Source organism: Pseudomonas mandelii (genome assembly GCF_006438925.1).
In the GTDB taxonomy this organism is placed as follows: Bacteria; Pseudomonadota; Gammaproteobacteria; order Pseudomonadales; family Pseudomonadaceae; genus Aquipseudomonas; species Aquipseudomonas mandelii_C.
On record NZ_RCZA01000012.1, the window covers coordinates 57,672 to 113,863 of the forward strand.

Below are 56,192 nucleotides of genomic sequence, written 5' to 3' on the forward strand. Positions count from 1 at the left end.
TTCAACGGATCGAGCAACTGACCGAGGCGTTGTTGGCTGGTTTCGGCAAAGCGCTGCTCGCGCTCGTCGAAGATCTTGCCAGCCAGCTCGGCGAACTGCGCTCGCAGTTCGTCTCGCGAGCCCTGCAGGTCGTTGAGGCGCTGCTGATGGCTTTCCTGCTGCTCACGCAGCTCGGCGTTGAGCGAAGCGGCCTGGGCGTCCAGACGGCGCAACTCAGCCTCTTTGCCGGCGCGTTCCAGATTCCAGGCGTGGGCGGCATCGCGGGCATCGTCGCGTTCGATCTGCAGCAGTTCGACTTCACGGCGCACGGCGGCCAGGTCTGCTTGTTTCGCGGCGTTGGCCTGGCCCAGATCACCGATTTCATCGCGACAGGCTTCCAGTTGCGCGTTCAATCCATCCTGAGCCAGATAGGCCGTGGCCAGACGCTCTTCCAGCAGTGCAACCTCTGACTGCGTGGCGCTCGCTCGCCGCTGAAGTTGCCAGGCCAGTACCAGTAACGGCAGCGCAGCGCCCGCCAGACCGAGCAATGCGCTGGTCAAGTCCATAGCCATAGCCACTCCTGCCAATGAAATAAAGCTTGAAGGTTAACCAAGGCGTCAGGTCTTGGACAGCTCAGTCTTCGATCAGCCCCAGTTCTTGCTGGGCGCGCCGATCCCCCGCCCGCGCGGCCGAACGCAGAAGGTCCTGACCGATACGGCGATCCCGGGCATTCCCGCACTCACGGCACATCAGCTGACCGAGACGGCTTTGCGCGGCCACGACCCCTTCACGGGCTGGCTGCTTGAGCAAACGCCCGGCGAAGTGTTTGATGTTGGGGTTTTCGCCCAGACGCGGGCTGTCCAGCAGCCACTCGGCCACACGCATCGAAAAGCGCTTGGGCGGGGGAATGCTGGAGGTGTGGAGGTTGCGGAGACTGATACTGAGCGAAACTTCATAAAGCACTGTGGGGCAGATCGGAAGGCGCGCCACTCTACTCTTTTTTTCTTACAGGTAAAGCCTAAAAAAACCCGGCACGCCCGTCCTAAAGCAAGCGCTCGGGACAATCCACAGAAGCTGTGGATAACTCAGTGGACAACCGCCCTTGAACTCTCGCAAAGCCCTATGGAATGGGGCTCGCAGTCAAACTGACGATTTTTTCACCAGTAAAAAAAAGCGATGTTTTTCATTGACTTAAATTTTGGTTGCAGGCACCCACTGCGTTTGAAGGGATGATGACAGCGGCGTGACACCCGCCGCCACTTATGTGCACAAGTCCCTTCGAGGCAGTTATATCGATGCGCCGTTTCGGCGCATTTTTTGCCTGCACCTGGGGATAAACCTTGGCAAACCCATGATCCAGGCTGGTCCTGGCCCGATGAGCCGTGACTACCAATGGTCGGAATTTGTGCTATTACAGGGCAAGTCTGCGGGTCATGGCTTTTTCCGAGCGCCAATCCGGACGTTGAATGAGGGCGTTCACAGAACTTTTTTGCTAACACACTTCCCTTCAGCAATTCAATCCGTTAGTATCCGCAGCGTTAGTACCAAGCTGAAAGTCAATTCTGGTCGAACAAATCCCCCCGGTCAGCCTTCCTCAAGGAAGCCTCCACCGACAAAGCGGGATCGACCACCTCGATGGTTTCCAGGTAAACCTTGCGTCAACACAGCCTTTGAATCGAAAGCAAAGGGTGTTGCGAAGCTCACTTACTCTGACCGAACCAACCTGCAAATTGATCAGGATCTTCACCCTGGGCCCAGAACCTTTGCCCTTGATGTGTTGCCTGCCCTCCTAAGTACCTACCTGCCAGCCCAAGCGCGCCAATTTATCAGCGCTTCAAACTGGCTGCTTTGTTCCAGTCGGGTTCTTCGTTCGACCAATGGTGGTCGTCGTCACTGGAACGTTTTAACTTTGCACGGTTCTTATCCGTGTCGCTTGTAGGAACACCCAATGACTATGTCTACTCAAATCCACACCCAGGATGCCATTCGCACCCTAACCAATGCTTTTGCACCAATGAACTGCCTGATCATGGCTGCTCGCAAAGGCTGCTTCAGCTTCACTCTGGTCAACGAACACGGCATCGCTCGTCACAGCGAACGCCTGTACCCCGATCAATACTCCAGCGCCGAGCCGCTGCAGGCCGTGATCGAGCGTACCCGTCAGGCACTGGTTGCCTGATACGCCAGAAAGACTGAAAACCTCAAAAGCCTCGCTCAAAAAGCGGGGCTTTTTATTGTCCGAAATTTCTGATTTCGCTGCTGCCGCCTAAGCACAAACCGATATAACGGTTATAACTCGCAGCCGGAAATATTTTAAAAACAGTCCTTTACGGCGCGAATATGACACTACACTTCAACTCAAGCGGCTTAAGCCGCTTCCGGCGAGCCTGACTCGATTCACCCGCTGCCAAGGCCCCTTCAGGTATCGCCGACCATTTCACGATTCGAGGGCTTTATGGGTATCGCTGCCAGCGAACTGTGCCGTTATGTGATCCGTCCGACATTGATTTATCTCGGGCGCCATAGCGCAACTGCCGAATCCCTGCTGCTGGGCGTCGCCGCCAGCCAGTCAGCCCTTGGGACTGCCCTGCATGACCGCCGTGGACACGGCCTGTACCGAATCGCCGAACCCCGCCATCAAGCACTTTGGGACCACTACCTGGCACTTGACCCGGAACGCGCAAGCCTGGTTCGCGGCCTGGCCAGCCAACATGCGTTCCTGAGTGGTCCGCACCTCGAATTGACCGTCAACCTGCGCTACGCCACAGCCATTGCCTGGCTGCTGATAGAAGAACAGAACACCCCCCTCCCCGAAGCAGACGACCTGCTGGGAATGGCCCGCATCTGGCGCCAGACCTTCCAGCCTCAAGGACGCCTGAGAGACTTCACCTGCGCCTGGCAAACCTGTGTTTCACCGCTGAATCAGGTCGCCTGCTGATCTGCTGTTTCCACAAGATCGCGTAACTGCTGCGATTTTGGTCGGATTGTCCTACAAAACCGCTCTAAATCAAGCAATACAGCCTATAGCGCTGGGACGAAAATGTTGGTAATTTTCGCCCCGGTGATCATCAGGAGTTCTAATAATGAAAAAAGTAATGCTCAAAACCACCCTTAGCCTCGCCGTTACCTTGGCATCCACCCAAATCTTCGCAAGTGGCTTTGCCCTGAACGAACAAAGCATCAGCGGGATGGGGACAGGTTTTGCGGGGCGCTCTTCATCTGCCGATGATGCAAGTACAGTTTTTGGCAACCCTGCCGGTATGGCCCGCCTCAAAGGCCAGCAAATCACTGGCGGTATCGCATCGATCGACGCCTCGACCGATATCAGCGATACCAGCGGCCGTTCAAGCGGAACCAACAAAGGCGATATGGTTCCGTTCACTACAGTACCGATGGGTTTCTATACAAATAAACTCAACGATGAATGGTCTATTGGTTTTGGTGTCTACGCTCCGTTCGGGCTGATCACCGACTACGAAAACGGCTTTCAGGGCCGCGCTTTCGGCAGCAAGAGCGAAGTCAAAGTCGTCACTCTGCAGCCAACCGTCAGCTACGCTTTCAACGATAAAGTTTCGATCGGTTTTGGCCCTACCATCAACCGGATTTCCGGCACCCTGGAATCGGACATTGCTCTCCCTATCCCCCGGACTGGTGACAACAATGTGGAGATCAAGGGCGACGATACGGCCTTGGGCTTTAACGCCGGCATCCTGGTGCAAGCCACCGACACCACTCGCGTGGGCCTGACCTATCACTCGAAAGTGAACTACAAGCTCGACGGCCACACCGATGTGACTGCCGGCACTGGCGTGCCACCTCAGCTGCTCAAATCCAACCGTTACGATGCCTCGCTGAAGATCGAAACACCTGAGTCCTATGACCTTTCCGTGACTCAAGATATGAATGATGCCTGGAAGCTCTATGCCGGTGCTACCTGGACTCGCTGGAGCCGCCTGAAAGACATCACGGTCAACAACGAAGGCGTAACCGCACCTAGCGGTGGTGCCCTCGCCCCACAAATCCTTGGTACCATCAAGGAAGACCAAAACTGGCATGACACCTGGGCCTACGCCGTGGGTACTTCCTACCAGCTGAACAAGCAGTGGGTACTGCGTACCGGTCTCTCCTTTGACCAGTCGCCCACCAACAACACTGATCGTTCGCCACGCATTCCTACCGGCGACCGGACCATCTTCAGTGTCGGTGCGGGCTTCAACCCAACCGACGACTGGACCATTGATGTGGCTTACTCTTACCTCAAGGAAGAATCTGTCACTGTCAACCGCGCTAACGCTTTGGGTCAGTCCTACAACGCCAAGTACGAAAACAGTGCGAACGGTTTCGGTGTTGGCGCGACCTACCGCTTCTGATGATTCACGGCGAGTTTGAACCACTCGCCGTTTGAATCAAAAAAAGCCCCGCTCTCTTGTACAGAGGCGGGGCTTTTTAATGGGCGCCAATCAGGGTTGCGAGGCCAGGGCTTTCTCTACCGCTGCGATGAACTCAGGATCGTCAGGCTTGGTCAGGCTGGAGAAATTGGCGATCACCGTGCCCTTGCGATCGACCACGTACTTGTAGAAGTTCCACTTCGGCGCGGTGCTCTGCTTGGCGATGATCTTGAACAAGTGAGTCGCGTCATTACCGCGGACTTTCTGCGGTTCAGTCATGGTGAACGTCACGCCGTAGTTCACGTAGCAGACCTTGGCAGTCTCTTCGCCATCCTTGGACTCTTGCTTGAAGTCGTTGGACGGAACACCAATTACTTCCAGCCCCTGATCCTTGTAACGCTGATTCAGCGCCTCAAGGCTTTTGAACTGCGGGGCGAAACCACAGAAGCTCGCGGTATTGACCACCACCAGCGGTTTGCCAGCGAAGCGCTGGCACAGGTCGATGGATTCCTTGGCGCGCAACTTGGGCAACGAGCCTTGCAAAAGCTCCGGGCATTCGGCGGCTTGAGCCAATCCACTAAACGCTACCAGTAACGCAGGAACTGCGAGCCAACGCATCAGCATGTCGGTGCATCCTTGAGAAATCGTCAAAACCGAAGTTACTCGCCCTCCTATCCTGCTAGCAAGCACCCATGCCCAGCTGCATCAACGCCAGCCCGCCCTGATGCCAGCCCCACCACGACAGGGCCAGCAGCAAGGCGCAGACAGCGACAACAGCGATCCGCGGCCAGAGACTGTTCATATCGCACTCATCTGGGTTTGCAGGCGCGCCACCGGCTGCTCACGCACCGGCCAGTTCAGGGCTGCAGCCAACAAACTTAAGAGAATCGCCACTTGCCAGATCAAGTCATAGCTCCCGGTTCGGTCGTACACCACCCCGCCCAACCAGCCGCCGAGGAACGATCCGAGCTGGTGAAACAGGAAAACAATCCCACCGAGCATGGACAGATTTCGCACGCCGAACAAGGTCGCGACGGTGCCGTTGGTCAAGGGCACGGTCGACAGCCACAGGAAGCCCATCGTCATGCCAAACAGGTAAGCGGTGGTCGTCGTGACGGGCGCCCACAGGAACAACCCGATCACCACTGCCCGCAGTAGATACAGGCCAGTAAGCAAACGTGGCTTGGACATCCGTCCGCCAAGCCAGCCCGCCGTGTAGGTACCGAAAATATTGAACAGCCCGATCAGCGCCAGCACCGTCGTACCGACGCTCGCCGGGAGGTGCTGATCCACCAGATAAGCCGGCAAGTGCACGCCGATGAATACCACCTGGAAACCGCAAACAAAAAAGCCAAACGCCAGCAACCAGAATCCCGAATGGGAACAGGCCTCGCGCAGGGCTTCGGACAGCGTTTGCTCATGACCGAACACCGGTAGCGGCTTGTCCTTGAGCATGCTCACCAGCGGCACGATCAGTGCCACCAACAAGCCCAAGACCAGCAATGCCGCTGACCAGCCCAGCCAGCCGATCAACCCCAGCGTACCGGGCAACATGGCGAACTGGCCGAAAGAGCCGGCAGCGCTGGCAATACCCATGCCCATGCTGCGTTTCTCCGGCGGCACTGCGCGGCCGACCACGCCAAGGATCACCGAGAACGAGGTGCCGGACAGACCGATGCCGATCAACAGGCCGGCACTCAGGGACAAGGTCACGGCGGAATCCGACAGGCCCATGAACACCAGGCCCAATGCATAAAAGACACCGCCGACCAACACCACTTTCGCGGCGCCAAAGCGGTCAGCCAGCGCGCCGGTGAATGGCTGCGCCAGGCCCCAGATCAGGTTCTGCAAGGCAATGGCGAAGGCAAACGTCTCACGCCCCCAGCCGAACTCGGCACTCATCGGTGCCAGAAACAGCCCGAAGCCGTGTCTTACGCCCAAGGACAACGCGAGAATCAGCGCACTCCCCAACAAAACCCAACCACACGTACGCCACATCGATGTCATTCTTATTCCCCGGTAGCGGGTATATACCCGCTTAAGATCGGAAAAACCGGCATCACGCCAGTTCGTCCAGCAGTCGCAGCAAGGTTTCGCGTTTCTCGGCACCCAGACGGTCAATCAACCGCTGTTGCGCCGCTTCCCAGGCTGGCAAGGCGGCTTTCAGGCGCTCAGTACCCGCCTCGGTGAGCATGACGATGCGGTTACGCATGTCTTCGCCCTCAACCAGCATCAGCAGGCCTTCGCCTTCCAGCACCCGCAGATTGCGCCCCAAGGTGCTGCGATCCAGCCCCATGGCCTCGGCCAACGTGGAAATACTCGGTTTATCCAGACGCTGCAGATTACACAGCAGAGAATACTGGGCAACGTTGATCCCGAAGCCGTCGAGAGCGCCGTCGTAATGCCTGCTGACGCCACGGGCGGCGCGACGCAGGTTGATGCATAAACATTGGGAGTCGAGCATGGTGCGTGTATATACCCGCGGTTGTGTTAAATCAAGTTTCAGAGGGATTTTAACCAGAGACTGGAAGTGTCTGGTAGGTCGCCTTCGCGAGCAGGCTCGCTCCCACAAGGGATCGGCGTTGTACACAAATTCTATATTCACTGGAGATCAAAATGTGGGAGCGAGCCTGCTCGCGAAGAGGCCAGCACATTCGCTACATAAGTATCAGGCCAACGCCAACCCCACCAGCACCGCAACCTCCAGCAATTCCAGCAACGCCCCCGCCGTATCGCCCGTCGTGCCCCCCAATCGGCGCAGCATCACGTGCCGCAGCCAGACAAACACCAACGCCGCCAGCACCACTGCCAATACGCCGCTGAGGCCGGCAATCAAAACGCAAGCCAACGCACTCACCGCCAACACCTGCTTGCCCGCCAGACGTGGCAGATGATCGGCCAGCGCTTGCCCCAAGCCGCCGGCGCGCACATAAGGCGTGGCCAGGAACAACCCCAGCATCGCGCTGCGCCCGATCAACGGGACAATGATCAGGACAACGGCGTGTTGCTGCTCGATCAATGCCAGCAACGCGGCGAATTTGAGCAGCAACACCAGCACCAGCGTCACGACCGCGATCGGCCCGCTGCGCGGGTCCTTCATGATCGTCAACGTGCGCTCGCGGTCGCCAAATCCACCGAGCCACGCATCGGCGCTATCAGCCAGGCCATCCAGGTGCAAAGCACCGCTAAGCAATACCCAAACCGTCAGCAACAGCGCTGCGTGAAGCAACAACGGGGTGCCGAGCAACAACCCGTTGAACGCCCACAAAATCCCGCCGAACAGCAGGCCAACCAGCGGATAAAACAGCAGCGACCGCCCCAACTCCTGTGGTTCCGGCATGCCCGGCAGACGAATCGGCAGGCTGCTCAAAAATTGCAGGGCGATCCAGAACGGCAACATGGTCAGATCGCTTCCTTTAACAACAGGCCGGATTCGACCGTCAGCGAAAACAACGCGCCATGCCCGACTTCGACGTTGAGCAACTGCTCACGAGGCAATCCCCGCGCCTGAGCCAGCAACAAGCGCATCACCCCGCCGTGACTGATCAGCAACACCTGCTCGCCCGCGTAGGCGGCTTGCAAGCGCTCAACGGCCGCCAACACTCGCGTCGAAAAGCCCACCACCGGCTCACCCTGAGGCGGCGTAAACGAATAAGGATCAGCCCAGAACAATCCCAACGCCTCGGCATCGGTTTCCATCAACGCGGCGGCGCTCTGCCCTTCCCAGGCGCCGAAGTGCAGCTCCTGGAGGTCTTTATCCAACAGCACCGGCAAACCCAACTGTGCGCCGAGTTCTTCGGCGAACCGCGCGCACCGCTGCAACGGCGAGCTGACCAATCGATCCCAAGGCCCCTGCTCGACCACCGCCGCGCGCATCTGCGCCCAGCCTTTTTCAGTCAGCGCATCGTCAAGGCTGCCGCGCAAACCGCCGCCGAGTTCCGTTTCACCGTGGCGCAACAGGTCCAGGCGCAAGGTCATGCCGGACGATCCGCCACGGCAGCCTCGGCGAAGGTCGCCATCTGCCCGTGAAGGTCGCAGGCCAGACGCAGCAACGGCACAGCCAACGCGGCGCCACTGCCCTCGCCCAGACGCAGGCCGAGGTCCAGCAGCGGTTCGGCGTTCAGGGTTTCCAGTACATGACGATGACCCGGCTCGGCGCCGCGATGACCGAACAACAGCCACTGACGGCATTCAGGATTCAAGCGCACCGCCACCAACGCCGCGACGCTGCAAATAAAACCGTCCACCAGCACCGCGACGCCTGCCTGAGCACACGCCAGATACGCGCCGACCAGTGCCGCGATTTCAAAACCGCCGAGGTTGAACAGCGTTTGCAGCGCATCGCCACGCTGAGCGCTGTGCAATGCCAAAGCGCGCTCGATAACCTGGGCTTTATGACTCACACCCGCCGCGTTCAGACCCGTACCCGGCCCGGCCAGATGCACCACCGGGCAATCGAGCAAGGCACAGGCCAACGCGCTGGCCGCGGTAGTGTTGCCGATGCCCATCTCGCCACCGATAAACAACTGCGCACCCGCCGCGATGGCGCGCTGCACGCTGTCGCGGCCGGCCTGCAAAGCGAGTTCGCCCTGAGCCGGGGTCATCGCCGCCCCCTCGACGAAATTCGCCGTGCCCGGGCCGATGTTCAAGTGACGCACGCCCGGCAAATTCAACGACGGCGTCACCGTGCCGAGGTCGACGACTTCCAGGGAGGCCCCGAGTTGCCGCGCCAACACGCTGATCGCCGCCCCGCCGCTGACGAAGTTGTGCAGCATCTGCCCGGTGACTTCCTGGGGAAATGCCGACACCCCTTCAGCGACCACGCCATGGTCACCGGCAAAAATCGCGATCCACAGCTGATCCAGTCTCGGCTTGACCTGCCCCTGCAGCCCGGCCAATTGCACGGCCACCGACTCAAGCCGACCGAGGGAGCCGGCCGGTTTGGTCAGTTGTTGTTGACGGGCCTGCGCCTGCTCGACCGCTTGAGCATCGATCGGCTTGCAGGGGTTCAGCCACCAGGATTGAGTCATAACGCAGTTCCTTTCAAAGTCAGGGGCAGACCGGCGACGGTCAGGACGACGCGCTGGCAGCGCTCGGCCAACGCTTGATGCAGCCAACCGGCTTCATCGACATAGCGGCGAGTCAATTCGCCCAGCGGTACGACACCCATTCCGGTCTCGTTGCTGACAAAAATAATTTCACCCGGCAACGACGCCAGGCAGTCCAACAGCGCATCACGCTCGGCCGACAGACGCTCGGTGTCGTCGAGCATCAGCAGATTGGTCATCCACAACGTCAGGCAATCCACCAGCAGGCAACGATCGGCACTGGCGGTTTCGCGCAGGGTGCGAGCGAGTTGCAGAGGTTCTTCGATCAACGCCCATTCGGCCGGACGACGGGCGCGGTGATGGGCCACCCGCTCGTTCATTTCACCGTCGAGGGGTTGGCTGGTGGCGATGTACGTCACTGCCAGACCGCTGTCGGAGGCGAGTTTTTCAGCCAGACGGCTTTTACCGGAACGGGCGCCGCCGAGGATCAGTTGCAGCATGTTCATAACCTTTTAATTGGCGGTGTGGCGACGGGCCTCATCGCGAGCAAGCTCGCTCCCACAAGGATCGAGGTTGTTTACAGATTTTTGATCCATACACGGAACCTGTGGGAGCGAGCCTGCTCGCGAAGAGGCCGGCACAGCCACCTCAAATCCCACAGAGCTCACGCAGCAGTGAAGTGTCCAAATGCTTCTCCACCAGATCCGCCAGCCGCTCGATATCGCGCTCACGCAACGCGTGATAATCCACTTCCTGCACAGCCTGCAAACCTGCCCAGCGCAACAGCGCACTGCACGCCGCCGGCGATTCAAACAGCCCATGCAGATAGGTGCCGAATATCTGCCCGTCCACACTTTGCGCACCATCGCAGCGACCGTCATCCAGCTGCACCGCGGCGTTTTCCAGCGCCGGTCCGGTGGTCACGCCGGCATGAATTTCATAGCCGCTGACCGGCGCGTCTTCGAGCGCCAGACGCCCGCGCACATTGCGCAATTGCTTCTCTTCTTCGAGCTGGGTTTCGAACGCCAGCAAGCCCAAACCGGCGCTGGAACCCGGTGCGCCTTCGAGGCCCAGCGGGTCGTGTACCTGCTCGCCGAGCATTTGCAGACCACCGCAAATGCCCAGCACTTTGCCGCCATAACGCAGATGACGACTGATCGCGGTGTCCCAGCCATTGGCGCGCAGATACGCCAGGTCGCTGCGCACGCTTTTCGAGCCAGGGAGAATAATCAGGTCGGCCGGTGGAATCGCCTGACCGGGGCCGACAAATTGCAGATCCACCTGCGGATGCAAGCGCAACGGATCGAAATCGGTGTGATTGCTGATGCGCGGCAGCACCGGCACCAGCACTTTCAGCACCTGGTCGGCCTTGTCGGTCTGACGCTGATCGATACCATCCTCGGCTTCCAGGTGCAGGTCCATCACGTAAGGCAGAACGCCGATCACCGGTTTGCCGGTGCGCGCTTCCAGCCAGTCCAGCCCCGGTTGCAGCAAAGCGATATCGCCGCGAAACCGGTTGATGATGAAGCCTTTGACCCGTGCCTGCTCGCTGGGCGACAGCAGTTCCAGCGTGCCCACCAGATGCGCAAAAACCCCGCCGCGATTGATGTCGGCGATCAGCACCACCGGACAATCCACCGCTTCGGCAAAACCCATGTTGGCGATGTCACCGGCACGCAGATTGATCTCGGCCGGCGAACCCGCGCCTTCAACCATGACCACTGGATAAGCCGCGCTCAGCCGTTCATGAGACGCCAGCACTGCTTGCATGGCGATGGCTTTGTAGTCGTGATACGCGACCGCGTTCATTGTGGTGACCGCGCGACCATGGATGATCACTTGGGCGCCGGTATCGCTGTTGGGCTTGAGCAGCACCGGGTTCATGTCGGTGTGCGGTTCGAGATGGGCGGCCTGAGCCTGCACCGCTTGCGCACGACCGATCTCGCCACCGTCGGCGGTCACGGCACTGTTGAGCGCCATGTTCTGTGGTTTGAACGGCACGACGCTCACACCCTGACGCGTGACCCAGCGGCACAACGCCGTCACCAGCGTGCTTTTACCGGCGTCGGACGTCGTGCCCTGCACCATCAACGTAGTCATTGGATGTCCTTGGAGAAAGCTTGCAGGGCTTGTTCGAGACGGGCGAAATCCGCGTCATCGGCGGGCAAGCCGAAACGCAGGCTGCTGGTGTGCGTGAACAACCGAAGCAGAATGCCGTGTCGGGCCATGAACTCATGCAGGGCTTCGGCGTGGTCGGTGATCAGCCATTGAAACAAGGCGCAGCCACCCTGGGGTTTGAAACCGTGGTGCTCAAGCAGTAGCGCCAGACGTTCACTGGCTTCATCAGCACGAACCCGTTGCCGGGCATGCCCTTCGGTATCCAGCAGGCAGGCCTGACCCAGCACCCGCGTCGGCCCGCTGACCGCCCACGGTCCCACTTGCTCGGCCAGCAACTTGAGCAACTTGCGCTCAGCCAGCACGAAGCCCAGGCGCACACCGGCCAGGCCGAAAAACTTGCCGAAGGAACGCAGCACGATCAACCCGACCTGATTGGCAAAAGGTGCCAGGCTCAGCTGCGGTGTGTTGTCCATGAACGCCTCGTCCACCACCAGCCAGCCACCACGCTGGGCCAGACGCGAATGCCAGTCGAGCAGCCGACTCGGTGTCAGGCTCAGGCCGGTAGGATTGTTCGGGTTGACCACCACCAGCACGTCGAGGCTGTCGAGAAAGAAGTCGACTTCCTGCTCCAGCACTTCACGCACGATGTAGCCATTACGGCGCCACGCTTCGGCGTGTTCGGCGTAACACGGCGAGAGCACGCCGACCTTGCCGGCCCGGCGCAAACGCGGCAGCAACTGGATCGCCATTTGCGAGCCGGCCACCGGCAGCACCTGAGCGGCGCCGTAATAATCACAGGCGGCCTGCTCCAGACCGTCATCGGTTTCCGGCAACCGCGCCCAGGCCCGCAACGGAATCTGCGGGACCGGAAACGGCCAGGGCGCGAGGCCGCTGGACAGGTCGAGCCAATCGGCGTCGGCGATACCGTAATCGAGCGCCGCCTTGCGTAACCGACCACCGTGCTCAAGCATAAAATTCAGCCCCCACGCAGAGGATCAGCAACCATAACCATACCCCGCGCTGGACCAATTGCCAGCCGCGGTCGATGGAGTCGGCGTCCGCCGGCACGCCTTCGCCTAGCTGCGGACGCTGATGCAGTTCACCGTGATAAATCGCCGCCCCGCCCAACTCGACACCGAGCGCACCGGCACCGGCCGCCATCACCGGACCGGCATTCGGGCTGTCCCAGGTCGGAGCTTGGGTACGCCAGCATTTCAGCGCCAGTCGGGTTTTTCCCAGCAGCGCGTAGGTCAATGCCACCAGGCGCGCAGGAATATAGTTGAGGACATCATCGATCTTTGCCGCGGCCCAGCCGAAACGCTCGAAGCGTTCATTGCGGTAACCCCACATCGCATCCAGCGTGTTGCTCAAACGGTAGAGCACCACACCAGGCGCACCGGCCACGGCAAACCAGAACAGCGCAGCGAATACCGCGTCGCTGCCATTCTCCAGGACAGATTCGGTCGCCGCGCGGGCGACTTCGGTTTTATCCAGTTCGCTGGTCTGGCGGCTGACCAGATAACTGACACGTTTGCGCGCCTCGTCCAAATCATCGCTGCGTAGCGCCTTGGCCACCGGCTCGACGTGTTCACCAAGGCTGCGCATGCCGAGGGCGCAATAGAGCACGAGAATCTCGACGATCCAGCCGACATAGGGCGCCCAGGAAAACGCCGTGGCCAACAGGGTCAGCGGCAACACCGCGATCACCCAGGCAGTGACGCCATGACTGCGCCAGCCGCGGCCACCGCCATTGAAACGTTGCTCGATGCGGTCGGCAAAACGGCCGAACGCCACCAGCGGATGCCAGCGTTTGGGTTCACCCAGCAGCGCATCCAGCGCAACCGCGGCGACACTCAACAACGCCACACTCATTGACTCACTCCCCAATAATTTTCATACAGCAACTCACTGAGCGGACGCGCCTGCGCCCAGCCTTCGAGTACCAGCATCGGCGCTGGATAGAATTCCTTGACCGGCCCCAGGCAAAGAACGGCCAAGGGCTTGGCTCCGGCCGGCAAACCCAACAGGTCCGCCAGGGCTTGCGGCTCGAACAGCGACACCCAGCCCATGCCCAATCCTTCAGCGCGGGAGGCCAGCCAGAGGTTCTGAATCGCGCAGGACAACGAGGCCATGTCCATTTCGGGCAAGGTGCGGCGGCCGAAGATATGACGCTCGCGATCGTCCATCAGCGCAGCGACCAGCACCTCGGCGCAGTCGTTGATGCCTTCGACTTTCAGCTTCATGAATTCGTCGGTGCGCTCGCCGAGGGCTTCGGCGGTACGGATGCGTTCTTCTTCCACCAGTAACTGGATCTTGCCGCGCAGGGCTCGATCGCTGATGCGGATGAACCGCCAGGGCTGCATCAGGCCGACACTCGGTGCCTGATGCGCGGCTTCGAGCAGGCGCCGCAGTAACGCGGGCTCGACGGTGCCACCGCTGAAGTGACGCATGTCGCGGCGTTCGCCGATGGCTCGGTAGACCGCCGCGCGTTCAGCCTCGGAAAATGCGTTGTCGGTCATGGCCTCTTCGCGAGCAAGCCCGCTCCCACAGTGGACCGCGTTTCTTCAGGCAAGCCACTTTCCAATGTGGGAGTGACGGTGCGACGATTCGACCTGCTCGCGATGGCGTCCTTATGGTCAGGCACAAACAGCGCGGCAATCGCCGATGGGTTAGACGGGAAATAAAAGTGCACATAAGAGGCGGTCATCCGCCCCTCACGATATACCGCTTCCGCCCCACGCCCACCGTTCGGGCTCAGACCACGAGCGATGGGCTCAAGCTCGGTGCTGGTCAGGGAATGGTGATAGGTGTGCCCGCGCAATGGACCTTCCGGCAACTCGACCGCCTGCAACGCCAACGCGGCCAGGCGCTTTTGCATCACCGCATCACCCGCCAGCAAGCCGACCAGTTGAGCGCGAGTGCCCTCAACATCGGTCAACGAATCGAGCAAATACAGCATGCCGCCGCACTCGGCCAACAACGGCTTGCCCGCCGCATGGTGAGCGCGGATGGCGGCCAGCATCGTGGTGTTCTGTGACAGCGCCACATGGTGCAATTCGGGATAACCACCGGGCAGATAAAGGCTGTCTGCCTCCGGCAATTGCGTGTCAAGGATCGGCGAGAAAAACGACAACTCGGCGCCCATGGCTCGCAGCAAATCCAGGCTGGCGCCGTAGGTGAAGGCAAACGCTTCGTCACGGGCCACGGCAATTCGAACGCCGGCCAACAGAGGCTCGACATCAATCACATCAGGCGCGGCGAATTCCACCGCCGGTGGCAGCGCGACCTCGCAACTGCTGGCCAGCGCATCGGCCGCTGCATCGAGGCGCAGGTCGAGATCGTTCAACTCACTGGCCTGAACCAACCCGAGATGCCGACTCGGCAATTCGATCCCGGTCTCCCGGGACAAGGCGCCGTACCAGCGCAAGCCTTCAGTCAGGCTGCCTTCGAGCAATTGCGCGTGACGCAGGGTGCCGACGCGGTTGGCCAGCACACCGGCAAACGGCAAGTCCGGCTGATAACGCGCCAGCCCCAGGGCCAGCGCACCAAAGGTCTGGGCCATGGCAGTGCCGTCGATCACACCGAGCACCGGCACGCCGAAGTGCCGCGCCAGATCAGCGCTGGACGGCGTACCGTCGAACAGTCCCATGACGCCTTCGATGAGGATCAGATCGGCTTCGCCGGCGGCCTCCCACAACAGTCGACGACTTTCCTGCTCGCCGACCATCCACATGTCCAGTTGATACACCGGCGCACCGCTGGCGCGCTCGAGAATCATCGGGTCGAGAAAGTCCGGGCCGCATTTGAACACGCGCACGTTGCGCCCCTGATTGCGATGCAAACGGGCCAGTGCGGCGGTGACGGTGGTCTTGCCCTGACCGGAGGCCGGCGCGGCAATCAACACCGCCGGGCAATGACGTGGCTGACTCACAATTCGACGCCTTTTTGCGCTTTGATCCCGGCCTGGAACGCGTGCTTGATCACGCCCATTTCGGTGACGGTGTCGGCCAGTTCGATCATCTCCGGCTTGGCGCCGCGACCGGTCACCACCACGTGCTGCATCGGCGGACGGGCCTGCAAGTCGCTGAGCACTTGATCGAGATCCAGATAACCGTGCTTGAGCGCGATGTTCAATTCATCCAGTACCACCAGCCCGATCGACGGATCACGCAGCAATTCGCGGGACACCGCCCACGCGGCTTCGGCGGCGGCGATGTCACGCTGGCGATCCTGGGTTTCCCAGGTGAAGCCCTCGCCCATCACATGAAAACGCACCTGCTCCGGGAAGCGCCGGAAGAACAGTTCTTCGCCGGTGCTGCTGCGCCCTTTAATGAACTGCACCACGCCACACTGCATGCCGTGGCCCATGGACCGGGCGAGCATGCCGAAGGCCGAGCTGCTTTTGCCTTTGCCGTTACCGGTCAGCACCAGCAGCAGGCCACATTCATTCGGGGAATTGGCGATGCGTTCGTCGATCACGGCTTTTTTGCGCAGCATGCGCGCCAGATGACGTTCGTCACGATCGGGGGTATCAGTCATGGGGGAGCTCTCCGTTGAGGCTGGATAACGGCGGGCAGGCACAAGAATAGACGGCAAGAAGCCTGGCATCGCCCACCGTGATGCCGCTGGATGGATCAGGCCGGTCTCCGGGCTCATGAGCGGCGATTTGCCTGACTGCGCGCCTTCCCATGTCGACAGTCGACACAGTGGCTCAAGGCGCAGCCTTCACTCATATACCGTTGCGGGGGCAGCGCCGGGATCATGGCTCTTCGTCACTTGAAGAGAATCACTCACCGGCTTCCCTGTTTCACTCTGTCGACCAAGGTCACAGAGCACCTGAAACAAGCCGCGAAGGTTAGAGGGTTGGGGATGGAGCGTCAATTGAAGACGGGCAGCCTGCGAGCGAATAACTGCCGTCGATCAATTATCTGACGCCAATCTTGTGCCACACTCCCAGCAGTGATATCAAAGAGCCACAACCTCACAACACAATAACAAGGGTGAGCCACATGCAAGGCATGATCATCAGCAATCCGAAGCTGGAATTCCTGCGCCCGGTGCTGGAACGCTGGTTTGACTGTATCGACCGCTACAACGCCGTGCGCGGCGATAACGACACGCCTTACTGGTTCGACGAAAAAGCCAACCTTAGCCTGCTGTCCGCCGCGGCCTGGATGGCGGAAATGGTCACACTGCAACAAACGCCGACCCGTAAACAGGTCGAAGAAGGCGAACGCAATGGCCGCGCCGATCTGTTTATCGCGACCAGCGAAGAACGCGCTTACCTTCAGGCGACCCAGCGCTGGCCACGCGTCAACAGCCTGAACCTGACTCAAGCATTGCAGGACATCACCAGCGATGCCAAACGCATCAGCTACGCCAGCGACCTGAAACTCGGCTGCCTGTTCGTTGCGCCGCAAAAAGCCCAGCAAAGCGCCACCCCGGAAGAACTCCAGGACATGGTCGACGACCTGCAAAAAGAACATAGCTGCGCGGTGGCCTGGTACTTCCCCTATCCCTATCGCAAGTTGCGCAACGAAGCCGGCAACTATCACCCCGGCATTGCCGTGCTGTTCAAGGAAGCCCGCGGCTGAGCGGTTGAACCATCGCGCACCTGCGCTTCTCTATTGATTAGGTCAATGCATTCATAGGGAAGATCAGCATGCGCAAGCCCCCGCTCGCTCTCGTCATCGTGCTCGCCGGAGGGCTTTCCGCCTGTGGTGAAACCTCCAGGCTGCAAGTCTCCGACGGCACCGGCCCGTCACCCAAGCTGCCAGAACCGAACAAAACCCTGATCCCGACGGTGAACATCGCCCCGGCAATTGGCTGGCCGGACGGCGCGAAGCCTATCGCCGCGACAGGGACTCAGGTGGCGGCTTTTGCCGAAGGCCTGGATCACCCGCGCTGGCTTTACGTGTTGCCCAACGGCGACGTGCTGGTCGCCGAAACCAATGCCCCCCCCAAACCCGATGACGGCAAAGGCATTCGTGGTTGGGTCATGGGCAAAGTCATGGGCCGTGCTGGCGCCAGCGTACCGAGCCCGAACCGCATCACGCTGCTGCGGGACAAGGACCACGACGGCATCGCCGAAACCCGCACGGTGTTCCTGGAAAACCTCAACTCGCCCTTCGGCATGACTCTGGTCGGCAATGACCTGTACGTCGCCGACACGGACCGGTTGCTGCGCTTCCACTATGAAAACGGCGAGACGACGATCAAATCGCAGCCGATGAAGGTGATCGACCTGCCGGGCGGTACGCTGAATCATCACTGGACCAAAAACGTCATCGCCAGCAAGGACGGTAGCAAGCTGTACGTCACGGTGGGCTCCAACAGCAACGTGGCCGAAAACGGCATGGACAAGGAAGAAGGTCGCGCGGCGATCTGGGAAGTGGATCGTGCCACCGGCAATCATCGAATCTTCGCCTCGGGGATTCGTAATCCAAACGGGCTGGCCTGGGAACCTCGGAGCGGCGCACTGTGGACAGCGGTCAACGAGCGTGACGAAATCGGCAGCGATCTTGTGCCGGATTACATCACTTCAGTGAAGGACGGCGGGTTCTACGGCTGGCCTTACAGTTATTACGGTCAGCACGTCGACATCCGCGTCGAGCCGCAAAACCCCGACCTGGTGGCCAAGGCCATCGCGCCGGACTACGCGGTCGGCCCGCATACCGCCTCGTTGGGCCTGACATTCGCTGAAGGCAACAGACTGTCGGCGCAATTCAAGGAAGGGGCATTCATCGGCCAGCATGGCTCATGGAACCGTAAACCGCACAGTGGCTACAAAGTGATTTTCGTACCGTTCAGCGCAGGGAAACCGATCGGGCAGCCGGTGGATGTGCTCACCGGTTTCCTCAATGACGAGGAAAAAGCCATGGGCCGGCCGGTGGGCGTGGTGATTGATCAGCAGGGTGATTTGTTGGTGGCCGATGACGTGGGCAACAAGGTGTGGCGTGTGTCGGCAGCCAAGTAAAAGTCAAAAGATCGCAGCCTGCGGCAGCTCCTACAGGGTGTACACCATCCACTGTAGGAGCTGCCGCAGGCTGCGATCTTTTTCAATAGGCGCCTACTTTTTGCGGCACAGAGTTAACCCATCGCCTAACGGCAACAACGACAGATCCACACGCGAGTCATCCTTCAAGGCACGATTGAGCGCCTGGATGGCTCGGGTGTCTTCGCTCTGGGGATTGTCCTCAAGCACCCGGCCACTCCACAGCGTGTTATCAAACACCGCCAGACCGCCGACGCGCAGCAGACGTAATGCGTGCTCCAGATAGCGTGGGTAGTTGGCTTTGTCGGCATCGATGAAGATCAGGTCGAATGACGCTTGCTGATCCAGCTGAGCGAGGGTTTCCAGCGCGGGCGCCAAACGCATATCGATCCGCTCGGCAAGCCCCGCTTCCTGCCAGTAACGGCGCGCAATGGCATTGTAGTCACCGGGAATGTCACAGCAGATCAGCGAACCGTCATCCGCCAACGCAGCCGCCATGCACAAGGCGCTGTAACCGGTGAAGGTGCCCACTTCCAGCAGACGCTTGGCGCCGGTGAGTTTCACCAATAGCGCGAGGAATTGCCCCTGCTCCGGCGCCACCTGCCAGCGAGCCATGGGCAGCGCCTGGGTTTCATCACGCAAACGCTTGAGCAACGGCGTTTCGCGCAGGGAAACGTCGAGCAGGTATTGATACAGGGAATCGTCGAGATTGAGTGTGCGAGCGGTCATGACAACCTCTGCCATTTAGGGATTGCGTGCCAAGTGCTCAGGTTGCAAGACGCGCTTGGCGCTCAGATAGGCTTTCTGCCAGTAAGCTTTGGACAAGCTGTCGAGCTTCACCGTGCCGCCGGTGGCCGGTGCATGGACGAAGCGACCTTCGCCGACGTAGATCCCGGCGTGACTGACCTGTGAACCGCCATTGGTGGCGAAGAAGATCAGGTCACCGGTTTGCAAACCTTCTTTGCCCACGCTGGCCGCCTGCATGCTGATCATCTCGCGCGTGGTGCGCGGCAGAGAAATGCCGGCGACATCACGGTAGACATAACCGATCAGTCCGCTGCAATCGAAACCCGAATCCGGCGTGTTGCCACCCCAACGATACGGCGTGCCCACCAGGCCGAGCGCGCGGAACAATACGTCTTCTGCCTCAGGGGAGAATGCTTGGGAGGAACCGAAAACAATGGGCGCGCGAACCACCGGTGCAGGTGGCGGTGTACGGCTGGCGCAGGCGCTGAGCAGCGCTGCGAAGAACATGATTGCGAGGCGGGCCGACGTCGACATATGCAGAGCATCCTGATCTGGCTGCGGCTTTTTCTGCAGGGGGCGCAGAAAAGAAAACCGCCTGCGCAGGACGCAGGCGGTTTGCCATCAATAATAGATCAGGATTCTAGCTGCTACGTGGCAAACTTCAAGTAAGACTTTAAGTTCACCTTACAAATAGTCCGCTTACTTGCGCGCGGTGACGATCGCCGGGGTCGCAGTCGGTGCCATCGCCAGTGCGCGCTTGGCTTCGATGAAGGTCTTGCTCCAGTAGCTGTCGCCCAGATTATCGATCCGGACACCACCGCTTTTGCGGCTACTGGAATGGATGAACTGGTTGTCACCCAGGTAGATCCCGGCGTGACTGACGCGGCCGCGACGGCCATTGGTGGCGAAAAACAGCAAGTCGCCCGGCTCCAGTTTGCTGCGAGAAACCAGCGGAGCGTCGACGTTGATCATTTCGCGGGTGGAGCGTGGCAGGTTCAGGCCGGCTTCTTCACGAAACAGGTAACCGATGAAGCCGCTGCAATCAAAGCCAGCTTCGGAGGTGCCGCCGAAACGGTAACGGGTACCGATCAGGGACATGCCGCGTTCGAGGATGCTGTCTGCCAGAACCGGAAGCTGGTACGACTTGCCGCCGGCGAAGTCTGCCAGTTCTTTTTCGGTGGCCGCTTCTTCCTGTTCAAAAGCTTGCTGATAAAGAACGGAAGATTGGGCGGTAGCGGAATTTTTAAACTGCTGTTGTTGCTCTTGCTGGGACACTGGAGAGTGAGCAGCGCAACCGAACAACAGGGTGACGAGTGCGAGGGGCACGAGGGGTGCAAAGCGATTTAGCATGGGCACGACCGTGGCTGATAGTTCTAAAGAAGCCGAGACTATGCCTACTATCAACCTCATTTGCAAATTCAATCGATCTTTATGTGACTTCTTGGTTTCGCGTTTACATCTAAGCGCTTAAGCCCGTTTTAGACGTTCGCGCAGCCTGCAACCCTGTAGGAAAGCGGATTTCTTGACGCCTGAAATATACCGAAACCCGCCACAGGCCTCGGCTTTACCAGCCTAGCGTTTCTTTCAGGAACGGAATTGTCAGCTTGCGTTGAGCTTGAAGGGAGGCCTGATCGAGACGCTCAAGCAGCTCGAAAAGCGCACTCATGCTGCGCGTACCGCGGGTCAAAATAAAATGCCCGACTTCATCGGTCAGGTGCAGACCGCGACGAGAGGCGCGCAATTGCAAGGCACGCAACTTGTCTTCGTCGGAGAGCGGACGCATCTGAAAGATCAGCGCCAACGTCAGGCGGGATTTGAGGTCCGCCAGCTTCACCGGCAGTTCACGCGGGGATGTCGACGCGGCGATCAGCAGGCGTCGACCGCTGTCACGCAGACGGTTGAACAGATGAAACAACGCCTCTTCCCAATCCGCCCGACCGGCCACCGCCTGCAAATCATCCAGGCAGACCAGTTCGTACTGTTCGAGGTTGTCGAGGATGGCGATGCCGCGATCAAGCAGTTCGGCCAACGGCAAATACACCGCCGGCTCCCCCAGTTGCTCGAAGCGCAGGCAGGCCGCCTGCAACAAGTGCGTACGCCCTACCCCGTCCTTGCCCCAGAGATAAATCAGGCTTTCGGTCCAGCCGGCGTCGGCTTCGCATAGCCGCTCGACATAGCCGAGTGCAGCGGCATTGGCGCCTGGATAGTAATTGATAAAGGTAGCGTCATCACGCAGACGCACACCTAGGGGCAGCTGAATCGGTTTCATGCTGACTGAACAGTTCCAAAGGAACCGTTAGTGGCCTCTGTGTAAAGTTTGCGAAGTTTATACCCGTGAGGCGGGTCGCACAATGCGACAGACCACAAGCAAAATCAAAGGTTTGCGTTAACACACTGGTTTTATGCCAGTTTCTTTGGCGGCGCATGTGACAGCCGCGCAAGGGATGCGGGCCAACCTGGCATGGAACCAGGCCGCCCGTTACCAACCCTCAACGAACCTTAGAGTTCAGGCTCGTCGGTACCGCCGTAGATATCAGAATCTTTATACAAATCATGCATATGGCGCACCAGCACCATGATTACCGCCGCCACCGGCAGCGCCAGCAGCACGCCGGTAAATCCGAACAGCTCGCCCCCAGCCAGAATCGCGAAGATCACCGCCACCGGGTGCAGACCGATCCGGTCCCCCACCAGCAATGGCGTCAGCACCATACCTTCGAGCGCCTGCCCCACCATGAACACCGCGACGATTCCGATCATGGGATACAGATCGCCACCGAACTGGAACAGCCCGGCAATCAAAGCCGCACCGATCCCGATAACGAACCCCATGTACGGCACGATCGCCGCCAGACCGGCAATCAACCCAATCAACAGCCCCAGCTCCAGCCCTACCAACATCAGGCCCGCCGCGTAGATCACGCCCAGCGCCACCATCACCAGCAACTGTCCGCGCACGAATGCACCGAGCACTTCATGGCATTCACCCGCCAGGATCACAACGCGCTCTTCGCGGTCACGGGGCAGCAGACCGCGGATCTTGGCCATCATCAGGTCCCAGTCGCGCAGCAGATAGAAACTCACCACCGGGATCAGCACCAGATTCGCCAACCAACCGATCAGCGCCAGCCCGGAAGCCGTCGCCTGACTCAGCACGACCCCGACAATGTCAGAGGTCTGGCCCATGTGCTCGCTGATTGCTGCCTTGAGCTTGTCGAATTTCCAGAAATTATCCGAGAGTCCGAATTTCGATTGCGCCCACGGCAGTGCGGTGTGCTGTAACCAGTCGAGCATCTGCGGCGCCAATTCGTACAAGCGAAACAGCTGCTTGGCGAGCATCGGCACCAACACCAGCAGCAAGGTCGTGAAGATCAAGGTGAACAGCGCAAACACCGCCACCACGCCCCAGGTCCGGGACAGACCGGCCTTCTCCAGCCGATCCACCAGCGGGTCGAACAGATAGGCCAGCAGCAACGCGACCAGGAACGGGGTCAGAATAGGATGCAACAACCAGACAAACACGCAGAGCAGAACCACCCCACCCAACCAGAACCAACGCCGCGTATCGGCCATGTACCACTCCATATGCATCTATATAAAGAAAGAAAAACTTACCAACGGAAACGCAACTGCGGCGTCGGTGCCGGCGCTGGCGCTACGGCGGGTGTCGAACCGTCGACTGCAGGCTGAACGGGGGTGGCGGGTGCTGGCGCCTCACCCGCAGGAATTTCCTGCAACCTGGCCAGCGACAATTGCGCCTTCAACTGTTCGGCGCTGCCATTGACCCGGTAGAGAATCCGGTCGCCGTCGACACTTTGCAGGCGCGCACCAAATGGTTCCAGCAAACGTCCAAGCGTCGCGTAGTGCTCCAGATTCATGCCCTGCACTTCGAGCAATTGTTCGCCCGAAGCGCCCGGTTTGACGACAAACCGCGGTGCCAGTCGCTCACTGACCGCCAGCATCACCGCATCGGCCACCGCAGCCTGATCCGCGCCCTGCACGCTGCCCGCCTCCTTATTGTCGCCGAGCCACAAATGCCACTTGGCCTGCCACTGCCCGCCCTCTTCACGAGCATGCACCGCGAGCAAGGCGTCAGCGTTGTAACGCTCCGATGCCCCGCGCAGTGGCGTCGCGTCCGTACCTTCCAGATTCGGTGCAGTGGCAACGATCTGCTCACTCAGATCGGCCAGCGGCAGGCGCAGCGGCAAACCACGGTGTTGCGCGGCTCGACGCAGCGGTGCAGCACTGGCCTGGCCATCACCGACGAGGCTCGAACCCTCGGTGGAATCGTTCAGCCACCAGCCGAGGATCGAAGGCCGGTTCGCCCCCCACAACGACAGCCCGGCACGGCGCAACGCTTGCTCGGTGGTGGCCGGGTCGAAATCGACCTTCAGCACTTCCGGCGGACCGGCGTCAAAGCCGTACTGACTGATGATTTGCTGCGGGTCCTTGCGCAGTGCCGCCAACCCCGGACTTTGCGCAGCCTTGGGATCGCCGGTCAGACGCAACACCAACGTATCCAGCGCTTGCTGGGTCGCTTGATCACGCACTTCCGGGGTTTGACCACTGACAGGCTGACGCACCTGATACAGATTTTTGACGGTTTCGGCATGACTCGCCAGGCTGACCAATGACATACAGCCCGCAAATAAAAATCTAGAAAAAAAACGCATGGAGGATTCCTGACGACAAGAGCGGCTGGAACAGGCCGCGTGAACCGGATTGAGCAAGGCTGTGACCACGCCCCCAAGCAAAACATTCACCTGACCCTGGTAAGTTTTTGCACTGTCATAACGATAGACGGTTAATAGCGATACTTTATACAGCCATGAAGGATGCGGCCAACACGGGCAATGAAGGTTTTTTTAAGCTGATATGCCCCTGCCGTCGGCGTGAGGATGGCCGCTGCCCCTCAAGCCTGATAAAATCGCGCGCCTTCGCAGACCGGCAACAGCCGGGCACCCTGAAATTCGCGGATGGCAATCGCCTTCGTCAGTTTCGGTGGTCCCACTGGACTCGGTCGTTACCCCTGAATCCCCCCTAAAGGCCTGGATCATGAGCAAGCAACCCTCCCTGAGCTACAAGGACGCCGGTGTAGACATCGACGCCGGTGAAGCATTGGTCGAACGCATCAAGAGCGTCGCCAAGCGCACTGCGCGCCCGGAAGTCATGGGCGGCCTGGGCGGTTTCGGCGCCCTCTGCGAAATCCCGGCCGGCTACAAGCAGCCCGTGCTGGTTTCCGGCACCGACGGCGTCGGCACCAAGCTGCGTCTGGCGCTGAACCTGAACAAACACGACAGCATCGGCATCGACCTGGTGGCCATGTGCGTGAACGACCTGGTGGTCTGCGGCGCCGAGCCGCTGTTCTTCCTCGACTACTATGCCACCGGCAAACTCAACGTCGAAACCGCGACCCAGGTCGTGACCGGCATTGGCGCTGGCTGCGAGTTGTCCGGCTGCTCCCTGGTTGGCGGCGAAACCGCTGAAATGCCAGGCATGTACGAAGGCGAAGACTACGACCTGGCCGGCTTCTGCGTCGGCGTCGTGGAAAAATCCGAAATCATCGACGGTTCCAAAGTCGCTGCCGGCGATGCCCTGCTCGCCCTGCCGTCTTCCGGCCCGCACTCCAACGGCTACTCGCTGATCCGCAAGATCATCGAAGTGTCCGGTGCCGACATCGAAAACATCCAGCTCGACGGCAAACCGCTGACCGACCTGCTGATGGCCCCGACCCGTATCTACGTGAAGCCGCTGCTCAAGCTGATCAAGGAAACCGGCGCGGTCAAAGCCATGGCCCACATCACCGGGGGTGGCCTGCTGGACAACATCCCGCGCGTTCTGCCAAAAGGCGCACAAGCCGTGGTTGACGTCGCGAGCTGGACCCGTCCTGCCGTGTTCGACTGGCTGCAAGAGAAAGGCAACGTTGACGAAAACGAAATGCACCGCGTGCTGAACTGCGGCGTGGGCATGGTCATCTGCGTTGCTCAAGAGCACGTCGAAACCGCCCTGAACGTCCTGCGCGAAGCCGGCGAGCAGCCTTGGGTCATCGGTCAGATCTCCACCGCTGCCGAAGGCGCGGCTCAGGTTGAACTGAAGAACCTCAAGGCTCATTGATGTCCCAGACCTGTGATGTGGTGGTGCTGTTGTCCGGCACCGGCAGTAACTTGCAGGCCTTGATCGACAGCACGCGGACCGGCGACAGCCCGGCCCGCATCGCTGCGGTGATTTCCAACCGCGCCGACGCCTACGGCCTGCAACGCGCCAGGGACGCGGGTATCGACACCCGCACCCTGGATCACAAGGCGTTCGAAGGCCGCGAGGCCTTCGATGCCGCGCTGATCGAACAGATCGACGCGTTCAACCCCAAACTCGTGGTACTGGCCGGGTTCATGCGCATTCTCAGCGCTGACTTCGTGCGCCACTACGCGGGTCGCCTGCTCAACATCCATCCCTCGCTGCTACCCAAATACAAAGGGTTACACACGCATCAGCGCGCGCTGGAGGCCGGCGACACCGAGCACGGCTGTTCCGTGCACTTCGTCACCGAGGAACTCGATGGCGGACCACTGGTCGTACAGGCAGTAATACCGGTAGAGTTGCACGATTCGCCGCAGAGTCTGGCGCAGCGAATTCATACCCAGGAACACCTGATTTACCCGCTGGCTGTACGCTGGTTTGCCGAAGGTCGTTTATCACTCGGCGAGCAAGGTGCTTTACTGGATGGAAAGTTACTCGCGGCCAGCGGCCACTTGATTCGAACCTAGGAGATTTTATGCGTCGCGCCCTGCTCTTCGCTTGCGCTCTGCTCGCACTGCCATTTGCGCAGGCTGCAGAACTTCAACCTTTCTCCGCCAGCTACACCGCTGACTGGAAGCAGTTGCCCATGAGCGGCACCGCTGAACGCAGCCTGACCAAGCAAGCCAACGGCGCCTGGAAGCTCAGCTTCAAGGCCTCGATGATGATCGCCAGCCTGACCGAAGAAAGCACCCTGACTTTGGACAAGGACACCTTGCTGCCGCAGTCCTACCACTTTGAACGTGGCGGCTTGGGTAAAGCCAAGAAGGCTGACCTGGATTTCGACTGGACCAACAAAATGGTCACCGGCACCGATCGCGGTGACCCGGTCAAGATCCCGCTCAACCGCGGCATGGTCGACAAATCCACTTATCAGCTGGCCCTGCAGCACGACGTGGCCGCCGGCAAGAAAAGCATGAGCTATCAGGTCGTCGACGATGGTGAAGTCGATACCTATGATTTCCGCGTGCTGGGTTCGGAAAAGGTCGACACCAAAGCTGGCCAGATCGAAGCAATCAAGGTCGAGCGCGTGCGCGACCCGACGCAAAGCAAGCGCATCACCGTCCTGTGGTTCGCCAAGGACTGGGATTACCTGCTGGTTCGTCTGCAACAGGTTGAAACTGACGGCAAGGAGTACAACATCATGCTCCTCAACGGTACGGTCAACGGCAAGGCTGTCAAAGGCAGCTGATCCGGCTCGACACAAAAATCCGGAATCCGATAAGGTTCCGGATTTTTTTTGCCTGCTGATATTCAGATCCGCGCCAGCGCCTGTGCCAGGTCGTCGCGCAGGTCTTCGACATCCTCGACCCCCACGGACAACCGCACCAACGCATCGCCGATGCCGAGTTGCGCACGGGTGTCTGCGGGGATGCTGGCGTGGGTCATGATCGCCGGGTGCTCGATCAGACTTTCCACCCCGCCCAGGCTCTCGGCCAAGGCGAAAATCCGCACACTCTCGAGGAAGCGCGTGGCACCGGCCAGGTCGCTGTTTAGGTCGAGGGATATCATCCCGCCGAAACCACGCATCTGCCGCTGCGCCAGTGCGTGCTGCGGGTGCGACGGCAGGCCCGGATAATAGACACGCGCCACCTGCGGCTGACGCTCCAGCCATTGCGCCAGGTCCAGCGCGTTGTTGCAGTGGCGCTCCATGCGCAGCGCCAGGGTCTTCACGCCGCGCAGGGTGAGGAAAGCGTCGAACGGCCCGGCGATCGCGCCTACCGAGTTCTGCAGGAAGCCCAGACGCTCCGCCAGCTCTGCGTTTTGTCCGACCACCGCGATGCCGCCGATCACGTCGGAGTGGCCGTTCAGGTACTTGGTCGTCGAGTGCAGCACGATGTCGAAGCCCTGCTCCAGCGGGCGTTGTATCCAGGGACTGGCAAAGGTGTTGTCGGCGACACAAATGATGCCTCGCGAGCGACAGATGCGTCCGACGGCGGCGAGGTCCGTCAGACTCAGCAAGGGATTGCTTGGCGTCTCGACCCAAACCATCTTCGTGTCGGGCTGCAGTGCCGCTTCGAATCCCTCCAGGTCAGTCAGATCGACGAAGCTGAAGCGATGCCCGGCGCTGCGTTTGCGCACCTTGTCGAACAGCCGAAAGGTGCCGCCGTACAAATCATTGCCAGAGACGATGTGCGAGCCCGCGTCGAGCAGTTCGAGCACGGTGGAGATCGCCGCGAGCCCGGACGCGAACGCGAAGGCCTGGGTGCCGCCTTCAAGGTCTGCAACGCAACGCTCCAGCGCAAAGCGCGTCGGGTTGTGCGAGCGCCCGTAGTCGAAACCCTTGTGCACACCGGGGCTCTGCTGCAAATAGGTGGAGTTGGCGTAAATCGGCGGCATCAGCGCCCCGGTGGTAGGGTCGGGCGTTTGCCCGGCATGGATCACACGGGTGGCGAAGGCACGTGGCACAGCGTTTTCATCGTGTTGACTCATGAAAGGGATCTCCGCAAGTGAATGAGCATGTCGACTCGAGTAATCAAGCCGTAGAAGCCCGAAGCGTCGGCGATGATCGCCACCAGCCCACGGTCGAGCTCCGCCCGTAGTTCCGCCAGACTGGCGCCTGGAGGCAGGGTTTGCAGCTTATCGGTCATCGCGCTGGCCACGCTCACGCGAAAGTGCGAAGCATCTTCTTGCATGCCAAGCAGAATGTCGGACTCGTCGATCACGCCGACCAGCCGCTGCCCGCCCTCCAGCACCGGCAGTTGCGACACATCAGCCAGGCGCATGCGCTGGAACGCGGTGAGCAGCGTATCGTCCGGGCCCACGCTGATCACCCGGCCATCCTCGAAGCGCCGTGAGATCAGGTCGCGCAGATCTCCGTAATGTTTGTACTGCAGCAAGCCCTGATCGTTCATCCACTGGTCGTTGTAGACCTTCGACAGATAGCGCGTGCCGGTGTCGCAGACGAAGCTGACGACCCGCTTCGGCTCGGTCTGCTCGCGGCAATAGCGCAACGCCGCCGCCAGCAGTGTGCCGGTCGAAGAGCCGCCGAGTATGCCTTCGGCGCGCAACAGTTGACGGGCATGATCGAAGCTTTCCTCGTCGCTGATCGAGTAGGCATGGCGCACGCTGGACAGGTCGGCAATCGACGGAATGAAGTCCTCGCCGATGCCCTCCACCGCCCAGGAGCCGGGCGTGTTCATGGTGCCGCTGCGGCTGTATTCAGCCATCACCGAGCCGACCGGATCGGCCAGCACCATGACCAGGTCCGGTTGCACGCGGCGAAAGAAACGGGTCAGACCGGTCAGTGTGCCGGCCGAGCCGACGCCGACGACGATCGCGTCCAGATCATGCTGAGTCTGCGCCCAGATCTCCGGCGCGGTGCTGCATTCGTGGGCCAGCGGGTTGGCCGGGTTGTTGAATTGATCGGCGAAGAAGGCGTCAGGGATTTCCTTCGCCAGCCGCGCCGCAACGTCCTGGTAGTAATCGGGGTGGCCCTTGCCGACGTCGGAGCGGGTGATATGCACCTCGGCGCCCATCGCCTTGAGGTGCAAGACTTTCTCGGTGGACATCTTGTCTGGCACCACCAACACCACTCGGTAACCCTTGGCACGGCCGACCAGGGCCAGACCAAGACCGGTGTTGCCGGCGGTGGCCTCGACGATGGTGCCGCCGGGGCGCAGGCTACCATCGCGCTCGGCGGCGTCGATCATCGCCAGGCCGATGCGATCCTTGATCGAGCCGCCGGGGTTCTGCGATTCGAGCTTGAGGAACAGCGTGCACGGGCCGGTATCGAAACGGCTGACGCGCACCAGCGGCGTATTACCGATCAGTTCGAGTACGGCGGGTCGGGAGTCGGTGGGCATGTCGTCACCTCGCTACGCAAATCAGCACTGGATGGACAGCAACCGACGGCGAGTCATCGCGCGCCAGTCGCAGGCAAAGTATCGCTTGGACCATAGGCCGGGATGGCGTCACCCGCAACCTTGCACAGCCAGCCGGTAGCGTCGCCGGAACGACAAAGCCGCTCGGCGTTCAGACCGAGAATCGCGCCACCATCGTATTCAGATCGACCGCCAACCGAGACAGCTCCTGACTCGCCGCACTGGTTTGATTCGCCCCGGCCGACGTCTGCAACGCAAGATCGCGAATGTTCATCAGGTTGCGATCCACCTCGCGCGCGACAGCCGCTTGTTCCTCTGAGGCGCTGGCGATCACCAGGTTGCGCTCATTGATCAGGGTAAACGCCGTGGCGATTTCCTCCAGCGCCGTGCCCGCTGCTTTCGCCACTTCCAGGGTCGAACGCGCCCGCGTGTTGCTCTGCTGCATCGAGCTGACCGCAGCATCGGTGCCTTGCTGGATGCCAGTAATCATCTGCTCGATTTCCTGGGTCGATTGCTGCGTCCGGTGCGCCAGCGCCCGCACTTCATCGGCCACCACCGCAAACCCGCGTCCGGCACTCCCGGCCCGCGCCGCTTCGATGGCCGCGTTCAGGGCCAGCAAGTTCGTCTGCTCGGCAATCGAGCGAATCACATCCAGGACTTTGCTGATGCCATAAACCTTCTGCGCCAGGTCCTCGACCTGGTTCGCATTGGCCGTGACATCGTCGGCCAGTGATTCGATGGACAACACGGTCTGATGCACCTGTTCGCGACCGTGCTGGGCGATCCGGTCGGATTCCCGAGACGCTTCGGACGTGGCCACCGCATTGCTCGCGACCTCCTCGACCGCCGCGGTCATCTGATTCACCGCCGTGGCGGCCTGGTCGATTTCCAGGCTCTGCTGATGCAGCCCCCGGGTGGCCTCTTCGGTCACACAACTGAGCTCTTCCGAGGCCGAGGCCAATTGGCTGGACGAGTCGGAAATACGCCGCAGGGTTTCGCGCAAACTCCCCTGCATGCTCTTGAGCGCGTGCAACAGCCGCGCCGGCTCGTCCTTGCCGCTGATGCTGATATCACCGGTGAGATCGCCGCCAGCCACCCCTTCAGCCACCTTCAACGATTGGGAAAGCGGCACGACGATGCTGCGGGTCAGCAGCAGCGCCAGGCCGATGGTCATCAGCGCCGTCAGACCGATCATCATCCCGACCCAGACCCGCGATTGGCTGAACACTTGGCGCCCCGCCTCCGTCGCCAGGTTAGCGTTGTGTTTGTTCAGTTCGATCAATGCCTGGAGGGTGACGGTGATTTCATCGGCCAATGGACTCATCTCGCCATTGAGGATGGCGGCCGCCTCATCCACCCGTCCCTGGGCCGAGAGCGCCATCACCTGAGTCTGGAACTGCAAGTATTTTTGCTCCGAGGATTTGAAGCGTTCGAACAGCACCCGCTCTTCGGGCAGCACGATCAGCGCCTCGTAGCGCTGCTGAGGCTCATCCAGGAGACTTTTGAGCTCGTTGAGTTTGCTGAGGTTTTGCGCCAGCACCTGCGGGTCTCGGTTGAGCAACAGGCGCATCGTCAGTGCTCGCATCCGCAGCATGTCCTGATTCATCTCCCCGACGGCCATCACGCTGGGCAGCCAGTTGTCATCGACCTGATCGGACTGCGCGCGCATGTTCGACATTTGCAGCAGGGCGAACGCCCCCAATCCAAACACCATCAACGCCAGCAGGCCAAAAACCAGGCCCGCACGCGGCGCAATATTGAGACTTCTGATACTCATTAATCTGGTTCCTTCCAAAGTGCCGCCTCAATCCTGCAGCGGGTTGCCTTAGAAGGTATCGGCCCTGAGAGATTTTGCGTAAGACGAAAAAGTGATATCAAAACGCCTTGCTACTTCGTTCGTCGGGCGGTAACGATTCAGCGCACGGCAATGGGCGAGCAAGAAAGTGGAACGCGTAACAGGAGGAGTGCTCTATACCTTCAAGGTCTTTTTTGATCGAATGATTTTTCTTGTTGCCTACGAGGTTTCCCATGACTGTCACCGTCAATACCGTTTCCGCCGAAGGTTTTCGTCATAGCGTACAGATCGATGACCACGAACTCTTTGCCGACGTACCGACATCCCTCGGTGGCGAAGGCTCGGCGCCCGAGCCACACGATTACTTCGACGCGGCCCTGGGTGCCTGCAAGGCCCTGACCCTGAAGATGTACGCAAAGAAGAAAGACATCCCGCTGACCGGTGTCACGGTCGAAGTCAAACGTGACAACAGCGAAGAGCAGAAAGGTAAATATGCCCTCCACGTCAAACTGACACTCAAAGGTGTGCTCACCGACGCCCAGCGCGACGAGCTGCACCGCGTGGCCGACCGTTGCCCGGTCCACAAGTTGATGACCACCACCGACGTCAGCATCGAAACGCACCTGTCTGAAGGTGCCTTCAGCCAATAGCGGCAAGGGCTGCGCAAGCGGGTTATGCTCCACGCATTACCCGCTCAGCCTGGAATGCAGCATGAACACTCCGCTCGTGATCCGTCCCCGCGCCGAAGATGTCGAAGGCCAGCCCATTCTTCGCCCACTGCCGTCAGCCAAATGCCGTAGCGTCGGGCCTTTCGTGTTTTTCGACCACATGCTCGAAACCCGTTATGAGGCGGGAAAAGGCATGAACATCCGTCAGCATCCGCACATTGGTCTGTCGACTCTCACGTACTTGTTCGAAGGAAAAATCCAGCACAAGGACAGCCTCGGCTCCGATCAGGTGGTGGAGGCCGGTGATGTCAGCTGGATGACGGCGGGCAGCGCGATTGCCCACGTCGAGCGCACGCCTGAGGCGTTGAAGGACAGCGGCTTCACGATGCATGGTTTGCAGATTTGGCTGGCCTCACCGAAAGATAAAGAGCACGGCCCCGGACATTACAGCCACCATCCGGCGGCCACGCTGCCGGTCAGCGATAACCTGGGGGTGAAGATCCGGATGATTGCCGGGTCAGGCTTTTGCCTGGAATCACCGGTCCCGGTGCTTTCTCCTACGCTGTATGCCGAATTGAACCTGCAAACGGCGACCACCTTGCTGATTCCTACCGAGCATGAAGAACGAGCGTTGTATGTGCTGGACGGCGAGGTGCAACTGAATGGCGAGCTGCTAGAACCGCATTCGCTGGTGGTGTTGCCGGTCGGGGAAGAGATGACGCTGTTTGCTGAAAGCGACTGTCATGCCGTGCTGTTTGGCGGAGCGCCCCTGGATGGGCCGCGGCGGATCAACTGGAACTTCGTGGCGAGCGATCCGACGTTGATCGATGAAGCGCGGCGACGCTGGGCGGCCGGGGATTGGCCGACGGTGCCGGGGGAAAGTGAGCGGATTGAGTTGCCTCGGTAGGTGGCGTCAGGCTGAATATCCACCCCTCACCCCAGCCCTCTCCCCACAGGGGAGAGGGGGAAAGGGAGCAGATCGGGGGCTTTTCAAACCTGAGTTCGACTCAATCTTTCAGGTCGCAATATTTCAAACATCCCCATAGGTCAGTCCCCTCTCCCTCCGGGAGAGGGTTAGGGTGAGGGAAGCTTTTCGCTCTTAACCTTTAAAAACTTCATCCAGCAAGTTGTGCATCGACGTAAACGCACGCCCCGCAGTCTTCGCGTCATACATCATCATGCCCGGCACATTGGCGTGCGGATCGGTGAAGGAATGCACCGCGCCGCCGTAGCTCAGCAATTGCCAATCCACGCCCGCAGCATTCATTTCAGCTTCAAACGCCGGCAGTTGCTCTTTCGGCACCAATGGATCGGATGCACCGTGCAGCACCAGCACCGAGCCTTTGATGTTCCTGGCATCCGCCGGATTCGGCGAATCCAGCGTTCCGTGGAACGATACCGCCGCTTTCACCGGCGCGCCGGTGCGCGCCAGATCCAGCGCGCAGCAACCACCGAAGCAGAAACCAAAGGTCGCCAGTTTCGAGCTATCGACCGCCGCTTCGTCCTGGATTTGCAGCTGATCGAACGCTGCTCGCATGCGTTTGCGCAACAACGGCCGGTCATGCTTGAGCGGCATCATGGCAGCGCCCGCCTCGTCGCCGTTCTGCGGACGGACCGACTGGCCGTAGAGGTCCGCGATCAGCACCACATAACCCTTGGACGCCACGGACTTGGCAATTTCCTCGGCACCGGCACTGACGCCCATCCAGTTCGGCGCCATCAACAGGCCGGGACGTGGGCCTTTGTGGTCGGCATCGAACGCCAGACGGCTTTCATACGACTGGCCATCAATCTGATAAGCGACGGAACGAACAGTGATTTGGCTCATGACTAACTCCCAGTAAAAGACACCAGAATAAAAAAAACCCGCCGAAGCGGGTTTTTGTACAACGCAGTTAAACCGACAGTTCAACCAGCAGCTTGTTGAGACGGCGCACGTAGGCGGCCGGGTCTTTCAAGCTGTCGCCGGCGGCCAGCGCCGCCTGATCGAAGAGAATGTGCGACAGGTCGCCGAAGCGTTCGTCGCTCTGCTCGTTGTCGAGCTTCTCGATCAGCGGGTGAGCCGGGTTGAATTCGAAGATCGGCTTCGATTCCGGAACCTTCTGACCGCTCGCTTCCAGGATCTGACGCATCTGCATGCCCAGGTCCTGCTCGCCGATGGCCAGAATCGCCGGGGAATCGGTCAGACGATGGGAAACTCGCACTTCAGCAACGGAGTCGCCCAGTGCAGTTTTCAGACGCTCAACCAGACCTTCTTTGGACTTGGCGACTTCTTCCGCAGCTTTCTTGTCTTCTTCCGAATCCAGGTTGCCCAGGTCCAGGTCACCACGCGCCACGTCGACAAAGCTCTTGCCGTCGAAGTCGCTGAGGTAGCTCATCAGCCACTCGTCGATGCGGTCGGTCAGCAGCAGCACTTCGATGCCTTTCTTGCGGAAGACTTCCAGGTGCGGGCTGTTTTTGACTTGCGCGTAGGTTTCGCCGGTCAGGTAGTAAATCTTGTCCTGACCTTCCTTGGCGCGAGCCAGGTATTCGGCCAGACCCACCACTTGCTCGCCTTCATCACCGTTGGTCGATGCGAAACGCAGCAGGCCAGCGATTTTCTCTTTATTGGCGAAGTCTTCTGCCGGGCCTTCTTTCATGACCTGGCCAAAGTTTTTCCAGAAGCTCTTGTATTGCTCAGGCTCGTTCTTCGCCAGCTTTTCCAACATGTCGAGAACGCGCTTGGTCAGCGCCGACTTCATGGAATCGATGATCGGATCTTTCTGCAGGATTTCCCGCGACACGTTCAGCGACAGGTCGTTGGAATCGACCACACCTTTGATGAAGCGCAGGTACAGCGGCAGGAACGACTCCGCCTGATCCATCACGAACACGCGCTGCACGTACAGCTTCAGGCCTTTCGGCGCTTCACGCTGATACAGATCGAACGGAGCACGGGCCGGCACGTAGAGCAGCGAGCTGTATTCGAGCTTGCCTTCGACCTTGTTGTGGCTCCAGCTCAGCGGGTTTTCGAAGTCATGAGCGACGTGTTTGTAGAACTCCTGGTATTCCTCGTCCTTGATCTCGGTACGCGGACGGGTCCACAGGGCACTGGCGCGGTTGACGGTTTCCCATTCAACGGCCGGTTGCTCTTCGCCTTCAACGGCGGCCACTTCTTTCGGCAACTCGATCGGCAGAGCGATGTGGTCGGAGTACTTCTTGATGACGTTGCGCAGACGCCAGCCATCGGCGAATTCGTCTTCACCGGACTTCAGGTGCAGGACGATACGGGTGCCGCGCTCGGCTTTATCAACGGTGGCAACTTCGAAGTCACCCTCGCCTTTGGACGACCAGTGAACGCCTTCGCTGGCAGCAGCACCGGCACGACGGCTGAACACGTCGACTTTGTCGGCGACGATGAATGCAGAGTAGAAACCCACACCGAATTGACCGATCAGGTGGGAATCTTTTTTCTGATCACCAGAGAGATGTTTCATGAAATCGGCAGTGCCGGATTTGGCGATGGTACCCAGGTGGGTGATCGCATCTTCACGGCTCATGCCGATGCCGTTGTCTTCGAGGGTGACGGTTTTAGCGTCCTTGTCGAAGCTCACACGGATTTTCAGTTCGGCGCCACCTTCCAGCAACTCAGGCTTGGACAGGGCTTCGAAACGTAATTTGTCGACAGCGTCAGAGGCGTTCGAGATCAATTCGCGAAGGAAAATTTCCTTGTTGGAATACAGCGAATGGATCATGAGGTGCAGCAGTTGCTTCACCTCGGTCTGGAAGCCCAGGGTTTCCTTTTGAGTTTCCACACTCATGGTCATCAAACTCCAATCAGATGGCAGTGGCCGCGACCTGAAGGGTCGGCGGCGGGTTGTCATCAAAGTTGGGGGCTGAGTTCAGGATTTCAAGGGCTATTCAATTTTGAAATGGGCGCGGGCTGTGGCAATCGGTTCGACCTCAGTGCTTTGCCAGGCCGTAATCGCAACGTTGGCTACCCGGCGGCCCTGCCGGCAAACCTGGCATCTGGCCCAGGTGTCGCGAAACTGCCCGGCGCGCAGATAGTCGAGGGAGAAATCGATGATCTTCGGCACACCCGGCGAACCGGTGAAAATCAGCAGGTGCAGCGCTGCGGACAACTCCATGAACCCGGCGATCACGCCACCATGAATCGCCGGCAATAAAGGGTTACCAATGTTGTCCTTGTTGGACGGCAAGCGAAACAGCAGATCATCCCCCACCCGCGAACATTCGATGCCGATCAATTTGGCGTAGGGAATCAGGTGCAGTAGCGAGGCGTAGTCGCCCTGCTCATGTGCCTGCTGAAGTTGTTCCTTGAACGCGTCAGTCATTTCGCACCTCCGGCGATGACGCCGCCAAAGCCTTTGGTGCCCTTGATGGCTTTGCCCATGCGCATGAAGGTGCCCACCACGTGGGCGATGGGCTGCTCGGGATTGTCCTGATAGGCGAAACCGCGAGCAAAGATCACATCCGTGGTCACCCGGTAGCACTGGGCAAAACCGTAGACATCTTTATGCGGCTCGGCGGCGTGCATGTAGTCGATGCGCAGGTCGAGGGTCGGACAAACTTCGAACTCGGGCAACACGCAGAGGGTGGACATGCCGCAGGCCGTGTCCATCAGCGAGGTCAGCGCCCCGCCATGTATCACGCCGGTTTGCGGGTTGCCAACAATTTGAGGACTGTACGGCAAGATGACCGTCAGGCCTTCGCTGCTGGCGCTGTGAACCCGCAGCCCAAGTACCTGACAATGTCGCAGCGCCGAGAGAAATCGTGTAGCGCGCTCAAAAACGGGGTTTTCGGCCATTTTGATAAAACTCTTCTTAGTGTTCAGGCAACGCACTAGGCGTTTTTAGTAAAAGTTCCCGTCGGAATAAACTTATATATCTGTATGAATTGAGGAACTTAACGCTATGGGCTGCGCTCGAAAGACCAGTAGATATATTTTCCATAAGGAGAAACACCCCATGCGTAAGACTTTAGCTATTGCCTTGATGTTGACCGCTTCCCTCGGTCTCGCAGCCTGCGATAAAAAATCCGAGGACAAAGCTCAAGATGCCAACAAACATGCCGAGCAAGCTCAGCAAGACATGAGCAAAGCTCAGGATAAAGTGAACGACGCGGCGAAAGAAAACGCCGAAGCCGCCAAAGCTCAGGCTGAATCGAACGAAGCAGCCACAAAAGAAGCACCTAAAAACTAAAACAGTTTTTAGCGTGATAAAGAAAACCCGCCAAGTGCGGGTTTTCTTTTGCCTGGTTTTTGTTTGCAAAGCAGGCGTTACAGCAAAATAGTTTTAAAAGTCGGACTAATCATCAACAGCAACGAACAGACTAGTCCGACGCCCCATACCAGGCTCCGCTGCCAGGCCAGATCAACCCAATAGCACAGCAAATAAATGACTCGTGTGATCACGAAGATGATTGCCAGCAAGTCGATCAGCCACCCCGCTGTCTGCGTGGTATGCGCCATCAACACCCCCACCGCGAAAAGAATGAACGCCTCAAAGCAGTTTTGATGAGCCGCCAACGCACGGGCACCGAAGCCAGTCAGTTGCGTCTGTTGCTGACGCGGCAGATGGTTGTCATAACCACCATGGTCATTCATTGCCTTGGCCACGGGAATTTTTGCCACAAAAATCAGCAAGGCACTGATAAATACACACCAGAACGGAATACTCATCAAACAGCCTCTTTAATCGCCTCGGGCAATGGCGCCTCTGTAGGTGTATAGACCATCACGTCGAGAACGTCGGAATGAAACTCCCGGCGATACAACACCAACACCACGCCGGCACTCATCAACATGAACAACCACGGGCTGACGAACCAGGCCAGCATGGTCATGCCGAAGTAGTAAGAGCGCAGTCCGAAGTTGAACTGGTTGGCGGCCATGGAAATGACGCGGGCCGCCCGGGCAGCAAAGGCTTTGCGCTCTTGTTCGGAAACATGACGCTCACCGACCATAGGCGCCGAGCCCACCAGAATTGCCGCAAAGTTGTACTGGCGCATGCACCAGCTGAACGTAAAGAACGCATAGACAAACACCAGCGCCAGGCACAGCAACTTGATCTCCGACATCCCCTGGGATGCCTGCTGCACCATCGGGATATCCGCCAATAACGATACTGCCCTTTCGGAGGCTCCGAGCACCGTGAGAATGCCGGCCAGGATAATCAATGTGCTGGAGGCGAAGAACGAGGCGTTGCGCTCCAGGTTACCGATCACGCTGGCGTCAGCGATGCGGTTGTCGCGCAACAGCATGCGGCGCATCCAGTCTTCGCGATAAAGGTGCAGCACACTGGCCAGGCACGCGGTGTCGCGGCCCTTCCACGTCGCATAACGGGTGTAGCCGCCCCAGCAGATGACGAACCAGAGCGCGGCGAGGATGTGGATCATGTTGGCGTGGATGAACGACATGCAGGTCCTTGTGATGTAGATGCGGAGTACATAATTCCTGTGAGAGCGAGCCTGCTCGCGATGACGGATTTACATTCAACACATATGTTGACTGATCTACCGCTATCGCGAGCAGGCTCGCTCCCACATTAGGTCTTGGCACTGCTTCGACGTTAGCTCAAGGAAAAAGACACTGCACCGACTCCAAAAAAAATGCCCCGTATCGATTGATACGGGGCATTTCCATGTGTGTTCACGGCCCGCTTGTGGCGGGCCATGAAGCGGCTTAAGCCAGCGCTTCTTCGCGTTTGCCCAGCAAGCGATCGCAAACCACCGCGACGACCAGGGTCATGACCGACGGCACCAGCCACGCCAGGCCTTGCTCGCTCAGCGGCAGGTGGGACAACTGAGTCGGCATCCAGTCCGCCAGACCCGCACCCTTGAGGGCGTCGATCAAACCGAAGATGAACGACACCAGCATCACCGGACCGACGATTCGACCCTGCTCATGCCAGAAGTCCTTGCAGAAGCTCAGGGCGACCAGGGCAATGCACGGCGGGTAGATCGCGGTCAGCACCGGGATCGAGAACGCAATCAGCTTGGTGAGGCCCAGGTTGGACACCAGCAGGGAAAACGCGGCCAGGATGATGACCAATGTCTTGTAGGACAGCGGCAGCACACGGCTGAAGTATTCGGCGCAGGCACAGGTCAGACCCACCGCCGTCACCAGACAGGCCAGGGAGATCAGCACCGCCAGAAAACCGCTGCCCAGAGAGCCGAAGGTGTGTTGCACGTATGCGTGCAACACCGCCGCGCCGTTGGTGGCACCCGCGGCCACTTCATGGCTGCCCGAACCGAGACGGAACAGGCTGACGTAAACCAGCGCCAGACCCACGCCGGCAATCAGCCCGGCGATGATCGCGTAACGGGTAATCAACACCGGCGACTCGACGCCACGGGAACGGATTGCGTTGACAATGACAATGCCAAACACCAGCGCGCCCAGGGTATCCATGGTCAGGTAACCATTGATGAAGCCTTGGGAGAACGGTGCTGCCACGTATTCCGGGGTGGCCACTCCGACATCACCGGCCGGCAATGCAAACGCTGCGATGCCGAGCGCGGCCAAGGCGATGATCTTCAGCGGTGCGAGGAAACGTCCTACGGTATCCAGCAGCCGGCCCGGATAGAGCGAGATGAAGAACACCAGCAGGAAGTACACCGAGCTGTAGAGGAACAGCGCCAGCGGGCTCTCGCCGGTCAACGGCGCCAAGCCGACTTCGAATGACACGGTGGCGGTGCGCGGCGTCGCGAACAGCGGGCCGACAGCGAGGTAGCACGCGGCTGCCAGCAGGCCACCGGCGACTTTCCCGATCGGGCTGCTCAAGGCATCCATGGCGCCACCGACCTTGGCCAGGGCGACAACGGTGATCACCGGCAGACCGACCGCGGTGATCAGAAAGCCCAGCGCTGCCATCCAGACGTTTGGACCGGACTGCAGACCGACGATAGGCGGGAAGATGATGTTGCCAGCCCCGACAAACAGGGCAAATGTCATAAAACCAAGTGCCAGGATGTCCTGGCCTTTCAACACTTTCATTAAGGAAATACCACACTACTGAATCGGAATTTAGAGAGGGATTTCCCTGAGGGGTGAGGGAAATGCTGTCGGTCCGTATAAGACTGACCCGTTTAGCGCGTAGCAACCTTGTGGGCGGCGGACGCAAAAATGGCTGCTAGCCTAACGAATTTGCCCGACAAACGCACTGTTAGGGTGCGAACTATCCGATACGCGACATTTCCGTGTCGCGTTTACATATATAAAGGTCAAAAGATCGCAGCCTCGTTGCACTCGACAGCTCCTACAGGGGCAACGAGGCTGCGATCTTTTGATCTTCGGAAACGACAAAGGCCACCCGAAGGTGGCCTTTGTTTGGTGAAGCGTCAGATAAGCGCGAGGCTTACTTGATCGCCCAACCGGTCAGCTCGGACAAAGCCTTGCCGATGTCTGCCAGCGAACGCACGGTTTTAACGCCTGCGTCTTCCAGGGCAGCAAACTTCTCGTCTGCAGTGCCTTTGCCGCCAGAGATGATTGCGCCAGCATGGCCCATGCGCTTGCCCGCAGGGGCAGTCACACCAGCGATGTAGGAAACAACCGGCTTGGTCACGTGTGCCTTGATGTAGGCAGCCGCTTCTTCTTCAGCCGAACCGCCGATCTCACCGATCATCACGATCGCTTCGGTCTTCGGGTCTTCCTGGAACAGCTTCAGGATGTCGATGAAGTTCGAGCCCGGGATCGGGTCACCGCCGATGCCGACGCAAGTCGACTGACCGAAACCGGCGTCAGTAGTTTGCTTCACAGCTTCGTAGGTCAGGGTGCCGGAACGGGAAACGATACCGACCTTGCCTGGCAAGTGAATGTGACCTGGCATGATGCCGATCTTGCATTCGCCTGGAGTGATCACGCCTGGGCAGTTAGGACCGATCAGGACTACGCCCAGTTCGTCGCACTTGACCTTGGCATCCAGCATGTCCAGGGTAGGAATGCCTTCAGTGATGCAAACGATCAGCTTGATGCCGCCGAATGCTGCTTCCAGGATGGAGTCCTTGCAGAAAGGAGCTGGAACGTAGATCACGCTGGCGGTGGCGCCAGTGGCAGCTACAGCGTCTTTCACGGTGTTGAACACTGGCAGACCCAGGTGCTCGGTGCCGCCTTTACCAGGAGTAACGCCGCCAACCATCTTGGTGCCGTATTCGATGGCTTGCTGGGTGTGGAAACTACCTTGCGAACCGGTAATACCCTGGCAGATAACTTTGGTGTCTTTATTGATCAGGACGCTCATTATTTGCCCTCCGCAGCTTTGACAACTTGTTGAGCAGCGTCGGTCAGGCTGGTAGCAGCGATGATGTTCAAACCGCTTTCTGCCAGTACTTTAGCGCCCAGCTCAGCGTTGTTGCCTTCAAGGCGAACAACAACCGGGATTTTCACGCCGACTTCTTTCACAGCGCCGATGATGCCTTCGGCAATCATGTCGCAACGAACGATGCCGCCGAAGATGTTGACCAATACTGCAGCGACGTTAGTGTCGGACAGGATGATCTTGAACGCTTCGGTAACGCGTTCTTTGGTAGCACCGCCGCCCACGTCGAGGAAGTTGGCTGGTTTGCCGCCATGCAGGTTGACGATGTCCATGGTACCCATGGCCAGGCCAGCACCGTTGACCATGCAACCGATGTTGCCTTCCAGCGCTACGTAGTTCAGTTCGAACTTGGCAGCGTGCGCTTCGCGCGGATCGTCTTGCGACGGATCGTGGAAAGTCTTCAGCTTAGGCTGACGGTACATGGCGTTGGCGTCGATGTTGATCTTGGCGTCGAGGCAATGCAGATCGCCGTCAGCCTTGATCACCAGCGGGTTCACTTCCAGCAGAGCCAGATCGTGATCCTTGAACAGCTTGGCCAGACCTACGAAGATCTTGGCGAACTGAGCAACTTGCTTGCCTTCCAGACCCAGCTGGAATGCCAGCTCGCGACCCTGGAATGGCTGAGCGCCAACCAGTGGATCGATAGTGGCCTTGAGGATTTTCTCAGGGGTGTCGTGAGCGATTTTCTCGATGTCCACGCCACCTTCGGTGGAAGCCATGAACACGATGCGACGGCTCGAACGGTCAACGACAGCGCCCAGGTACAGCTCTTTAGCGATATCAGTGCACGATTCAACCAGGATCTTGGTGACTGGCTGACCATTGGCATCAGTCTGGTAAGTCACCAGACGCTTGCCCAACCACTGTTGAGCGAATGCTTTGGCGTCTTCTTTGCTGCGAACCAGCTTAACGCCGCCCGCTTTACCGCGACCACCTGCGTGAACCTGGGCTTTGACAACCCATTCGGTCCCGCCGATTTTGTCGCACGCTTCTGCTGCTGCTTCCGGGGTGTCTACGGCGAAACCCTGGGATACTGGCAGGCCGTATTCAGCGAACAGCTGCTTACCCTGATACTCGTGAAGATTCATGCTTATTACCGTCTTCGTTAGGTACTGCGCATTCGGTGCTGCACTTGTTCAAGTGCCGCACCACCTGTGACTGCTGCTTGCGTAGGTGTTCCGGATAACCGGTGAGACTACGCAAGGCTGCGTCCGGCGGACATTCCGCGGTGAGTCTTGCACGCAAGGCTCACGACGGGCCTTCCGCCGTGGTTTCTTATTGTCTTGTCTTAACGCTTCTTGCGGTTGGCAATGTGGATGGCGCCGCCATTCACAGCCAGAGCTGCTTCGTGCAAGGCTTCGGACAGGGTCGGATGGGAGAAAACCATCATGCCCAGGTCTTCCGCGCTGGTGCCGAATTCCATACCGATCGCACCCTGCTGAACCAGTTCTGCAGCGCTCGGGCCAATCACGTGGACGCCCAATACGCGGTCAGTCTTGGCATCAGCGATGACTTTCACGAAACCGCCGGTGTCGTTGGCTGCCATGGCACGGCCACTGGCTGCGAACGGGAAGGTGCCAACGTTAACTTCAACGCCTTCAGCCTTCAAGGCCTGCTCGGTTTTGCCGACCCACGCGATTTCCGGGTGAGTATAAATAACCGAAGGGATCAAGTCATAGTTCATCTGGGCTTTGTGGCCCTTGATGCGCTCAACGACCATGATGCCCTCTTCCGAGGCCTTGTGTGCCAGCATCATGCCGCGAACCACGTCGCCGATGGCGTAAACACCCGGTACGGTGGTGGCGCAGTGATCGTCAACGTGCACGAAACCGCGCTCGTCCAGGGTCACGCCGCAATCAGCAGCCAGCAGATCAGTGGTCACCGGACGGCGACCAACGGCTACGATCAGCTTGTCGAAGGTGATGTTCTGTTCGCCGTTGGCATCGGTGTAGTTCACAACGACTTCGTCACCGTTCACTTTGGAACCGGTAACGCGAGCACCCAGCTTGATGTCCAGACCTTGTTTGGTCAGGGTTTTCAGCGCTTCCTTGGAAACGGCAGCGTCAGCGGCCATCAGGAAGGTGTCCAGCGCTTCAAGAACAGTCACTTCTGCGCCCAGACGGGACCAGACCGAACCCAGTTCCAGACCGATCACGCCAGCGCCAATCACGCCCAGACGTTTTGGCACGGACTGGAATTCCAGCGCGCCAGTCGAATCGACGATCACATTCTGGTCGACCGGAGCGGGCGGAATGTCGATCGGACGCGAGCCCGGAGCCAGAATCACGTTCTCGGCTTCAATGATTTCTACCGAACCGTCAGGCTTGGTGACTTCGACTTTCTTGCCGGCCAGCAGTTTGCCGTGGCCCTCGATCGAGGTCACACCGTTAGCCTTGAACAGGGTGGCAACACCCGAAGTCAGGCCTTTGACGATGTTGGCTTTACGGCCGACCATCGCAGCCACGTCCATGGTCACACCAGCGTGGTTGATACCGTGGATCGCGAAGCCTTCTTTGGCTTCCTTGTATTTCCAGGAGCTGTCCAGCAGCGCCTTGGATGGAATGCAGCCGACGTTCAGGCAAGTACCGCCGAGGGCCAGTTTGCCTTCCTTGTCGGTGTATTTCTCGATGCAGGCAGTGGTGAGGCCCAGTTGCGCTGCTTTAATGGCAGCCACGTAGCCGCCAGGGCCCGCGCCAATCACTACCACGTCGAATTTCTGAGTCATGTGTCATTCCTTCTCGAATCAAACCGGACGCTCCCTTTTGGGGACCGTCGTGGGACGAAGCTGGTCATTACAGGAGGGCCGTCCATCACTGGACGGCCCGTGCAACGAAATCAGATATCCAGCAGCAAACGAGCCGGGTCTTCCAGCAGGTTCTTGATGGTAACCAGGAAGGTCACAGCTTCTTTGCCATCGATCAGACGGTGATCGTAGGACAGCGCGAGGTACATCATCGGACGGATAACAACCTGACCGTTGATCGCCATAGGACGCTGCAGAATGTTGTGCATGCCCAGGATGGCCGCTTGCGGCGGGTTGACGATCGGGGTCGACATCATCGAACCGAAGGTACCACCGTTGGTGATGGTGAACGTACCGCCGGTCATCTCGTCCATCGACAGTTTGCCGTCACGAGCCTTCTTGCCGAAGGTGGCGATGCCGCCTTCGATTTCAGCCAGGCTCATCAGTTCGGCGTTACGCAGAACCGGAACAACCAGGCCGCGGTCGCTGGAAACAGCAACACCGACGTCGGCGTAGCCGTGATAAACGATGTCAGCACCGTCGATCGACGCGTTGACAGCCGGGAAGCGTTTCAGCGCTTCGGTGGCAGCCTTGACGAAGAACGACATGAAGCCCAGGCGCACGCCGTTGTGGGACTTCTCGAACAGGTCCTTGTACTTCGAACGCAGGGCCATGACTTCGGTCATGTCGACTTCGTTGAAAGTGGTCAGCATCGCCATGTTCGATTGAGCTTCAACCAGACGCTTGGCTACGGTGGCCCGCACGCGGGTCATCGGTACGCGCTTCTCGATACGATCGCCGGCAGCAAACACTGGAGCGGCAGCGGCAGGAGCAGCAGCCTTGGCAGGCGCGGCAGCCGGAGCGGCTTTCTTGGCAGCTACAGCGGCAACAACGTCTTCCTTGGTCACACGACCGCCTTTGCCAGTGCCGGCAACGGAAGCGATGTTGATACCGTTTTCTTCAGCCAGCTTGCGAGCAGCCGGTGCAGCAACAGGATCATCTTCGCCTTCAGCGGCAGGAGCAGCGGCTTGTGCAGCGGCCGGAGCAGCGGCAGCAGCTGGAGCGGCAGCAGCGCCGCCCGCTTCGATGGAGCCCAGGACTTCGTCGGACAGAACGGTGTCGCCTTCGTTCTTGACGATAGCGCCCAGCACGCCGTCAGCGGTGGCCAACACTTCCAGTACGACTTTGTCAGTTTCGATGTCGACGATCAGGTCATCGCGCTTGACGGCGTCGCCCGGCTTTTTGTGCCAGGTGGCAACGGTGCCATCGGCAACCGATTCCGGGAAAGTGGGGGCTTTGATTTCGATAGCCATTATCTGTGGGTCCTTAAATTCGGTTTCAGGTGCGCGAAGGCGTTAAACAGTAAAGGCGTCTTGCAGCAGTTTTTCCTGCTGCTCAGCGTGCATCGATGCATAACCACAAGCAGGTGCAGCAGAAGCATCACGACCGGCGTACTCGAGAAAGAGTGCTTTGTTGTGATTGCCAACGATGCGACGCATGTGGTGTTGGCTGCAGTACCAGGCACCCTGGTTCATCGGCTCTTCCTGACACCAAACGATATGTTTGAGGTTGGTGTACGGAGCCAGGACTTCGTTCAAGTCGTCCTCAGGGAATGGGTACAGCTGCTCGATACGCACGACGGCGATGTCGTCACGACCTTCGGCACGGCGTTTTTCCAGCAGGTCGTAGTAGACCTTGCCGCTACACAGAACAATGCGCTCGACCTTTTTCGGGTCTTGAACATCGATTTCCGGGATAACGGTCTGGAACGAACCTTCGGCCAGATCTTCCAGGGTCGAGATGGCCAGTTTATGACGCAGCAGCGACTTCGGCGTCAGGACTATCAATGGCTTGCGCAGCGGGCGAATCACCTGACGACGCAGCAAGTGGTAGATCTGAGCTGGCGTAGTCGGTACGGCCACCTGAATGTTGTGCTCGGCGCACAGCTGCAGGTAACGCTCCAGACGAGCCGAAGAGTGCTCCGGACCCTGACCTTCATAACCGTGCGGCAGCAGCATGGTCAGACCGCAGAGACGGCCCCACTTGTGCTCGCCACTGGTGATGAACTGGTCGATAACCACTTGGGCACCGTTGGCGAAGTCGCCGAACTGGGCTTCCCAGATCACCAGCGCCTCAGGCGTGGTGGTCGAGTAACCATATTCGAACGCCAGCACGGCTTCTTCGGACAGGAACGAATCGTACAGGTCGAAACGTGGCTGGCCCTTGTACAGGTTTTGCAGCGGGATGTAGGTGCCCGCGTCTTTCTGGTTGTGCAAGACAGCGTGACGGTGCGAGAACGTACCGCGACCGATGTCCTGACCCGTCATGCGAATCGGGTGACCTTCGAACGCCAGGGTTGCGTACGCCATGGTTTCGGCGTAACCCCAGTTGATCGGCAGGCCGCCGGCTTGCATTTTCTGACGGTCTTCGTAGATTTTCGAGACCTGGCGCTGAACCACGAAGCCTTCCGGAATTTCCAGAAGCTTGGCGGACAGTTCCTGCAAGGTTTTCAGATCGAAGCGAGTGTCATGACGCGCGGTCCAGGCGTGGCCCAGATACGGACGCCAGTCAACGAACAACTCTTTGTTCGGTTCTTTGACCAGGCTTTTTACGACATGCAGACCGTTGTCCAGTGCATTGCGGTATTCGTCGACTTTTGCCTGAACACGCTCTGCGTCCAGCACACCACCCTGAGTCAGACGATCGGCATACAGCTCACGGGTGGTGCGCTGTTTGGTGATCTGCTGATACATGATTGGCTGGGTGCCGCTTGGCTCGTCGGCCTCGTTGTGGCCACGACGACGGTAGCAGACCAGGTCGATCACCACGTCACGCTTGAACTGCATGCGGTAGTCGATGGCCAGCTGGGTCACGAACAACACAGCTTCCGGATCATCACCATTCACATGGAGGATCGGCGCCTGGATCATCTTCGCAACGTCGGTCGCGTACTCGGTGGAGCGCGAGTCCAGCGGGTTGCTGATGGTGAAACCGACCTGGTTGTTGATCACGATGTGCACGGTGCCGCCGGTCTTGAAACCGCGGGTCTGCGACATCTGGAAGGTTTCCATGACCACACCTTGACCGGCGAATGCCGCGTCACCGTGGATGGAGATCGGCAGAACCTTCTCACCGGTAGGGTCGTTGCGACGATCCTGACGGGCGCGAACCGAACCCTCGACCACTGGAGATACGATTTCCAAGTGGGACGGGTTGAACGCCATCGCCAGGTGAACTTCACCGCCGGTGGTCATCACGTTGGACGAGAAGCCCTGGTGATACTTAACGTCACCGGAACCCAGCTCGACCTTCTTCTTGCCTTCAAACTCGTCGAACAGCTCGCGCGGGTTCTTGCCGAAGGTGTTGACCAGTACGTTCAGACGACCACGGTGGGCCATGCCGATAACGATTTCCTTGGTGCCGTAGGAACCGGAACGCTGGATCAGCTCGTCGAGCATCGGAATCAGGCTCTCGCCGCCTTCCAGACCGAAACGCTTGGTACCCGGGTATTTGGTACCCAGGTATTTTTCCAGACCTTCGCCGGCCGTGACGCGCTCGAGCAAGTGGCTCTTGATGTCGGCGGAGTACGTTGGACGGCCGCGCACGCTTTCCAGACGTTGCTGGAACCACTGGCGCTGCTCGGAATCGGTGATGTGCGTAAATTCAGCGCCGATGGTGCGGCAATATGTCTGCTGCAACGCTTCGTGAATTTCGCGTAGGCTCGCCTCCTCTTTGCCGATGAACAGGTCGCCGGCACGGAAGGTCGTATCAAGATCGGCATTGGTCAAGCCGTAATGATTGATCGACAGGTCTGCAGGTGCAGGACGCTGCCACAGCCCCAGCGGGTCAAGCTGGGCTGCCTGGTGGCCACGCATACGGTAGGCCTGGATCAATCGCAGCACTTCAACTTGCTTCTTCTCGTGCTCACTGCTCACGCTGCCGGCGGAAACCGGTTGGGCGCGGCGCTGGTTCTTTGCCAGCAAGACGAAATGATCGCGAATTGTGGAGTGCGAAACATCGGTGGCAGTGTTGCCGTCAGCAGGCAACTTCTGAAAGTAGGTGCGCCACTCTTCTGGCACAGCGTTAGGGTCGTGCAGGTAGAGCTCATAGAGCTCTTCCACATAGGCAGCGTTACTACCGGATAGGTAGGCGCTGTTCCACATGCGCTGCATCACGCTTTCTTGCATGCTTGGTCACCCTCGGTTAGGGGAACACCACCGGCGTCGACACCGAGCACGCTTGCAGAAGTCCGAATGCAGCGACTAAAACAAGCCACTTAGGATCACGCTGATAGTCCGGGTACCAGCCCGGATGCCCCTGCTTGTCTCATTTCTTCAAAATAAGAGCCGCAGCCTTATAAGCTGCTGCTCAGGTTAAAACTACGGCGCCGGTTGAAGCCTGCGCCGTAGCATCTACGGGTACAGCGGTACTACATTTACAACAGCCGGGTTACAGCAGCTGAATCACACGCCGCTTTGCAGCAGCATGTTACGTACGTGACCGATGGCCTTAGTCGGGTTCAGGCCTTTCGGACAGACGTTGACGCAGTTCATGATCCCGCGGCAGCGGAATACGCTGAACGGGTCATCCAGCGAAGCCAGACGCTCGGCAGTCTTGGTGTCGCGGCTGTCTGCCAGGAAGCGATACGCTTGCAGCAGAGCAGCTGGACCCAGGAACTTGTCCGGGTTCCACCAGAAGGACGGGCAAGAGGTCGAGCAGCAAGCGCACAGGATGCACTCGTACAGACCGTCGAGCTTTTCACGCTCTTCAGGAGTCTGCAGACGTTCGATGGCCGGAGCCGGCGTGTCGTTCTGCAGGTATGGCTTAACCTTTTCGTATTGCTTGTAGAAGATGCTCATATCGACGACCAAGTCACGGATAACCGGCAAACCTGGCAGAGGACGAACGATCAGCTTGTTACCTTTTACGACAGCGGACAGCGGCGTGACGCACGCCAGAGCGTTTTTGCCGTTGATGTTCATGCCGTCGGAACCGCAAACACCTTCACGGCAAGAGCGACGATAGGAGAAACCCTCGTCCTGCTCTTTGATCAGGGCCAGCACGTCCAGCACCATCAGGTCTTTACCGTTGGTATTGACCTGGAATTCCTGCATGAACGGCGCGGCGTCCTGATCAGGGTTGTAGCGATAAACACTGACTTGCAACATGGCGGCTACCCTTAATAAGTCCGAATCATTGGTTCAAAGGTCGGGACTGTTTTTGGCGAGAAGTTCACGGCACGCTTGGTAACGCGCTTCTCACCCGGGAAATACAGGGTGTGGCACAGCCAGTTAACGTCATCGCGCTCTTCGAAGTCTTCACGGGCGTGAGCGCCGCGGGACTCTTTGCGGATTTCTGCGGCGATGGCGGTAGCTTCGGCCACTTCCAGCAGGTTCTGCAATTCCAGAGCTTCGATACGAGCGGTGTTGAACGCCTGGCTCTTGTCGTTGATCTTGACGTTGGCGATACGGCCACGCAGATCAGCCAGCTGGGCAATACCCTTCTGCATGTATTCGCCGGTACGGAATACACCGAAGTAGTTCTGCATGCAGCTTTGCAGCTCTTTACGCAGGGTGGCGACGTCTTCACCTTCGGTACGCGAGTTCAGGCCATCGAGACGTGCCAGGGCAGCGTCGATGTCGGACTGGCGAGCGCGGGTGTAGTCGACGCCTTCTTTCAGGGTCTGTTCCAGGAACAGGCCGGCGGCACGGCCGAACACTACCAGGTCGAGCAGCGAGTTGCCGCCCAGACGGTTGGCACCGTGAACCGATACGCAAGCCACTTCGCCTACTGCGAACAGGCCCGGGATGATCTGGTCAACGCCGTCGGCATCCTGAGTGATTGCCTGACCGTGAATGTTGGTCGGCACGCCGCCCATCATATAGTGGCAGGTTGGAACGACCGGAATCGGCGACACGGCTGGGTCGACGTGGGCGAAGGTCTTGGACAATTCCATGATGCCTGGCAGACGGCTGTGCAGAACTTCTTCACCGAGGTGATCGAGTTTCAGCATTACGTGGTCGCCATCCGGACCGCAACCGTTGCCGGCGATGATTTCTTTAACCATCGAGCGAGCAACAACGTCACGACCAGCCAGGTCTTTGGCGTTCGGAGCATAACGCTCCATGAAACGCTCGCCGTGCTTGTTGATCAGGTAACCGCCTTCACCGCGGCAGCCTTCAGTAACCAGTACACCGGCGCCGGCGATGCCGGTTGGGTGGAACTGCCACATTTCAATGTCTTGTACCGGTACGCCAGCACGCAGAGCCATGCCGACGCCGTCACCGGTGTTGATCAGGGCATTGGTGGTGGACGAGTAGATACGGCCTGCACCGCCAGTCGCCAGTACAGTGGCGTTAGCACGGACGTAGGAAGTTTCGCCGGTTTCGATGCAGATGACGATCATGCCGACAAAGGCACCATCTTCGTTCTTCACCAGGTCGACACCGTAGTATTCGTTGAGGAATACAGTGCCGGCCTTGAGGTTGGCCTGGTACAGGGTATGCAGCAGTGCGTGACCGGTACGGTCGGCAGCGGCGCACGTACGGGCAGCCTGGCCACCTTTACCGAAGTCTTTCGACTGACCGCCGAACGGACGCTGATAGATGCGGCCCTGCTCGGTACGGGAGAACGGCAAGCCCATGTGCTCGAGCTCAAAGACCGCTTCCGGGCCTACGGAACACATGTATTCGATAGCGTCCTGGTCACCGATATAGTCGGAACCCTTGACGGTATCGTACATGTGCCAGCGCCAGTCATCGTTCGGATCTGCCGAGGCGATGGCACAGGTGATGCCACCCTGGGCGGATACGGTGTGCGAGCGAGTCGGGAAAACCTTGGTTACCACGGCAGTCTTGTGACCACCTTGTGCCAGTTGCAGCGCAGCGCGCATGCCAGCACCGCCGCCGCCAATAATAATGGCGTCGAACGAAAGCGTATTAACTGTAGTAGACATGAATCAGATACCCCAAAGAATCTGCACACCCCAGACGAAGTAGGCGAACATCGCAATGCCGCATACTGCCTGGAAGAGGAAACGTACTGCAGTCGCGGACTTGCCCAGCGCCATCGGCGTCAGGTAGTCGGTCGCGATGGTCCACATGCCAACCCAGGCGTGAGCGCCCAGGGCCACCAGGGCCAGCAGACTGAAGATACGCATCCCGTTGCTTGCAAACAGCTCGTGCCATTGGGCGTAGCCAATGCCAGGGTGCGCTGCCAGGTATCCAATCAGGAAAATGAAATAAGCCGCGAGAACAACCGCAGACACACGCTGCGCCATCCAGTCATAGAGGCCGGAACGCGACAGGTTCGTTACGCTGGTTACCATATCCAAACTCCCGCCAGAACGATCAACACCGCAGACACGGCGATAATGATTTTCGAGCCCAGCTTGCCGCCTTCCAGCGTCTCACCGATGCCCATGTCCATGATCAAATGGCGCACGCCGGCTACCATGTGATACAGCAAGGCAGAGAGGAGGCCCCATGCTACGAACTTGGCCAGCGGACTGGTCAAGCATGCCTTCACTTCGACAAAACCTTCCTCGGAACCCAGAGATTTGCCCAATGCATACAGCATGAAGCCAAGGCCCAGGAAGAGGATGATGCCGGAAACACGGTGAAGAAACGACGTAACGCCGGTGATGGGGAGTTTGATGGTCCTAAGGTCTAGGTTTACAGGTCGTTGGCTTTTCACGGCTTTTTTTTCACACTGAAGAGCCCCTAACAATCAGGGCAAAGTTGTTGGGGAGTGCACTGGTCAGGTAACCACTACCCAGGGATGCGACCCCCAACAAAGCAGGCCAAAAAGCCCCTGGCGGTCGGTGGCCGAGTATAGACAGTTAGGCTACTAATGACAACGCGTTCACCTCCCCCTAATAGCTCATTGCACAAGTCGTATAAAAGGCGTAAATGGCAGTCAATTTCGAGGAAAAAGTCCGGTTAAAGCCTTCTGGAGCAAGACTTTAGGCAAATTGACATTCGAATTTATCTCACTATAGTGGTGCGGGCCCTGCGTGGGGGGTCTGTCTGATGATTTCAAGCATAAATAGGAGGCCACATGGCTGACAAAAAAGCGCAGTTGATCATCGAGGGCGCAGCCCCCGTCGAGCTGCCCATTTTAACCGGCACCGTTGGTCCCGATGTAATCGATGTTCGGGGCCTGACGGCCACGGGCCGTTTCACCTTTGACCCTGGTTTCATGTCGACAGCTTCCTGCGAGTCGAAGATCACCTATATCGACGGCGACAACGGCATCCTGCTGCACCGCGGCTACCCGATCGAACAGTTGGCTGAAAAGTCGGACTACCTGGAAACCTGCTATCTGCTGCTCAACGGCGAATTGCCGACCGCAGAACAGAAGGCCCAGTTCGTCAGCACCGTGAAGAACCACACCATGGTTCACGAGCAGCTGAAGACCTTCTTCAACGGCTTCCGTCGCGACGCCCACCCGATGGCCGTCATGTGCGGCGTAGTCGGCGCCCTCTCGGCCTTCTACCACGACTCCCTGGACATCAATAACCCGCAGCATCGCGAAATCTCCGCGATCCGCCTGGTTGCCAAGATGCCGACCCTGGCAGCGATGGTTTACAAGTACTCGATGGGGCAACCCATGATGTACCCGCGCAACGACCTGACGTACGCGGAAAACTTCCTGCACATGATGTTCAACACCCCGTGCGAGATCAAACCGATCAGCCCGGTGCTCGCCAACGCCATGGACAAGATCTTCATCCTCCATGCCGACCACGAGCAGAACGCATCGACTTCCACCGTACGCCTGGCCGGCTCTTCGGGTGCCAACCCGTTCGCCTGTATCGCCGCCGGCATCGCTGCACTGTGGGGCCCTGCCCACGGCGGCGCGAACGAAGCTGTTCTGACCATGCTCGATGAAATTGGCGATGTGTCGAACATCGACAAGTACATCGCCAAGGCCAAGGACAAGAACGATCCGTTCAAACTGATGGGCTTCGGTCACCGTGTTTACAAAAACCGCGACCCACGCGCAACAGTCATGAAGCAGACCTGCGACGAAGTGCTGAAGGAACTGGGCATCACCAACGATCCGCAACTCGAACTGGCAATGCGCCTGGAAGAGATCGCCCTGACCGACCCGTACTTCATCGAACGCTCGCTGTACCCGAACGTCGACTTCTACTCGGGGATCATCCTCAAGGCGATCGGCATTCCAACCAGCATGTTCACCGTGATCTTCGCTTTGGCACGGACCGTCGGCTGGATCTCCCACTGGAAAGAAATGCTCTCCAGCCCGTACAAGATTGGCCGCCCGCGCCAGCTGTACACCGGCTACGAGTCGCGTGACATCACCAAGCTGGAAGACCGCAAATAAGACCTGTCTTGCGATAACGTCTTGAGTTGCACCGGAAACGGCCTCTATTTATATAGAGGCCGTTTTTGTTTGTGCGGCGGTGGCGTGGTGTGGGATTGGGGGCATCCGTTGCTGCGGTAACGGCTGCTTATGGTTTCGCTTTTACAGCGACTCACTTTTCCAGACGCCGAAAAGTAAGAGCCAAAGCCAAAGCCAAAGCCAAAGCCAAAGCAACCTAACAGCTGTGCGAGCCTGCTCGCGAAGGCGGTGGATCAGGCACAGCAATGTTGATTGAACCGCCGCCATCGCGAGCAGGCTCGCTCCCACAATGAATCGGCGTACCCGCTTCGCTCTTAACCACTCATCAGGCCGAGCGTTAGCTCGCCTTCAGCTTTTGATCTTGCTTTTGATTTTGATCTACCCGCCCTTCGGAACGAAGGAACACCGAGCCCTAGCGAGGGGCCGGACGCTCGGGGCGAGCCTTTTTTTGCTTACTTTTTTTTGGCGTTTGAAAAAAAAGTGAGTCGCCGTAAGGGCGAAACCCTAAGTAGCCGTTACCGCAGGAATGGATATGTACCCCAGTCAACAACAGCATGGTCGGCCCAAAGGCCGCCACAACAAACAAGCCCCCCCACTAACAATCCGATAACCGCCCACAAAACAAAATGCCCCGATCTCTCGACCGGGGCATTTTCTGTTTAACGCAGCTTATATAGCCAAGCCTGAAGCCTTAGTGAGCAACCGCCCCACTCGCCCCCAAACCAGTCTGCGAACGAACAAACTGCGGGAAGAACAGCGCACGCTCATTAACGCCGGCCGTCGACTTGTCAGTGATCGAGAAGAACCAGATCCCGATAAACGCAATGGCCATGGAGAACAGCGCCGGGTACTCATACGGGAAGATAGCCTTCTCGTGATGCAGGATCTGCACCCAAATGGTAGGACCAAGGACCATCAAACCAACGGCACTGATCAGACCCAACCAGCCACCGATCATCGCCCCGCGTGTGGTCAGCTTCTTCCAGTACATGGAAAGCAGCAGCACCGGGAAGTTACAGCTCGCCGCGATGGAGAACGCCAGGCCTACCATGAACGCGATGTTCTGGCTTTCGAACAGAATGCCCAGACCGATCGCCAACACACCCAGGCAGACGGTGGTGATTTTCGAAACGCGGATCTCATCCTTGTCGTTGGCTTTGCCCTTCTTGATCACGCTGGCGTAAAGGTCGTGAGACACCGCCGTAGCGCCGGCCAGCGTCAAACCGGCCACTACAGCCAGAATGGTTGCGAACGCGACTGCCGAGATGAAGCCCAGGAAGATACTGCCACCCACCGCGTTAGCCAGGTGCACCGCCGCCATGTTGTTGCCGCCCAACAGCGCGCCAGCAGCATCTTTAAAGGCAGGGTTGGTGCTGACCAGCAGGATCGCGCCGAAGCCGATGATGAACGTCAGGATGTAGAAGTAACCAATGAAGCCGGTTGCATACAGCACGCTCTTGCGAGCTTCTTTCGCGTCACTCACGGTGAAGAAGCGCATCAGAATGTGCGGCAGGCCAGCGGTACCGAACATCAGTGCCAGGCCAAGCGAGAATGCCGAGACCGGATCTTTCACCAGGCCGCCCGGACTCATGATCGCTTCACCTTTAGGGTGAACCTTGATCGCCTCGGAAAACAGCAGGCTGAAGTCGAAGTTGACGTGCTTCATGACCATCAGCGCCATGAACGTAGCACCGGACAGCAGCAACACGGCCTTGATGATCTGCACCCAAGTGGTCGCCAGCATGCCGCCGAACAACACGTACATGCACATCAGGATACCGACCAGGATCACGGCAACGTAGTAGTCGAGACCGAACAGCAGCTGAATCAGCTTGCCGGCACCGACCATTTGCGCGATCAGGTAGAACGCCACCACCACCAGCGAGCCGCAAGCGGACAGCGTGCGGATCTGGGTTTGCCCAAGGCGGTAGGACGCCACGTCGGCAAAGGTGTATTTACCCAGGTTACGCAGGCGCTCGGCGATCAGGAACAGAATGATCGGCCAGCCCACCAGGAACCCGATCGAGTAGATCAGGCCGTCGTAGCCAGAAGTGAACACCAGGGCGGAAATACCCAGGAAGGACGCCGCCGACATGTAGTCACCGGCGATCGCCAGACCGTTCTGGAAGCCGGTGATCTTGCCACCCGCCGCATAGTAGTCGGCTGCCGAATTGTTGCGTTTGGAAGCCCAGTAGGTGATGCACAGGGTCAGACCAACGAACGCGACAAACATCAGGATCGCGGAGACGTTGAGCGGTTGTTTGTGCACTTCGCCGGTCAGGGCTTCACCTGCCCAGGCGCCAGGTGCAAAGGCTGCGATGCTCAATAGAGCCATTAGACGCCGGATCATTGCTGAGCCTCCTTGAGAATCGCATTGTTCAGGTCGTCGAATTCGCCATTGGCGCGTCGTACGTAGATTGCAGTCAGGATAAAGGCCGAGAGAATCAGCCCGACACCAATCGGTATCCCCCAGGTAATCGAAGACTCGGGGCTGATTTTCGCCCCCAGAATATGCGGCCCGTAAGCAATCAAAAGGATGAATCCGGAGTAAAGCCCAAGCATGATCGCCGAAAGAATCCAGGCGAACCTTTCTCGCTTACTAACCAGCTCCTTGAAGCGCGGGCTGTTTTGAATCGAGAGGTAAATGCTGTCGTTCATTGTTTTTATCCTCGCAGCACAGATGAAGTTGGAACGTTATCCACTCTATGCGGCTACGGAACTGGTTCCAGACGACCTTAGTATTAGAACGACATGACAGAATCGCCATTTTCCAGCAGACGCTGAAGCCAATGTGGGAGCGAGCTTGCTCGCGATAGCGGTGTGTCAGTCAACATCAATATCGACTGATACACCGCTATCGCGAGCAAGCTCGCTCCCACAAGGGAAAGCAAAAGGCCGCTTGGCGGTTATG

The 56,192-nt window shown here is 59.0% G+C and carries 55 protein-coding genes, 1 pseudogene and 1 riboswitch (1 of these 57 only partly in view); of the genes and pseudogenes, 12 read left to right on the forward strand and 44 right to left on the reverse strand.

The window, feature by feature from the left end; translation table 11 throughout:
- Positions 1-437: the 5' end (the start) of a DNA recombination protein RmuC gene (rmuC, locus tag EAH74_RS24945; RefSeq protein ID WP_170206634.1), read on the reverse strand. Its footprint begins 928 nt before the window's first position; 437 of the gene's 1,365 nt are visible here — the first part of the coding sequence; the start codon lies at positions 435-437; the stop codon falls past the left edge of the window.
- A gap of 175 nt (positions 438-612) precedes the next feature.
- A complete protein-coding gene (locus tag EAH74_RS24950) occupies positions 613-864 on the reverse strand; it encodes a hypothetical protein (RefSeq protein WP_140681831.1) in 252 nt (83 codons plus the stop codon).
- Positions 865-1,933: 1,069 nt separating this feature from the next.
- On the opposite strand from EAH74_RS24950, the gene EAH74_RS24960 reads away from it, so the two are divergent.
- The 3 genes from EAH74_RS24960 to EAH74_RS24970 all read left to right on the forward strand — a co-directional run bounded on the left by EAH74_RS24960 (position 1,934) and on the right by EAH74_RS24970 (position 4,349).
- Positions 1,934-2,158 (forward strand): hypothetical protein, encoded by a 225-nt coding sequence (locus tag EAH74_RS24960; protein WP_007898912.1) that lies wholly within the window; start codon positions 1,934-1,936, stop codon positions 2,156-2,158.
- 276 nt (positions 2,159-2,434) lie between these two features.
- On the forward strand, positions 2,435-2,917 hold the full coding sequence (locus EAH74_RS24965; RefSeq protein ID WP_123364633.1) for a hypothetical protein: 483 nt from the start codon (positions 2,435-2,437) through the stop codon (positions 2,915-2,917).
- A gap of 145 nt (positions 2,918-3,062) precedes the next feature.
- The gene (locus EAH74_RS24970; protein ID WP_140681833.1) at positions 3,063-4,349 is read left to right on the forward strand and encodes an OmpP1/FadL family transporter; all 1,287 of its coding nucleotides are present in this window, start codon (positions 3,063-3,065) and stop codon (positions 4,347-4,349) included.
- Between the two features lie 90 nt (positions 4,350-4,439).
- Here the strand turns inward: EAH74_RS24970 and EAH74_RS24975 are convergent, their stop codons facing one another.
- From EAH74_RS24975 to cobO, 14 genes are all read right to left on the reverse strand, one after another.
- Complete coding sequence (locus tag EAH74_RS24975) at positions 4,440-4,991, reverse strand: glutathione peroxidase (protein ID WP_140681835.1); 552 nt, start codon at positions 4,989-4,991, stop codon at positions 4,440-4,442.
- Positions 4,992-5,046: 55 nt separating this feature from the next.
- Positions 5,047-5,169 carry a hypothetical protein gene (locus EAH74_RS33630; RefSeq protein WP_008148682.1) on the reverse strand — a complete coding sequence of 41 codons (123 nt, stop codon included), beginning with the start codon at positions 5,167-5,169 and terminating at the stop codon, positions 5,047-5,049.
- Entirely contained in the window at positions 5,166-6,374 is a 1,209-nt protein-coding gene (locus EAH74_RS24980; RefSeq protein ID WP_140681837.1) for an MFS transporter, read from the reverse strand. The genes EAH74_RS33630 and EAH74_RS24980 overlap by 4 nt, the downstream gene beginning before the upstream one ends.
- A 52-nt stretch (positions 6,375-6,426) precedes the next feature.
- Complete coding sequence (locus EAH74_RS24985) at positions 6,427-6,831, reverse strand: MarR family winged helix-turn-helix transcriptional regulator (RefSeq protein WP_056744044.1); 405 nt, start codon at positions 6,829-6,831, stop codon at positions 6,427-6,429.
- A gap of 204 nt (positions 6,832-7,035) precedes the next feature.
- Positions 7,036-7,767: an adenosylcobinamide-GDP ribazoletransferase gene (locus EAH74_RS24990; RefSeq protein WP_140681839.1), complete on the reverse strand. Its 732-nt coding sequence runs from the start codon at positions 7,765-7,767 to the stop codon at positions 7,036-7,038.
- 2 nt (positions 7,768-7,769) lie between these two features.
- Positions 7,770-8,345 carry an alpha-ribazole phosphatase family protein gene (gene cobC, locus EAH74_RS24995; protein WP_140681841.1) on the reverse strand — a complete coding sequence of 192 codons (576 nt, stop codon included), beginning with the start codon at positions 8,343-8,345 and terminating at the stop codon, positions 7,770-7,772.
- Entirely contained in the window at positions 8,342-9,397 is a 1,056-nt protein-coding gene (gene cobT, locus EAH74_RS25000) for a nicotinate-nucleotide--dimethylbenzimidazole phosphoribosyltransferase (protein ID WP_140681843.1), read from the reverse strand. Before cobT ends, cobC begins: the two co-directional genes overlap by 4 nt.
- Positions 9,394-9,915 carry a bifunctional adenosylcobinamide kinase/adenosylcobinamide-phosphate guanylyltransferase gene (cobU, locus tag EAH74_RS25005; RefSeq protein ID WP_140681845.1) on the reverse strand — a complete coding sequence of 174 codons (522 nt, stop codon included), beginning with the start codon at positions 9,913-9,915 and terminating at the stop codon, positions 9,394-9,396. Before cobU ends, cobT begins: the two co-directional genes overlap by 4 nt.
- 148 nt (positions 9,916-10,063) lie before the next feature.
- Positions 10,064-11,515 (reverse strand): cobyric acid synthase, encoded by a 1,452-nt coding sequence (locus EAH74_RS25010; protein ID WP_140681847.1) that lies wholly within the window; start codon positions 11,513-11,515, stop codon positions 10,064-10,066.
- Positions 11,512-12,504, reverse strand: a complete 993-nt coding sequence (cobD, locus tag EAH74_RS25015; RefSeq protein WP_140681849.1) for a threonine-phosphate decarboxylase CobD — start codon at positions 12,502-12,504, stop codon at positions 11,512-11,514. The genes EAH74_RS25010 and cobD overlap by 4 nt, the downstream gene beginning before the upstream one ends.
- A complete protein-coding gene (gene cbiB, locus EAH74_RS25020; protein WP_140681851.1) occupies positions 12,497-13,405 on the reverse strand; it encodes an adenosylcobinamide-phosphate synthase CbiB in 909 nt (302 codons plus the stop codon). Before cbiB ends, cobD begins: the two co-directional genes overlap by 8 nt.
- Positions 13,402-14,052, reverse strand: a complete 651-nt coding sequence (bluB, locus tag EAH74_RS25025) for a 5,6-dimethylbenzimidazole synthase (protein ID WP_140681853.1) — start codon at positions 14,050-14,052, stop codon at positions 13,402-13,404. Before bluB ends, cbiB begins: the two co-directional genes overlap by 4 nt.
- A complete protein-coding gene (locus tag EAH74_RS25030; protein ID WP_140681855.1) occupies positions 14,049-15,464 on the reverse strand; it encodes a cobyrinate a,c-diamide synthase in 1,416 nt (471 codons plus the stop codon). Before EAH74_RS25030 ends, bluB begins: the two co-directional genes overlap by 4 nt.
- The gene (gene cobO, locus EAH74_RS25035; protein WP_046048017.1) at positions 15,461-16,072 is read right to left on the reverse strand and encodes a cob(I)yrinic acid a,c-diamide adenosyltransferase; all 612 of its coding nucleotides are present in this window, start codon (positions 16,070-16,072) and stop codon (positions 15,461-15,463) included. The genes EAH74_RS25030 and cobO overlap by 4 nt, the downstream gene beginning before the upstream one ends.
- An 81-nt stretch (positions 16,073-16,153) precedes the next feature.
- A riboswitch (cobalamin riboswitch) is annotated at positions 16,154-16,388 on the reverse strand.
- 154 nt (positions 16,389-16,542) lie between these two features.
- On the opposite strand from cobO, the gene EAH74_RS25040 reads away from it, so the two are divergent.
- Together EAH74_RS25040 and EAH74_RS25045 are read left to right on the forward strand one after the other, a co-directional pair.
- A complete protein-coding gene (locus EAH74_RS25040) occupies positions 16,543-17,127 on the forward strand; it encodes a hypothetical protein (protein WP_140681857.1) in 585 nt (194 codons plus the stop codon).
- A 68-nt stretch (positions 17,128-17,195) separates the two neighbouring features.
- Positions 17,196-18,509, forward strand: a complete 1,314-nt coding sequence (locus EAH74_RS25045; RefSeq protein WP_140681859.1) for a PQQ-dependent sugar dehydrogenase — start codon at positions 17,196-17,198, stop codon at positions 18,507-18,509.
- Between the two features lie 93 nt (positions 18,510-18,602).
- Here the strand turns inward: EAH74_RS25045 and EAH74_RS25050 are convergent, their stop codons facing one another.
- From EAH74_RS25050 to EAH74_RS25075, 6 genes are all read right to left on the reverse strand, one after another.
- Positions 18,603-19,256 (reverse strand): O-methyltransferase, encoded by a 654-nt coding sequence (locus EAH74_RS25050; protein WP_140681861.1) that lies wholly within the window; start codon positions 19,254-19,256, stop codon positions 18,603-18,605.
- A 15-nt stretch (positions 19,257-19,271) separates the two neighbouring features.
- A complete protein-coding gene (locus EAH74_RS25055) occupies positions 19,272-19,808 on the reverse strand; it encodes a C40 family peptidase (protein ID WP_123364619.1) in 537 nt (178 codons plus the stop codon).
- A 165-nt stretch (positions 19,809-19,973) separates the two neighbouring features.
- Positions 19,974-20,624, reverse strand: a complete 651-nt coding sequence (locus EAH74_RS25060) for a C40 family peptidase (RefSeq protein ID WP_140681863.1) — start codon at positions 20,622-20,624, stop codon at positions 19,974-19,976.
- Positions 20,625-20,838: 214 nt separating this feature from the next.
- Entirely contained in the window at positions 20,839-21,543 is a 705-nt protein-coding gene (gene hda, locus EAH74_RS25065; RefSeq protein ID WP_008148645.1) for a DnaA regulatory inactivator Hda, read from the reverse strand.
- Between the two features lie 230 nt (positions 21,544-21,773).
- Positions 21,774-22,847: an AI-2E family transporter gene (locus EAH74_RS25070; protein ID WP_140681865.1), complete on the reverse strand. Its 1,074-nt coding sequence runs from the start codon at positions 22,845-22,847 to the stop codon at positions 21,774-21,776.
- A 38-nt stretch (positions 22,848-22,885) separates the two neighbouring features.
- On the reverse strand, positions 22,886-23,947 hold the full coding sequence (locus EAH74_RS25075) for a DUF2066 domain-containing protein (protein WP_140681867.1): 1,062 nt from the start codon (positions 23,945-23,947) through the stop codon (positions 22,886-22,888).
- A gap of 382 nt (positions 23,948-24,329) precedes the next feature.
- Between EAH74_RS25075 and purM the strand changes: the two genes are divergently transcribed.
- The 3 genes from purM to EAH74_RS25090 are packed head-to-tail and all read left to right on the forward strand — an operon-like array spanning position 24,330 to position 26,760.
- Positions 24,330-25,388: a phosphoribosylformylglycinamidine cyclo-ligase gene (purM, locus tag EAH74_RS25080; RefSeq protein ID WP_008148639.1), complete on the forward strand. Its 1,059-nt coding sequence runs from the start codon at positions 24,330-24,332 to the stop codon at positions 25,386-25,388.
- A complete protein-coding gene (gene purN / locus EAH74_RS25085; protein WP_123364615.1) occupies positions 25,388-26,038 on the forward strand; it encodes a phosphoribosylglycinamide formyltransferase in 651 nt (216 codons plus the stop codon). Before purM ends, purN begins: the two co-directional genes overlap by 1 nt.
- Before the next feature lie 8 nt (positions 26,039-26,046).
- Positions 26,047-26,760 (forward strand): DUF3108 domain-containing protein, encoded by a 714-nt coding sequence (locus EAH74_RS25090; protein WP_140681869.1) that lies wholly within the window; start codon positions 26,047-26,049, stop codon positions 26,758-26,760.
- Positions 26,761-26,822: 62 nt separating this feature from the next.
- Here EAH74_RS25090 and EAH74_RS25095 read toward each other — a convergent pair whose 3' ends face one another.
- The 4 genes and pseudogenes from EAH74_RS25095 to EAH74_RS33975 all read right to left on the reverse strand — a co-directional run.
- Entirely contained in the window at positions 26,823-28,001 is a 1,179-nt protein-coding gene (locus EAH74_RS25095; RefSeq protein ID WP_140681871.1) for a cystathionine gamma-synthase, read from the reverse strand.
- Entirely contained in the window at positions 27,998-29,374 is a 1,377-nt protein-coding gene (locus tag EAH74_RS25100) for a pyridoxal-phosphate dependent enzyme (RefSeq protein WP_140681873.1), read from the reverse strand. The genes EAH74_RS25095 and EAH74_RS25100 overlap by 4 nt, the downstream gene beginning before the upstream one ends.
- Before the next feature lie 169 nt (positions 29,375-29,543).
- On the reverse strand, positions 29,544-30,407 hold the full coding sequence (locus EAH74_RS33970; protein ID WP_430539798.1) for a methyl-accepting chemotaxis protein: 864 nt from the start codon (positions 30,405-30,407) through the stop codon (positions 29,544-29,546).
- Positions 30,399-31,169 (reverse strand): annotated as a pseudogene (locus EAH74_RS33975) (MCP four helix bundle domain-containing protein); the annotation flags it as partial. The gene EAH74_RS33970 and the pseudogene EAH74_RS33975, both read right to left, overlap by 9 nt.
- A 251-nt stretch (positions 31,170-31,420) precedes the next feature.
- On the opposite strand from EAH74_RS33975, the gene EAH74_RS25110 reads away from it, so the two are divergent.
- Positions 31,421-31,837: an OsmC family protein gene (locus EAH74_RS25110; protein ID WP_140681877.1), complete on the forward strand. Its 417-nt coding sequence runs from the start codon at positions 31,421-31,423 to the stop codon at positions 31,835-31,837.
- 61 nt (positions 31,838-31,898) lie between these two features.
- Entirely contained in the window at positions 31,899-32,762 is an 864-nt protein-coding gene (locus EAH74_RS25115) for a pirin family protein (protein WP_140681879.1), read from the forward strand.
- A 192-nt stretch (positions 32,763-32,954) separates the two neighbouring features.
- On the opposite strand, the gene EAH74_RS25120 is transcribed toward EAH74_RS25115, so the two are convergent.
- The 4 genes from EAH74_RS25120 to EAH74_RS25135 all read right to left on the reverse strand — a co-directional run bounded on the left by EAH74_RS25120 (position 32,955) and on the right by EAH74_RS25135 (position 36,662).
- Positions 32,955-33,683, reverse strand: a complete 729-nt coding sequence (locus EAH74_RS25120) for a dienelactone hydrolase family protein (protein WP_140681881.1) — start codon at positions 33,681-33,683, stop codon at positions 32,955-32,957.
- Between the two features lie 67 nt (positions 33,684-33,750).
- On the reverse strand, positions 33,751-35,655 hold the full coding sequence (gene htpG / locus EAH74_RS25125; RefSeq protein WP_140681883.1) for a molecular chaperone HtpG: 1,905 nt from the start codon (positions 35,653-35,655) through the stop codon (positions 33,751-33,753).
- Positions 35,656-35,751: 96 nt separating this feature from the next.
- On the reverse strand, positions 35,752-36,189 hold the full coding sequence (locus tag EAH74_RS25130) for a PaaI family thioesterase (RefSeq protein WP_140681885.1): 438 nt from the start codon (positions 36,187-36,189) through the stop codon (positions 35,752-35,754).
- Positions 36,186-36,662 (reverse strand): PaaI family thioesterase, encoded by a 477-nt coding sequence (locus EAH74_RS25135; protein WP_123364605.1) that lies wholly within the window; start codon positions 36,660-36,662, stop codon positions 36,186-36,188. The genes EAH74_RS25130 and EAH74_RS25135 overlap by 4 nt, the downstream gene beginning before the upstream one ends.
- Before the next feature lie 160 nt (positions 36,663-36,822).
- Here EAH74_RS25135 and EAH74_RS25140 point away from each other — a divergent pair, with 160 nt between their 5' ends.
- A complete protein-coding gene (locus tag EAH74_RS25140; protein WP_123364604.1) occupies positions 36,823-37,056 on the forward strand; it encodes a hypothetical protein in 234 nt (77 codons plus the stop codon).
- A gap of 77 nt (positions 37,057-37,133) precedes the next feature.
- On the opposite strand, the gene EAH74_RS25145 is transcribed toward EAH74_RS25140, so the two are convergent.
- The 12 genes from EAH74_RS25145 to sdhC all read right to left on the reverse strand — a co-directional run bounded on the left by EAH74_RS25145 (position 37,134) and on the right by sdhC (position 51,610).
- Positions 37,134-37,535 carry an MAPEG family protein gene (locus EAH74_RS25145; RefSeq protein WP_140681887.1) on the reverse strand — a complete coding sequence of 134 codons (402 nt, stop codon included), beginning with the start codon at positions 37,533-37,535 and terminating at the stop codon, positions 37,134-37,136.
- Positions 37,535-38,272, reverse strand: coding sequence for a DUF599 domain-containing protein (locus EAH74_RS25150; RefSeq protein WP_033055885.1), 738 nt, complete (start codon positions 38,270-38,272; stop codon positions 37,535-37,537). Before EAH74_RS25150 ends, EAH74_RS25145 begins: the two co-directional genes overlap by 1 nt.
- 265 nt (positions 38,273-38,537) lie before the next feature.
- Positions 38,538-39,851 (reverse strand): branched-chain amino acid transport system II carrier protein, encoded by a 1,314-nt coding sequence (brnQ, locus tag EAH74_RS25155; RefSeq protein ID WP_129442292.1) that lies wholly within the window; start codon positions 39,849-39,851, stop codon positions 38,538-38,540.
- 361 nt (positions 39,852-40,212) lie between these two features.
- Complete coding sequence (sucD, locus tag EAH74_RS25160) at positions 40,213-41,094, reverse strand: succinate--CoA ligase subunit alpha (protein WP_008148605.1); 882 nt, start codon at positions 41,092-41,094, stop codon at positions 40,213-40,215.
- Positions 41,094-42,260 carry an ADP-forming succinate--CoA ligase subunit beta gene (sucC, locus tag EAH74_RS25165; protein ID WP_008148602.1) on the reverse strand — a complete coding sequence of 389 codons (1,167 nt, stop codon included), beginning with the start codon at positions 42,258-42,260 and terminating at the stop codon, positions 41,094-41,096. The genes sucD and sucC overlap by 1 nt, the downstream gene beginning before the upstream one ends.
- 200 nt (positions 42,261-42,460) lie before the next feature.
- On the reverse strand, positions 42,461-43,897 hold the full coding sequence (gene lpdA, locus EAH74_RS25170; RefSeq protein WP_123364600.1) for a dihydrolipoyl dehydrogenase: 1,437 nt from the start codon (positions 43,895-43,897) through the stop codon (positions 42,461-42,463).
- Between the two features lie 110 nt (positions 43,898-44,007).
- The gene (gene odhB / locus EAH74_RS25175) at positions 44,008-45,228 is read right to left on the reverse strand and encodes a 2-oxoglutarate dehydrogenase complex dihydrolipoyllysine-residue succinyltransferase (protein WP_010456848.1); all 1,221 of its coding nucleotides are present in this window, start codon (positions 45,226-45,228) and stop codon (positions 44,008-44,010) included.
- A 42-nt stretch (positions 45,229-45,270) separates the two neighbouring features.
- Positions 45,271-48,102, reverse strand: coding sequence for a 2-oxoglutarate dehydrogenase E1 component (locus EAH74_RS25180; protein WP_140681889.1), 2,832 nt, complete (start codon positions 48,100-48,102; stop codon positions 45,271-45,273).
- 276 nt (positions 48,103-48,378) lie between these two features.
- A complete protein-coding gene (locus tag EAH74_RS25185) occupies positions 48,379-49,083 on the reverse strand; it encodes a succinate dehydrogenase iron-sulfur subunit (RefSeq protein ID WP_140681891.1) in 705 nt (234 codons plus the stop codon).
- An 11-nt stretch (positions 49,084-49,094) separates the two neighbouring features.
- Positions 49,095-50,870, reverse strand: coding sequence for a succinate dehydrogenase flavoprotein subunit (sdhA, locus tag EAH74_RS25190; RefSeq protein WP_140681893.1), 1,776 nt, complete (start codon positions 50,868-50,870; stop codon positions 49,095-49,097).
- A gap of 3 nt (positions 50,871-50,873) precedes the next feature.
- On the reverse strand, positions 50,874-51,242 hold the full coding sequence (gene sdhD / locus EAH74_RS25195) for a succinate dehydrogenase, hydrophobic membrane anchor protein (RefSeq protein WP_123364598.1): 369 nt from the start codon (positions 51,240-51,242) through the stop codon (positions 50,874-50,876).
- Entirely contained in the window at positions 51,236-51,610 is a 375-nt protein-coding gene (sdhC, locus tag EAH74_RS25200; RefSeq protein WP_046048044.1) for a succinate dehydrogenase, cytochrome b556 subunit, read from the reverse strand. The genes sdhD and sdhC overlap by 7 nt, the downstream gene beginning before the upstream one ends.
- 363 nt (positions 51,611-51,973) lie before the next feature.
- On the opposite strand from sdhC, the gene gltA reads away from it, so the two are divergent.
- Entirely contained in the window at positions 51,974-53,263 is a 1,290-nt protein-coding gene (gene gltA, locus EAH74_RS25205; RefSeq protein WP_008148584.1) for a citrate synthase, read from the forward strand.
- 709 nt (positions 53,264-53,972) lie between these two features.
- On the opposite strand, the gene EAH74_RS25215 is transcribed toward gltA, so the two are convergent.
- Positions 53,973-55,631 carry a cation acetate symporter gene (locus EAH74_RS25215; RefSeq protein WP_140681897.1) on the reverse strand — a complete coding sequence of 553 codons (1,659 nt, stop codon included), beginning with the start codon at positions 55,629-55,631 and terminating at the stop codon, positions 53,973-53,975.
- A complete protein-coding gene (locus EAH74_RS25220; protein ID WP_017337238.1) occupies positions 55,628-55,939 on the reverse strand; it encodes a DUF485 domain-containing protein in 312 nt (103 codons plus the stop codon). Before EAH74_RS25220 ends, EAH74_RS25215 begins: the two co-directional genes overlap by 4 nt.
- Positions 55,940-56,192: the final 253 nt, after the last annotated feature.

Excerpts from the sequence above, each read along its gene's own strand:
- EAH74_RS25075 (WP_140681867.1), bottom strand. The coding sequence starts at position 23,947 with ATGCGTTTTTTTTCTAGATTTTTATTTGCGGGCTGTATGTCATTGGTC.
- EAH74_RS25185 (WP_140681891.1), bottom strand. The coding sequence starts at position 49,083 with ATGTTGCAAGTCAGTGTTTATCGCTACAACCCTGATCAGGACGCCGCG.
- EAH74_RS25140 (WP_123364604.1), top strand. The coding sequence starts at position 36,823 with ATGCGTAAGACTTTAGCTATTGCCTTGATGTTGACCGCTTCCCTCGGT.
- cobT (WP_140681843.1), bottom strand. The coding sequence starts at position 9,397 with ATGACTCAATCCTGGTGGCTGAACCCCTGCAAGCCGATCGATGCTCAA.
- EAH74_RS25095 (WP_140681871.1), bottom strand. The coding sequence starts at position 28,001 with ATGAGTCAACACGATGAAAACGCTGTGCCACGTGCCTTCGCCACCCGT.
- EAH74_RS33970 (WP_430539798.1), bottom strand. The coding sequence starts at position 30,407 with ATGCAGGGGAGTTTGCGCGAAACCCTGCGGCGTATTTCCGACTCGTCC.
- EAH74_RS25220 (WP_017337238.1), bottom strand. The coding sequence starts at position 55,939 with ATGAACGACAGCATTTACCTCTCGATTCAAAACAGCCCGCGCTTCAAG.
- cbiB (WP_140681851.1), bottom strand. The coding sequence starts at position 13,405 with ATGAGTGTGGCGTTGTTGAGTGTCGCCGCGGTTGCGCTGGATGCGCTG.
- EAH74_RS25055 (WP_123364619.1), bottom strand. The coding sequence starts at position 19,808 with ATGTCGACGTCGGCCCGCCTCGCAATCATGTTCTTCGCAGCGCTGCTC.
- cobU (WP_140681845.1), bottom strand. The coding sequence starts at position 9,915 with ATGCTGCAACTGATCCTCGGCGGCGCCCGTTCCGGTAAAAGCCGTCTG.
- EAH74_RS24960 (WP_007898912.1), top strand. The coding sequence starts at position 1,934 with ATGTCTACTCAAATCCACACCCAGGATGCCATTCGCACCCTAACCAAT.
- EAH74_RS24980 (WP_140681837.1), bottom strand. The coding sequence starts at position 6,374 with ATGACATCGATGTGGCGTACGTGTGGTTGGGTTTTGTTGGGGAGTGCG.
- sdhA (WP_140681893.1), bottom strand. The coding sequence starts at position 50,870 with ATGTCTACTACAGTTAATACGCTTTCGTTCGACGCCATTATTATTGGC.
- bluB (WP_140681853.1), bottom strand. The coding sequence starts at position 14,052 with ATGACCGACAACGCATTTTCCGAGGCTGAACGCGCGGCGGTCTACCGA.
- EAH74_RS25150 (WP_033055885.1), bottom strand. The coding sequence starts at position 38,272 with ATGTCGTTCATCCACGCCAACATGATCCACATCCTCGCCGCGCTCTGG.
- EAH74_RS33630 (WP_008148682.1), bottom strand. The coding sequence starts at position 5,169 with ATGAACAGTCTCTGGCCGCGGATCGCTGTTGTCGCTGTCTGCGCCTTG.
- EAH74_RS25110 (WP_140681877.1), top strand. The coding sequence starts at position 31,421 with ATGACTGTCACCGTCAATACCGTTTCCGCCGAAGGTTTTCGTCATAGC.
- EAH74_RS24970 (WP_140681833.1), top strand. The coding sequence starts at position 3,063 with ATGAAAAAAGTAATGCTCAAAACCACCCTTAGCCTCGCCGTTACCTTG.
- EAH74_RS25040 (WP_140681857.1), top strand. The coding sequence starts at position 16,543 with ATGCAAGGCATGATCATCAGCAATCCGAAGCTGGAATTCCTGCGCCCG.
- htpG (WP_140681883.1), bottom strand. The coding sequence starts at position 35,655 with ATGAGTGTGGAAACTCAAAAGGAAACCCTGGGCTTCCAGACCGAGGTG.
- EAH74_RS25130 (WP_140681885.1), bottom strand. The coding sequence starts at position 36,189 with ATGACTGACGCGTTCAAGGAACAACTTCAGCAGGCACATGAGCAGGGC.
- hda (WP_008148645.1), bottom strand. The coding sequence starts at position 21,543 with ATGAAACCGATTCAGCTGCCCCTAGGTGTGCGTCTGCGTGATGACGCT.
- EAH74_RS25120 (WP_140681881.1), bottom strand. The coding sequence starts at position 33,683 with ATGAGCCAAATCACTGTTCGTTCCGTCGCTTATCAGATTGATGGCCAG.
- EAH74_RS25045 (WP_140681859.1), top strand. The coding sequence starts at position 17,196 with ATGCGCAAGCCCCCGCTCGCTCTCGTCATCGTGCTCGCCGGAGGGCTT.
- EAH74_RS25090 (WP_140681869.1), top strand. The coding sequence starts at position 26,047 with ATGCGTCGCGCCCTGCTCTTCGCTTGCGCTCTGCTCGCACTGCCATTT.
- EAH74_RS24990 (WP_140681839.1), bottom strand. The coding sequence starts at position 7,767 with ATGTTGCCGTTCTGGATCGCCCTGCAATTTTTGAGCAGCCTGCCGATT.
- EAH74_RS25100 (WP_140681873.1), bottom strand. The coding sequence starts at position 29,374 with ATGCCCACCGACTCCCGACCCGCCGTACTCGAACTGATCGGTAATACG.
- EAH74_RS25135 (WP_123364605.1), bottom strand. The coding sequence starts at position 36,662 with ATGGCCGAAAACCCCGTTTTTGAGCGCGCTACACGATTTCTCTCGGCG.
- EAH74_RS24965 (WP_123364633.1), top strand. The coding sequence starts at position 2,435 with ATGGGTATCGCTGCCAGCGAACTGTGCCGTTATGTGATCCGTCCGACA.
- brnQ (WP_129442292.1), bottom strand. The coding sequence starts at position 39,851 with ATGAAAGTGTTGAAAGGCCAGGACATCCTGGCACTTGGTTTTATGACA.
- EAH74_RS25115 (WP_140681879.1), top strand. The coding sequence starts at position 31,899 with ATGAACACTCCGCTCGTGATCCGTCCCCGCGCCGAAGATGTCGAAGGC.
- lpdA (WP_123364600.1), bottom strand. The coding sequence starts at position 43,897 with ATGACTCAGAAATTCGACGTGGTAGTGATTGGCGCGGGCCCTGGCGGC.
- sucC (WP_008148602.1), bottom strand. The coding sequence starts at position 42,260 with ATGAATCTTCACGAGTATCAGGGTAAGCAGCTGTTCGCTGAATACGGC.
- sdhD (WP_123364598.1), bottom strand. The coding sequence starts at position 51,242 with ATGGTAACCAGCGTAACGAACCTGTCGCGTTCCGGCCTCTATGACTGG.
- EAH74_RS25145 (WP_140681887.1), bottom strand. The coding sequence starts at position 37,535 with ATGAGTATTCCGTTCTGGTGTGTATTTATCAGTGCCTTGCTGATTTTT.
- EAH74_RS24950 (WP_140681831.1), bottom strand. The coding sequence starts at position 864 with ATGCGTGTGGCCGAGTGGCTGCTGGACAGCCCGCGTCTGGGCGAAAAC.
- cobO (WP_046048017.1), bottom strand. The coding sequence starts at position 16,072 with ATGACTGATACCCCCGATCGTGACGAACGTCATCTGGCGCGCATGCTG.
- cobC (WP_140681841.1), bottom strand. The coding sequence starts at position 8,345 with ATGACCTTGCGCCTGGACCTGTTGCGCCACGGTGAAACGGAACTCGGC.
- EAH74_RS24985 (WP_056744044.1), bottom strand. The coding sequence starts at position 6,831 with ATGCTCGACTCCCAATGTTTATGCATCAACCTGCGTCGCGCCGCCCGT.
- EAH74_RS25070 (WP_140681865.1), bottom strand. The coding sequence starts at position 22,847 with ATGGCCGATACGCGGCGTTGGTTCTGGTTGGGTGGGGTGGTTCTGCTC.
- EAH74_RS25215 (WP_140681897.1), bottom strand. The coding sequence starts at position 55,631 with ATGATCCGGCGTCTAATGGCTCTATTGAGCATCGCAGCCTTTGCACCT.
- gltA (WP_008148584.1), top strand. The coding sequence starts at position 51,974 with ATGGCTGACAAAAAAGCGCAGTTGATCATCGAGGGCGCAGCCCCCGTC.
- EAH74_RS25180 (WP_140681889.1), bottom strand. The coding sequence starts at position 48,102 with ATGCAAGAAAGCGTGATGCAGCGCATGTGGAACAGCGCCTACCTATCC.
- EAH74_RS25050 (WP_140681861.1), bottom strand. The coding sequence starts at position 19,256 with ATGACCGCTCGCACACTCAATCTCGACGATTCCCTGTATCAATACCTG.
- EAH74_RS25060 (WP_140681863.1), bottom strand. The coding sequence starts at position 20,624 with ATGCTAAATCGCTTTGCACCCCTCGTGCCCCTCGCACTCGTCACCCTG.
- cobD (WP_140681849.1), bottom strand. The coding sequence starts at position 12,504 with ATGCTTGAGCACGGTGGTCGGTTACGCAAGGCGGCGCTCGATTACGGT.
- odhB (WP_010456848.1), bottom strand. The coding sequence starts at position 45,228 with ATGGCTATCGAAATCAAAGCCCCCACTTTCCCGGAATCGGTTGCCGAT.
- purN (WP_123364615.1), top strand. The coding sequence starts at position 25,388 with ATGTCCCAGACCTGTGATGTGGTGGTGCTGTTGTCCGGCACCGGCAGT.
- EAH74_RS24975 (WP_140681835.1), bottom strand. The coding sequence starts at position 4,991 with ATGCTGATGCGTTGGCTCGCAGTTCCTGCGTTACTGGTAGCGTTTAGT.
- EAH74_RS25010 (WP_140681847.1), bottom strand. The coding sequence starts at position 11,515 with ATGACTACGTTGATGGTGCAGGGCACGACGTCCGACGCCGGTAAAAGC.
- sucD (WP_008148605.1), bottom strand. The coding sequence starts at position 41,094 with ATGAGCGTCCTGATCAATAAAGACACCAAAGTTATCTGCCAGGGTATT.
- purM (WP_008148639.1), top strand. The coding sequence starts at position 24,330 with ATGAGCAAGCAACCCTCCCTGAGCTACAAGGACGCCGGTGTAGACATC.